This is a genomic window from Ruegeria sp. HKCCA5763 (assembly GCF_013034545.1).
GTDB lineage: Bacteria > Pseudomonadota > Alphaproteobacteria > Rhodobacterales > Rhodobacteraceae > Ruegeria.
Map to the genome: position 1 here is coordinate 112742 of NZ_WQGF01000008.1, position 54451 is coordinate 167192.

The 54451-nt window shown below is 57.8% G+C and carries 63 protein-coding genes and 1 pseudogene (1 of these 64 only partly in view); 31 read left to right on the plus strand and 33 right to left on the minus strand.

Going from position 1 to position 54451, the window contains the following annotated elements; all coding sequences use genetic code 11:
• Positions 1 to 110: 110 nt before the first annotated feature.
• Positions 111 to 308, minus strand: coding sequence for an argininosuccinate lyase (locus GOV89_RS14625; RefSeq protein WP_171093711.1), 198 nt, complete (start codon positions 306 to 308; stop codon positions 111 to 113).
• Positions 308 to 1696 (minus strand): argininosuccinate lyase, encoded by a 1389-nt coding sequence (argH, locus tag GOV89_RS14630; RefSeq protein WP_171238496.1) that lies wholly within the window; start codon positions 1694 to 1696, stop codon positions 308 to 310. The genes GOV89_RS14625 and argH overlap by 1 nt, the downstream gene beginning before the upstream one ends.
• Positions 1697 to 1717: 21 nt before the next feature.
• Here argH and GOV89_RS14635 point away from each other — a divergent pair, with 21 nt between their 5' ends.
• The 10 genes and pseudogenes from GOV89_RS14635 to GOV89_RS22870 form a co-directional block, all read left to right on the plus strand.
• Positions 1718 to 2284: a TlpA disulfide reductase family protein gene (locus tag GOV89_RS14635; RefSeq protein ID WP_171179099.1), complete on the plus strand. Its 567-nt coding sequence runs from the start codon at positions 1718 to 1720 to the stop codon at positions 2282 to 2284.
• A 91-nt stretch (positions 2285 to 2375) separates the two neighbouring features.
• Positions 2376 to 2705: a hypothetical protein gene (locus GOV89_RS14640; protein ID WP_171179097.1), complete on the plus strand. Its 330-nt coding sequence runs from the start codon at positions 2376 to 2378 to the stop codon at positions 2703 to 2705.
• Between the two features lie 59 nt (positions 2706 to 2764).
• A complete protein-coding gene (locus tag GOV89_RS14645; protein ID WP_171238497.1) occupies positions 2765 to 3151 on the plus strand; it encodes a hypothetical protein in 387 nt (128 codons plus the stop codon).
• Positions 3148 to 4119 (plus strand): sterol desaturase family protein, encoded by a 972-nt coding sequence (locus tag GOV89_RS14650; protein ID WP_171238498.1) that lies wholly within the window; start codon positions 3148 to 3150, stop codon positions 4117 to 4119. Before GOV89_RS14645 ends, GOV89_RS14650 begins: the two co-directional genes overlap by 4 nt.
• Before the next feature lie 91 nt (positions 4120 to 4210).
• Positions 4211 to 4399: a hypothetical protein gene (locus tag GOV89_RS14655; protein WP_171179092.1), complete on the plus strand. Its 189-nt coding sequence runs from the start codon at positions 4211 to 4213 to the stop codon at positions 4397 to 4399.
• Between the two features lie 111 nt (positions 4400 to 4510).
• Entirely contained in the window at positions 4511 to 5344 is an 834-nt protein-coding gene (locus GOV89_RS14660; RefSeq protein ID WP_171238499.1) for an EAL domain-containing protein, read from the plus strand.
• A gap of 190 nt (positions 5345 to 5534) precedes the next feature.
• Positions 5535 to 6710 carry an acetyl-CoA C-acetyltransferase gene (locus GOV89_RS14665; RefSeq protein ID WP_171238500.1) on the plus strand — a complete coding sequence of 392 codons (1176 nt, stop codon included), beginning with the start codon at positions 5535 to 5537 and terminating at the stop codon, positions 6708 to 6710.
• Positions 6711 to 6897: 187 nt separating this feature from the next.
• Entirely contained in the window at positions 6898 to 7620 is a 723-nt protein-coding gene (gene phbB / locus GOV89_RS14670) for an acetoacetyl-CoA reductase (protein WP_171093728.1), read from the plus strand.
• A gap of 298 nt (positions 7621 to 7918) precedes the next feature.
• Entirely contained in the window at positions 7919 to 8866 is a 948-nt protein-coding gene (locus tag GOV89_RS14675) for a transcriptional regulator GcvA (RefSeq protein WP_171179089.1), read from the plus strand.
• A 140-nt stretch (positions 8867 to 9006) separates the two neighbouring features.
• Positions 9007 to 9219: pseudogene (locus GOV89_RS22870) on the plus strand (EamA family transporter); the annotation flags it as partial.
• On the opposite strand, the gene GOV89_RS14680 reads toward GOV89_RS22870, so the two are convergent.
• The 3 genes from GOV89_RS14680 to GOV89_RS14690 form a co-directional block, all read right to left on the minus strand.
• Positions 9216 to 9380 (minus strand): YdcH family protein, encoded by a 165-nt coding sequence (locus GOV89_RS14680; RefSeq protein ID WP_083445267.1) that lies wholly within the window; start codon positions 9378 to 9380, stop codon positions 9216 to 9218. The pseudogene GOV89_RS22870 and the gene GOV89_RS14680 overlap by 4 nt on opposite strands.
• 132 nt (positions 9381 to 9512) lie before the next feature.
• The gene (locus GOV89_RS14685) at positions 9513 to 10277 is read right to left on the minus strand and encodes a tRNA1(Val) (adenine(37)-N6)-methyltransferase (protein ID WP_171179087.1); all 765 of its coding nucleotides are present in this window, start codon (positions 10275 to 10277) and stop codon (positions 9513 to 9515) included.
• Positions 10274 to 10489, minus strand: coding sequence for a DUF2007 domain-containing protein (locus GOV89_RS14690; protein WP_050604033.1), 216 nt, complete (start codon positions 10487 to 10489; stop codon positions 10274 to 10276). The genes GOV89_RS14685 and GOV89_RS14690 overlap by 4 nt, the downstream gene beginning before the upstream one ends.
• A 56-nt stretch (positions 10490 to 10545) precedes the next feature.
• Between GOV89_RS14690 and GOV89_RS14695 the strand changes: the two genes are divergently transcribed.
• Positions 10546 to 11544 (plus strand): polyprenyl synthetase family protein, encoded by a 999-nt coding sequence (locus GOV89_RS14695; protein ID WP_171179085.1) that lies wholly within the window; start codon positions 10546 to 10548, stop codon positions 11542 to 11544.
• On the opposite strand, the gene GOV89_RS14700 is transcribed toward GOV89_RS14695, so the two are convergent.
• The 4 genes from GOV89_RS14700 to soxR form a co-directional block, all read right to left on the minus strand.
• Positions 11537 to 12358: a 4-(cytidine 5'-diphospho)-2-C-methyl-D-erythritol kinase gene (locus tag GOV89_RS14700; protein ID WP_171179083.1), complete on the minus strand. Its 822-nt coding sequence runs from the start codon at positions 12356 to 12358 to the stop codon at positions 11537 to 11539. The genes GOV89_RS14695 and GOV89_RS14700 overlap by 8 nt on opposite strands.
• Positions 12348 to 14060 carry a tetratricopeptide repeat protein gene (locus GOV89_RS14705; RefSeq protein WP_371809111.1) on the minus strand — a complete coding sequence of 571 codons (1713 nt, stop codon included), beginning with the start codon at positions 14058 to 14060 and terminating at the stop codon, positions 12348 to 12350. The genes GOV89_RS14700 and GOV89_RS14705 overlap by 11 nt, the downstream gene beginning before the upstream one ends.
• A 104-nt stretch (positions 14061 to 14164) precedes the next feature.
• Complete coding sequence (locus tag GOV89_RS14710; protein WP_171238501.1) at positions 14165 to 15814, minus strand: electron transfer flavoprotein-ubiquinone oxidoreductase; 1650 nt, start codon at positions 15812 to 15814, stop codon at positions 14165 to 14167.
• Between the two features lie 136 nt (positions 15815 to 15950).
• The gene (gene soxR, locus GOV89_RS14715; protein WP_171179080.1) at positions 15951 to 16406 is read right to left on the minus strand and encodes a redox-sensitive transcriptional activator SoxR; all 456 of its coding nucleotides are present in this window, start codon (positions 16404 to 16406) and stop codon (positions 15951 to 15953) included.
• An 82-nt stretch (positions 16407 to 16488) separates the two neighbouring features.
• Between soxR and GOV89_RS14720 the strand changes: the two genes are divergently transcribed.
• The 3 genes from GOV89_RS14720 to GOV89_RS14730 all read left to right on the plus strand — a co-directional run bounded on the left by GOV89_RS14720 (position 16489) and on the right by GOV89_RS14730 (position 18584).
• The gene (locus GOV89_RS14720; RefSeq protein ID WP_171179077.1) at positions 16489 to 16869 is read left to right on the plus strand and encodes a VOC family protein; all 381 of its coding nucleotides are present in this window, start codon (positions 16489 to 16491) and stop codon (positions 16867 to 16869) included.
• Positions 16870 to 17103: 234 nt separating this feature from the next.
• On the plus strand, positions 17104 to 17574 hold the full coding sequence (gene greA, locus GOV89_RS14725) for a transcription elongation factor GreA (RefSeq protein ID WP_171179075.1): 471 nt from the start codon (positions 17104 to 17106) through the stop codon (positions 17572 to 17574).
• A gap of 14 nt (positions 17575 to 17588) precedes the next feature.
• Complete coding sequence (locus GOV89_RS14730) at positions 17589 to 18584, plus strand: hypothetical protein (protein ID WP_171179073.1); 996 nt, start codon at positions 17589 to 17591, stop codon at positions 18582 to 18584.
• Here the strand turns inward: GOV89_RS14730 and GOV89_RS14735 are convergent.
• The 5 genes from GOV89_RS14735 to fdhD are packed head-to-tail and all read right to left on the minus strand — an operon-like array spanning position 18547 to position 23314.
• Entirely contained in the window at positions 18547 to 19173 is a 627-nt protein-coding gene (locus GOV89_RS14735) for a GNAT family N-acetyltransferase (RefSeq protein WP_254451533.1), read from the minus strand. The genes GOV89_RS14730 and GOV89_RS14735 overlap by 38 nt on opposite strands.
• Positions 19170 to 21215: a gephyrin-like molybdotransferase Glp gene (gene glp / locus GOV89_RS14740; RefSeq protein ID WP_171238525.1), complete on the minus strand. Its 2046-nt coding sequence runs from the start codon at positions 21213 to 21215 to the stop codon at positions 19170 to 19172. The genes GOV89_RS14735 and glp overlap by 4 nt, the downstream gene beginning before the upstream one ends.
• Positions 21216 to 21235: 20 nt before the next feature.
• On the minus strand, positions 21236 to 21727 hold the full coding sequence (gene mobB, locus GOV89_RS14745; protein ID WP_171238502.1) for a molybdopterin-guanine dinucleotide biosynthesis protein B: 492 nt from the start codon (positions 21725 to 21727) through the stop codon (positions 21236 to 21238).
• Complete coding sequence (gene mobA, locus GOV89_RS14750; RefSeq protein ID WP_171179070.1) at positions 21724 to 22380, minus strand: molybdenum cofactor guanylyltransferase MobA; 657 nt, start codon at positions 22378 to 22380, stop codon at positions 21724 to 21726. The genes mobB and mobA overlap by 4 nt, the downstream gene beginning before the upstream one ends.
• Positions 22373 to 23314: a formate dehydrogenase accessory sulfurtransferase FdhD gene (gene fdhD, locus GOV89_RS14755; protein ID WP_254451534.1), complete on the minus strand. Its 942-nt coding sequence runs from the start codon at positions 23312 to 23314 to the stop codon at positions 22373 to 22375. Before fdhD ends, mobA begins: the two co-directional genes overlap by 8 nt.
• On the opposite strand from fdhD, the gene GOV89_RS14760 reads away from it, so the two are divergent.
• Both GOV89_RS14760 and GOV89_RS14765 read left to right on the plus strand, forming a co-directional pair.
• Positions 23313 to 24026 carry an AzlC family ABC transporter permease gene (locus GOV89_RS14760; RefSeq protein ID WP_171179069.1) on the plus strand — a complete coding sequence of 238 codons (714 nt, stop codon included), beginning with the start codon at positions 23313 to 23315 and terminating at the stop codon, positions 24024 to 24026. The genes fdhD and GOV89_RS14760 overlap by 2 nt on opposite strands.
• The gene (locus GOV89_RS14765) at positions 24023 to 24355 is read left to right on the plus strand and encodes an AzlD domain-containing protein (RefSeq protein ID WP_171179068.1); all 333 of its coding nucleotides are present in this window, start codon (positions 24023 to 24025) and stop codon (positions 24353 to 24355) included. Before GOV89_RS14760 ends, GOV89_RS14765 begins: the two co-directional genes overlap by 4 nt.
• On the opposite strand, the gene GOV89_RS14770 is transcribed toward GOV89_RS14765, so the two are convergent.
• The 7 genes from GOV89_RS14770 to GOV89_RS14800 form a co-directional block, all read right to left on the minus strand.
• The gene (locus GOV89_RS14770; protein ID WP_171179067.1) at positions 24344 to 24976 is read right to left on the minus strand and encodes a hypothetical protein; all 633 of its coding nucleotides are present in this window, start codon (positions 24974 to 24976) and stop codon (positions 24344 to 24346) included. The two genes, GOV89_RS14765 and GOV89_RS14770, sit on opposite strands and share 12 nt — an antisense overlap.
• A gap of 17 nt (positions 24977 to 24993) precedes the next feature.
• On the minus strand, positions 24994 to 25128 hold the full coding sequence (locus GOV89_RS14775; RefSeq protein ID WP_050604020.1) for an aa3-type cytochrome c oxidase subunit IV: 135 nt from the start codon (positions 25126 to 25128) through the stop codon (positions 24994 to 24996).
• 89 nt (positions 25129 to 25217) lie between these two features.
• The gene (locus GOV89_RS14780) at positions 25218 to 25757 is read right to left on the minus strand and encodes a hypothetical protein (protein ID WP_171179066.1); all 540 of its coding nucleotides are present in this window, start codon (positions 25755 to 25757) and stop codon (positions 25218 to 25220) included.
• A complete protein-coding gene (locus GOV89_RS14785) occupies positions 25744 to 27585 on the minus strand; it encodes a glycerophosphodiester phosphodiesterase (protein WP_348540115.1) in 1842 nt (613 codons plus the stop codon). Before GOV89_RS14785 ends, GOV89_RS14780 begins: the two co-directional genes overlap by 14 nt.
• A 56-nt stretch (positions 27586 to 27641) precedes the next feature.
• Positions 27642 to 28094 carry a DUF6173 family protein gene (locus tag GOV89_RS14790; protein ID WP_171179064.1) on the minus strand — a complete coding sequence of 151 codons (453 nt, stop codon included), beginning with the start codon at positions 28092 to 28094 and terminating at the stop codon, positions 27642 to 27644.
• 6 nt (positions 28095 to 28100) lie between these two features.
• Entirely contained in the window at positions 28101 to 29147 is a 1047-nt protein-coding gene (locus tag GOV89_RS14795) for an MBL fold metallo-hydrolase (RefSeq protein ID WP_171179063.1), read from the minus strand.
• Positions 29147 to 30850, minus strand: a complete 1704-nt coding sequence (locus GOV89_RS14800; protein WP_171179062.1) for an acyl-CoA dehydrogenase — start codon at positions 30848 to 30850, stop codon at positions 29147 to 29149. Before GOV89_RS14800 ends, GOV89_RS14795 begins: the two co-directional genes overlap by 1 nt.
• A 139-nt stretch (positions 30851 to 30989) precedes the next feature.
• On the opposite strand from GOV89_RS14800, the gene GOV89_RS14805 reads away from it, so the two are divergent.
• Positions 30990 to 31940, plus strand: a complete 951-nt coding sequence (locus tag GOV89_RS14805) for an L-threonylcarbamoyladenylate synthase (RefSeq protein WP_171179430.1) — start codon at positions 30990 to 30992, stop codon at positions 31938 to 31940.
• Here GOV89_RS14805 and GOV89_RS14810 read toward each other — a convergent pair whose 3' ends face one another.
• The gene (locus GOV89_RS14810) at positions 31941 to 32495 is read right to left on the minus strand and encodes a YqgE/AlgH family protein (RefSeq protein WP_171179061.1); all 555 of its coding nucleotides are present in this window, start codon (positions 32493 to 32495) and stop codon (positions 31941 to 31943) included. It lies immediately after the preceding gene.
• Between the two features lie 144 nt (positions 32496 to 32639).
• Here GOV89_RS14810 and GOV89_RS14815 point away from each other — a divergent pair, with 144 nt between their 5' ends.
• On the plus strand, positions 32640 to 33452 hold the full coding sequence (locus GOV89_RS14815; RefSeq protein WP_171179060.1) for a protein-disulfide reductase DsbD domain-containing protein: 813 nt from the start codon (positions 32640 to 32642) through the stop codon (positions 33450 to 33452).
• A gap of 4 nt (positions 33453 to 33456) precedes the next feature.
• A complete protein-coding gene (locus tag GOV89_RS14820) occupies positions 33457 to 33876 on the plus strand; it encodes an NUDIX hydrolase (RefSeq protein ID WP_171179059.1) in 420 nt (139 codons plus the stop codon).
• Here GOV89_RS14820 and GOV89_RS14825 read toward each other — a convergent pair.
• The 7 genes from GOV89_RS14825 to GOV89_RS14855 all read right to left on the minus strand — a co-directional run bounded on the left by GOV89_RS14825 (position 33873) and on the right by GOV89_RS14855 (position 41945).
• Positions 33873 to 37274: an efflux RND transporter permease subunit gene (locus GOV89_RS14825; protein ID WP_171179058.1), complete on the minus strand. Its 3402-nt coding sequence runs from the start codon at positions 37272 to 37274 to the stop codon at positions 33873 to 33875. The genes GOV89_RS14820 and GOV89_RS14825 overlap by 4 nt on opposite strands.
• 5 nt (positions 37275 to 37279) lie before the next feature.
• Positions 37280 to 38728: an efflux RND transporter periplasmic adaptor subunit gene (locus GOV89_RS14830; RefSeq protein WP_171179428.1), complete on the minus strand. Its 1449-nt coding sequence runs from the start codon at positions 38726 to 38728 to the stop codon at positions 37280 to 37282.
• A gap of 106 nt (positions 38729 to 38834) precedes the next feature.
• The gene (moaB, locus tag GOV89_RS14835) at positions 38835 to 39377 is read right to left on the minus strand and encodes a molybdenum cofactor biosynthesis protein B (RefSeq protein ID WP_171179057.1); all 543 of its coding nucleotides are present in this window, start codon (positions 39375 to 39377) and stop codon (positions 38835 to 38837) included.
• Between the two features lie 6 nt (positions 39378 to 39383).
• Positions 39384 to 40004 carry a LysE family translocator gene (locus GOV89_RS14840; protein ID WP_171179056.1) on the minus strand — a complete coding sequence of 207 codons (621 nt, stop codon included), beginning with the start codon at positions 40002 to 40004 and terminating at the stop codon, positions 39384 to 39386.
• Entirely contained in the window at positions 40001 to 40600 is a 600-nt protein-coding gene (locus GOV89_RS14845) for a metallophosphoesterase (protein WP_171179055.1), read from the minus strand. The genes GOV89_RS14840 and GOV89_RS14845 overlap by 4 nt, the downstream gene beginning before the upstream one ends.
• Positions 40597 to 41364, minus strand: a complete 768-nt coding sequence (locus tag GOV89_RS14850) for a uracil-DNA glycosylase family protein (RefSeq protein WP_171179054.1) — start codon at positions 41362 to 41364, stop codon at positions 40597 to 40599. The genes GOV89_RS14845 and GOV89_RS14850 overlap by 4 nt, the downstream gene beginning before the upstream one ends.
• Before the next feature lie 17 nt (positions 41365 to 41381).
• The gene (locus GOV89_RS14855) at positions 41382 to 41945 is read right to left on the minus strand and encodes a hypothetical protein (protein ID WP_171238503.1); all 564 of its coding nucleotides are present in this window, start codon (positions 41943 to 41945) and stop codon (positions 41382 to 41384) included.
• A gap of 176 nt (positions 41946 to 42121) precedes the next feature.
• On the opposite strand from GOV89_RS14855, the gene GOV89_RS14860 reads away from it, so the two are divergent.
• From GOV89_RS14860 to GOV89_RS14895, 8 genes are all read left to right on the plus strand, one after another.
• On the plus strand, positions 42122 to 43057 hold the full coding sequence (locus GOV89_RS14860; protein WP_171179051.1) for an aspartate carbamoyltransferase catalytic subunit: 936 nt from the start codon (positions 42122 to 42124) through the stop codon (positions 43055 to 43057).
• On the plus strand, positions 43054 to 43572 hold the full coding sequence (locus GOV89_RS14865) for a hypothetical protein (RefSeq protein ID WP_171238504.1): 519 nt from the start codon (positions 43054 to 43056) through the stop codon (positions 43570 to 43572). The genes GOV89_RS14860 and GOV89_RS14865 overlap by 4 nt, the downstream gene beginning before the upstream one ends.
• Positions 43557 to 43943 (plus strand): hypothetical protein, encoded by a 387-nt coding sequence (locus GOV89_RS14870; RefSeq protein WP_171179045.1) that lies wholly within the window; start codon positions 43557 to 43559, stop codon positions 43941 to 43943. Before GOV89_RS14865 ends, GOV89_RS14870 begins: the two co-directional genes overlap by 16 nt.
• Positions 43940 to 45220, plus strand: a complete 1281-nt coding sequence (gene pyrC / locus GOV89_RS14875; protein ID WP_171179043.1) for a dihydroorotase — start codon at positions 43940 to 43942, stop codon at positions 45218 to 45220. Before GOV89_RS14870 ends, pyrC begins: the two co-directional genes overlap by 4 nt.
• The gene (plsY, locus tag GOV89_RS14880; RefSeq protein ID WP_171238505.1) at positions 45220 to 45825 is read left to right on the plus strand and encodes a glycerol-3-phosphate 1-O-acyltransferase PlsY; all 606 of its coding nucleotides are present in this window, start codon (positions 45220 to 45222) and stop codon (positions 45823 to 45825) included. Before pyrC ends, plsY begins: the two co-directional genes overlap by 1 nt.
• Positions 45822 to 46097 (plus strand): hypothetical protein, encoded by a 276-nt coding sequence (locus GOV89_RS14885; RefSeq protein WP_171238506.1) that lies wholly within the window; start codon positions 45822 to 45824, stop codon positions 46095 to 46097. Before plsY ends, GOV89_RS14885 begins: the two co-directional genes overlap by 4 nt.
• A 175-nt stretch (positions 46098 to 46272) precedes the next feature.
• On the plus strand, positions 46273 to 46749 hold the full coding sequence (locus GOV89_RS14890; RefSeq protein ID WP_171179037.1) for a YHS domain-containing (seleno)protein: 477 nt from the start codon (positions 46273 to 46275) through the stop codon (positions 46747 to 46749).
• A gap of 274 nt (positions 46750 to 47023) precedes the next feature.
• A complete protein-coding gene (locus tag GOV89_RS14895) occupies positions 47024 to 47563 on the plus strand; it encodes an outer membrane protein (protein WP_171179036.1) in 540 nt (179 codons plus the stop codon).
• Between the two features lie 51 nt (positions 47564 to 47614).
• On the opposite strand, the gene GOV89_RS14900 is transcribed toward GOV89_RS14895, so the two are convergent.
• Positions 47615 to 48598, minus strand: a complete 984-nt coding sequence (locus GOV89_RS14900) for a quinone oxidoreductase (protein ID WP_171179034.1) — start codon at positions 48596 to 48598, stop codon at positions 47615 to 47617.
• Positions 48599 to 48791: 193 nt separating this feature from the next.
• On the opposite strand from GOV89_RS14900, the gene GOV89_RS14905 reads away from it, so the two are divergent.
• Positions 48792 to 49649 carry a DUF2189 domain-containing protein gene (locus tag GOV89_RS14905; RefSeq protein ID WP_171179032.1) on the plus strand — a complete coding sequence of 286 codons (858 nt, stop codon included), beginning with the start codon at positions 48792 to 48794 and terminating at the stop codon, positions 49647 to 49649.
• A 30-nt stretch (positions 49650 to 49679) separates the two neighbouring features.
• Here GOV89_RS14905 and GOV89_RS14910 read toward each other — a convergent pair whose 3' ends face one another.
• Both GOV89_RS14910 and GOV89_RS14915 read right to left on the minus strand, forming a co-directional pair.
• Positions 49680 to 50666 carry an NAD(P)H-quinone oxidoreductase gene (locus GOV89_RS14910; protein WP_171179030.1) on the minus strand — a complete coding sequence of 329 codons (987 nt, stop codon included), beginning with the start codon at positions 50664 to 50666 and terminating at the stop codon, positions 49680 to 49682.
• Positions 50667 to 50727: 61 nt separating this feature from the next.
• Positions 50728 to 51420: a COQ9 family protein gene (locus tag GOV89_RS14915; RefSeq protein ID WP_171179028.1), complete on the minus strand. Its 693-nt coding sequence runs from the start codon at positions 51418 to 51420 to the stop codon at positions 50728 to 50730.
• A gap of 111 nt (positions 51421 to 51531) precedes the next feature.
• Between GOV89_RS14915 and rpsU the strand changes: the two genes are divergently transcribed.
• A complete protein-coding gene (gene rpsU / locus GOV89_RS14920) occupies positions 51532 to 51738 on the plus strand; it encodes a 30S ribosomal protein S21 (protein WP_005614280.1) in 207 nt (68 codons plus the stop codon).
• Positions 51739 to 52031: 293 nt separating this feature from the next.
• Positions 52032 to 53033: a CAP domain-containing protein gene (locus tag GOV89_RS14925; protein ID WP_171179020.1), complete on the plus strand. Its 1002-nt coding sequence runs from the start codon at positions 52032 to 52034 to the stop codon at positions 53031 to 53033.
• A gap of 45 nt (positions 53034 to 53078) precedes the next feature.
• On the opposite strand, the gene ppk2 is transcribed toward GOV89_RS14925, so the two are convergent.
• Complete coding sequence (gene ppk2 / locus GOV89_RS14930) at positions 53079 to 53996, minus strand: polyphosphate kinase 2 (protein WP_171179019.1); 918 nt, start codon at positions 53994 to 53996, stop codon at positions 53079 to 53081.
• Between the two features lie 290 nt (positions 53997 to 54286).
• On the opposite strand from ppk2, the gene GOV89_RS23080 reads away from it, so the two are divergent.
• Positions 54287 to 54451, plus strand: partial view of a CPBP family intramembrane glutamic endopeptidase gene (locus GOV89_RS23080; protein ID WP_171238507.1) — the 5' portion only. It continues 675 nt past the right edge of the window; 165 of the gene's 840 nt are visible here — the first part of the coding sequence; its start codon is at positions 54287 to 54289; its stop codon lies beyond the right edge, outside the window.

The following is a 54451-nucleotide window of genomic DNA, read 5'->3' on the forward strand; positions in this document are numbered from 1 at the left end:
AAAATCAGTCCAACTGTTCTCATGTCAGTGTCTTTTCGTTGAGAGGATCTACGCGTTGTTGCACGCGTCCTAAGTGGGGTAACGGGCCTAGGTGTGCAATATCAAAAGGTTCAGAACCCCAGATAGATACCCAGCGGCCCGCGGCTAAGACCAACGCCCCCTGCAACATAGGTCCCGCTGGTACCGACCCCAATCGTGGCGCTGGCCGTAGGCTGTACCGCAGTGGGCTGCGACGGTTCACCATCGGCCCCGCATCCGGCTAGTATCAGGCCGGACACCACGATCGCCACCACACGAACAGCTGTCATCACACCATTGCCTTCCATCGTTCGATCTGGGCACGCACCTGATCAGGGGCCGTGCCGCCGTAAGATTGGCGCGAGTTTACCGAGTTTTGCACGGTAAGAACAGAATAGACGTCATCGGTGATTTCCGCGTGAACCGATTGCATATCCTCCAGCGTCAGATCAGGCAGGTCGCAGCCTTTGCTTTCGGCCATGGCCACCAGCGACCCGGTAACATGGTGTGCATCGCGGAACGGCAGGCCCAAAACCCGCACCAACCAGTCAGCCAGATCGGTGGCGGTCGAAAAACCGGACCCCGCAGCAGCAGCCAGGCTATCTTGATTGGCGGTCATATCCTTGACCATGCCCTCCATCGCCGCCAGCGCCAGCATCCAGTTATCGGCAGCGTCAAAGACCTGTTCTTTGTCTTCCTGCATGTCTTTGGAATAGGCCAGCGGCAGACCCTTCATCACCATCATCAGCGCCGTGTTGGCCCCAAAGATACGCCCCACCTTGGCGCGGATCAGCTCGGCCGCGTCGGGGTTCTTCTTCTGCGGCATGATCGACGAGCCGGTCGAGAAGCGGTCGGATAGGGTCACAAACCGGAACTGAGCCGAGGACCAAATCACAAGTTCCTCGGCAAAACGAGACAGGTGGACGGCGCAGATAGACGCGGTCGACAGGAATTCCAACGCAAAGTCGCGATCACTGACCGCATCCAGCGAGTTTGCAGCAGGACGGTCGAAGCCCAGTGCCTCGGCCGTCATGTGGCGGTCGATGGGGAACGATGTTCCGGCCAGTGCTGCAGCCCCCAGCGGAGATTCGTTCATGCGCGCGCGCGCATCACGAACGCGGGACAGGTCGCGGCCAAACATCTCGACATAGGCCATCATATGGTGGCCCCATGTCACCGGCTGCGCTGTTTGCAGGTGCGTGAAACCGGGCATGACCCAATCGGCCCCAGCCTGAGCCTGCGCCAAAAGCGCGCGGATGAGTGCCAGCAGGCCGGTTTCGGCTGCGTCCAACTGATCCCGGACCCAGAGTTTGAAATCAGTCGCCACCTGGTCATTGCGCGAACGACCTGTGTGCAGACGGCCTGCCGGCTCACCAATCACCTCTTTCAACCGCGCTTCCACATTCATGTGGATGTCTTCCAATGCGGTCGAGAATTGAAATTCCCCTTTCTGGATTTCTGACAAAACGGTGAGCAGCCCTTCCCGAATAGCTTCGGCGTCACTATCACTTATAACGCCTGTGGCAGCCAGCATGGCGGCATGGGCGCGCGAGCCTGCGATGTCCTGGGCTGCCATCCGCTGATCGAAACCGATCGAGGCGTTGATCGCCTCCATGATCGCGTCTGGACCGGCGGCAAAGCGGCCGCCCCACATCTGGTTCGAGGATTGATCGGTCATGTAAGAAAACCCGGAGTTGATATGCGCCTATTTCGTCTGATCCCCCTTTATATGGCCCTTGCGCTGGGTGCAAACGCCGCTTTGGCCACCGATGCCGAGACGCTGGCACCGCTGCGGGAAGACAGCCTGAAGCGCTTGATCCTGCATAAAGAGCCCAAGCCTGCCAAATCCATCGAATTCCAGCTGGAAGATGAGGGTGGCGTCGGTACGCTTGCAGATTACGAAGGCAAATACGTACTGCTGAATTTCTGGGCCACCTGGTGTGCGCCTTGCCGCAAGGAAATGCCTCAGATCGCGGAACTGCAGGAAGAGTTCGGAGGCGACAAGTTTCAGGTCCTGACTTTGGCGACCGGCCGAAACTCGCCCGCCGGGATCGAAAAGTTCTTTGAAGAGAACGGTATTGCCAATTTGCCCCGCCATCAGGACCCAAGCTCGGCGGCCGCGCGCGAGTTTGGCGTGATCGCGCTTCCGATCACGGTCATACTGGATCCCGAAGGCCAGGAAATCGCCCGCCTGATCGGGGATGCCGAATGGAACTCGGACAGCGCCAAAACGATCATCTCGACACTTGTAGAAGCAAATAGCTGACGAATAGCGCGGTTACCACCTGTTTGTGCTACACTCGAACCGGCCCAAATGGGCCGGTTTTCGTTTGTGCCCTTATGGGAAGGAGGCTGCGATGAAACCGGTGGTTCTTTTGATTGGGAAGCTGCCAAACGTGATCGGCGATGTGGCCAGACAACTGGATCACTTGCCGATTCAATGGCTGGGCGCGCATGACACCGACGAAGTTCGAAAGCAGTTGGATGCCGAACCTCGGATCACCTGCGCCATTTTGGGGGCAGGTCTGGATGACACGATTCGCGGAGAGATGGTTGGCATTATTGCCGCCCGTCGTCCGGATATCTGCATCCACCTCAAGGATCGGGCATCAGGTCCTGATGGGCTGGTGCCTTTTGTCCAACGTGTTGTTCAGTACGAAATTCTGGAACGTCTGGAACGTACCTGACGCAACGCCACCTTTGACAGCCCCAACGTGTCTTTGCAGGGTGTCCGCAGGAGGATGGGATGCCGTCGGAAATACTATTGGTTCTGGTGGTCGGAGGAATCGCCGGAATCACATTGCTTTTGCATCTGACGGGCCATTCGGAGCCTTTTGTGCTGACACCCGAAACCGCACGCGCACAATGGCTGCGGCATGCACCGGACGACACCATCATTGATGTCACGATCTCGAATGACCGTCACGCGGCACTGGTGCGTACCGAAACCGGCGCAGGACTGCTGTGGTCCTTCGGTGCCGACACTGTGGCCCGGCATTTGCTGGATTTCGATTGGATCGAACGCCCCGAAGGCTTTGAAATCCAGTTTCACGACTTCGACACCCCCGGCACTCTTATCCACCTGGACGAAATAGAGCGCGCCCACTGGCGTCACCTGATGGAGCCCGAATGACCGACCAGATCAGTTTCCCCGATGCCGTTCAGTGGGCGGTTCCCTTTTTTGTGGCCGCGATCTTGGCGGAATTTTTGTGGATCGCCGTCAAAGGCAAAGGCGGGAGATACGAAACGCGTGATGCCGTAACTTCGTTGATCATGGGCGCAGGCAATATCGCGTCCGGGTTTCTGCTGGGCTTCATTGCTTATGGCTTTTTCATGTGGCTGTGGCAGATCACACCGCTGGATCTCGGCACGTCGATCCCGGTGATCATTCTGTGCTTTGTGCTGGACGATTTCCGTTACTACTGGGTGCACCGTTTTGGCCACCGCATCCGCTGGGTTTGGGCAAACCACGTCAATCACCACAGCTCACAGCACTACAACCTGACCACCGCTTTGCGGCAGCCCTGGTCCTATACCTTTACGCTTATGATGGTCGTGCGCGCGCCATTGATCCTGATCGGGTTCCATCCGGCCCTGGTCCTGTTTGTCGGTGGATTGAACCTGATCTATCAGTTCTGGATTCACACCGAGGCCATCGGAAAGATGCCCCGTTGGTTCGAGGCCATTATGAACACCCCTAGTCACCACCGCGCCCATCACGGCCGGAATGCAAGGTATCTTGATTGCAATTATGCGGGCGTCTTCATCATCTGGGACAAGATGTTCGGAACCTTTGTCCCTGAGCAAGAGAACGACCGTGTCGATTTCGGACTGGTTCACAATATCGGTACTTTCAACCCGTTGCGCGTGGCCTTTCACGAATGGGTCGGCATCTGGCGTGACGCGACCCAGCCCGGTCTGACACTGCGCCAACGGCTGGCTTATTGCTTTGCCCCGCCGGGATACAGCCACGATGGCAGCCGCGACAGCTCGGAACAGATCAAGGCCAAACATCTGGCCCGTCATCCAGAAGATTGCGGAACGCCCGGGTTTGAACATTTCGACAAAAAACTGCCCACTGGACAGGCAGAGCGGGTCTGACACCGGCGAACGCGCACCCGCCGCCCTTGAAATTCAGGCTTCGCAGGCCATATCGCTACTCATCTGTGGTCAAGAGTGAAGGAGGGTCGGCATGAACCGTTTGGCAGTCATTTCAACCTATGTCGGGTTGTCCGGCCTTTTGCTCGCGATGATTACAGCGTTGAACAGCACTGCACCGGCATGGATCGCCTTGGGCTTTGCTTTGATGGTTACAGGCGTAGTAGGAGCGGTGCTGAGTGCGGCTTCGTCCCTTGCCCGCGCTTGGAGCATCTCTCGATAAATCCTGAATCTTCTGGCTCCTTAACCGCAGATTCATCTGTTTACCCCGAAACTGTGTCGAAACACCTGCCCCGGACATACCGTCTGTCACGGGCTGATGGGAATCGGCGCTATGGGAAACAAGAAACAACTTAATGTGCCCGATGGGTCAGAAAGCCCGCTGAACGCTGCGGTGTCGACTCGCGATCGTTCGATTGTGCAGATGGCAACCGATGCGGTGAAGCACAAACAGTGCAAGTTGGCTTTTCAACCGGTCATGCAGGCAAACGCTCCTAACGGCGTTGCGTTTTATGAAGGGTTCATTCGTGTGCTGGACGAAACAGGGAGGGTTATTCCTGCGCGCGAGTTCATGCCGCAACTCGAAAACACCCCGATTGGCCGGGATCTGGATTGCGTTGCGCTGGAGTTTGGGTTGCGAACACTGGTGAGAAACCCTGAGATTAGGCTATCGATCAATATGTCCGCCCGCTCGATCGGGTATTCTAGGTGGTCGGCAACCCTGGATCGGTTCCTCAAGCGTGACGCCGCACTGGGCGAGCGGCTGATCCTTGAAATTTCGGAAGGCTCGGCCATGCAAGTACCGGAATTGGTGATCGACTTTATGGACCGTTTACAGGATCGCGGCATTGCCTTTGCCCTGGATGACTTCGGTGCCAGTAATTTTTGCTTTCGCCACTTTCGTGAATTCTTGTTCGATGCCGCCAAAATTGATGGGCAGTTTGTCAGGGGTATCAGCAACAACCCAGACAATCAGACACTTGTGCGTGCTCTGATCGCAGTGGCTCGGGAGTTTGAAATTTTGGTCACCGCCGAATCGGTTGAAACACGCGAAGACGCTGCGTTTTTGACAGCCAGCGGCGTGGATTGCCTGCAAGGGTACTTGTTTGGCGCGCCAAGTGTCGCTGCCCCCTGGAAGCAGGAAAGCGCTTCAAAAACAAGAAGTTGACCACGGGTCAATCAGAAAAATTCGTGCTTTTACAACGCTGAGACAAGCTGACCGTTGCTGCATGTGCAGCATTAGGCTATTGCATGAGTACTTGAGCGGGGATCACGGGGCGCTCTTGTTTCGAGGGGGGCTCCTCTCGGCCTGCGCCGTCAGAAATTCCGCTGGCCCATGACGGTAAAGGACTGATCATATGACCAACGTAGTAATCGCATCCGCCGCACGCACAGGTGTCGGCAGCTTCAGTGGTTCGTTTGCGAACACCCCTGCACATGATCTGGGCGCTGCCGTCCTGGAAGCAGTTGTCGAACGCGCCGGTGTGGACAAAGGCGAGGTTAGCGAAACAATCATGGGTCAGGTTCTGACTGCCGCCCAAGGCCAGAACCCTGCACGCCAGGCGCATATCAATGCCGGTTTGCCGCAGGAAAGCGCAGCCTGGGGCGTCAACCAGGTGTGTGGTTCGGGCCTGCGCGCTGTCGCACTGGGTGCCCAGCACATCCAGCTGGGTGACTCCGAGATCGTTGCCGCCGGTGGTCAGGAAAACATGACACTGTCGCCCCATGCCGCTGCCCTGCGCGCCGGTCACAAGATGGGCGACATGAAGTATATCGACACGATGATCCGCGACGGTTTGTGGGATGCCTTCAACGGCTATCACATGGGTCAGACTGCCGAGAACGTTGCCGAGAAATGGCAGATCAGCCGCGACATGCAGGATGAATTTGCTGTTGCTTCGCAGAACAAGGCCGAAGCCGCCCAAAAGGCTGGCAAATTCGCAGATGAAATCGTGCCCTTCACCATCAAGACCCGCAAGGGCGATATCGTGATGGACAAGGACGAATACATCCGCCACGGCGCAACCATGGAAGCCATGGCAAAGCTGCGCCCGGCCTTCACAAAGGATGGCTCGGTTACTGCGGCGAACGCTTCCGGCCTGAATGACGGCGCGGCGGCGACCCTGCTGATGTCAGCAGAAAACGCCGAAAAGCGTGGGATCGAGCCCCTCGCCCGCATCGCCTCTTACGCAACCGCCGGTCTGGACCCGTCGATCATGGGTGTTGGCCCGATCTATGCCTCGCGCAAGGCGCTGGAAAAGGCAGGCTGGTCGGTTGACGATTTGGATCTGGTTGAAGCCAACGAAGCCTTTGCCGCGCAGGCCTGCGCCGTAAACAAGGACATGGGCTGGGATCCGTCGATCGTTAACGTCAACGGCGGCGCAATCGCCATCGGGCATCCGATCGGCGCGTCGGGCTGCCGTGTCCTGAACACGCTTCTGTTCGAAATGAAGCGCCGCGATGCCAAGAAGGGTCTGGCGACCCTTTGCATCGGTGGCGGCATGGGTGTCGCCCTGTGTGTGGAGCGCGACTAAGTGCGTTGACACCTGAATAACAAAGGGCGTCCCTTGGGCGCCCTTTTTTGTTACAACAGGGTCTTACCCGTTGGATGCGACGATATTGCTACCTAAAAAGGTCAAATCCACAACGAAACAATATTGCGCACGATCACCTCTCAGAGTAACAGCATTACCAAGACGACTAAAATTGAAGGAGTCATAAATGGCACGTACAGCACTCGTCACCGGCGGTTCCCGCGGCATTGGCGCAGCAATTTCCAAGGCGCTCAAAGCCGAAGGATACAATGTTGCCGCTACCTATGCAGGCAATGACGAAGCCGCCGCGAAATTCACCGAAGAAACCGGCATCAAGACCTACAAGTGGAACGTCGCCGATTATGACGAATCCAAAGCGGGTATCGAGAAAGTCGAAGCCGAGGTTGGCCCCATCGACATCGTTGTTGCCAACGCAGGCATTACGCGCGATGCGCCATTCCACAAAATGACGCCCGATCAGTGGAAAGACGTGATTGACACCAACCTGACCGGTGTCTTCAACACCGTACACCCCGTCTGGCCCGGCATGCGCGAGCGTAAATTTGGCCGCGTCATCGTCATCAGCTCGATCAACGGTCAGAAAGGTCAGTTTGCTCAGGTGAACTATGCCGCGACCAAAGCTGGCGACCTGGGCATCGTAAAGTCCCTGGCGCAGGAAGGTGCGCGCGCGGGTATTACAGCCAATGCAATCTGCCCCGGCTACATCGCAACCGAGATGGTTATGGCCGTACCGGAAAAGGTCCGCGAATCCATCATCGGTCAGATTCCGGCAGGTCGTTTGGGTGAACCTGAGGAAATCGCACGCTGCGTGGCGTTCCTGGCCTCGGACGATTCCCAATTCATCAATGGCTCGACCATCTCGGCCAACGGTGCGCAGTTCTTCGTCTGATTCATTTGTCAGAAGACAAAACGGGCCGGTCCTTTTGGACCGGCCCTTTTCTATCCCGTAAGATCGCGCGCGCTGCGATCAGCGGGAACCGAAAATGCGCTTCCAGAATTGCCAAATGACACGGCTGCGTTCTTGATGGGCGCGCAGGATCGCCATCTGCGCGGCGGGATTTGTCGTCATCTCGATCATGGCTGTCTCCTATTCAAATCAGTTTTATTTGACCTAAGGCGAATATGAAGGTTACTTATGAAAGCTACAAACGAGCTTTCTTGGACTTTCAGTTAAGTTTTACTTCACTATGAGCGACTATCTTCCCCCGCTGACCGCGCTCCGTGCGTTTGACGCCGCAGCCCGGCATATGTCTTTCGCGAAGGCGGCGGCAGAGCTGCATGTGACGCCAGCGGCCCTGTCTTTTCAGATCAAATCGCTTGAAGAACATCTGGGCCGACCTCTGTTTCACCGACTGAACCGCGCCGTAGAGCTGACTGAGGCCGGTCGAACCCTGGCACCCGGTACAGCGGAAGGCTTTGCCGCATTGCAAGCTGCGTGGCGCGCCGTGCGCAGGCAAGAGAACGACACCAGCTTGACCGTCACAGCCGGTCCTGCATTGACGGCCAAATGGCTGGCACCACGGCTCTACGAGTTTGCCCGCGCCCATCCTGAGATCGATCTGAAGTTCTCAGCCACGCTGCGCAACATGGACCTTGAGCGGGACGATGTGGATGTCGCCATCCGCTTTGGCAATTCTGCAGATGAAGGGCTTTATTCCGTACCGGTCAGAAAAGAATGGCTTACCCCGGTCATGACACCGGAACTGGCGGAACAATTCGACACCCCGGAAAGCCTGCGACACGCCCCATTGATCCATGACGATTCGATCAGTTTTCTGACCCCGCCCTGCGACTGGCCCGCTTGGTTCCGCGCCATGGGGGTCGATTTCACCCCGACTCATGGCGCGCATTTTTCAAATGCCGATCACGCAATTGACGCCGCTGTCGCCGGTGTCGGAGTGGCGCTTGGACGACGCGCCATGATTCTCAAAGATCTGACCGAAGGCCGCTTGGTCGCACCCTTCAAAGTGGCCTTGGAAACACAAGGCCGATTCCGGTTTTTATGCCTGCCTGGAGCCGAGAAAAAGCCTCAGATCGCGGCCTTCCGAGATTGGTTCCTGACCGAGATCGAAAAAACCGCGCATATATCAGATGAGTTTGAAATCATACCGATTAAAGAGGTTTCCACCTCGTAACTAAAATGCAGCGGAAATCGGATTTTTGGCCGCTTTATTATGGGCATTATTTGACAAATTCACATTCGAATCCGAACCTGCGCCAACCCTACTATGGAACACGACCTGCTTCGCGATTGACGGAACGATTGGAGTGCGCTGGGCCTGTCGGGCTAGCGTTCTATGTGCGGGACGTCGAGGTCATGCAAGGCGACATTCAAATTCTTGGAGCCTCGTCTTACGCGGCCTCTTTGTTGTCAACGCTGGCTTTAGTTGTGGCCGGGACCGCCGCCTCATCCTGAGGGCTTGCGATCGCGACCTTGTTGATCACTGGCGGGGCCTTGATCGCGGCCCGCTCCAGCCTGAAATCTTAGGCAGACAGGCGTTCGATCTCTTCTTTCAGCTTAAGTTTCTGTTTTTTCAACTGAGCAATATGAAGATCATCAATGCCCGGCGAGCGTTGGGCTTGTTCCACTTCGAGACCGAGAGATTCGTGCTTTTTCTTCAGTTCCGTCAGATGTGCGCTCACGCTCATTGCGATCCTCCTTGGTTTACGTGTCTGTAGTTCACGTAAGAAGTTGACCACATCGTTTCCACCCTGTCACGCTGCACAAGCACAGAATCTGTAATAAATCCGACAAAATCGGCTGGTCATTGCCGATCGCCGTCAGAACCGGGGCAACGGCGCGGCGTGTCTCAGGACTGCCACGATCTGGTCTGTATAGCTTTCGCCGTCCATTTCATGGCGCTCGCCCGCGTGCAGAATCAATGGCGCATGGAGGCGAAATGCCGCACGCCCCCCTTTGCGGGCCCGCAAAATGACCAATTCCGCCTGTCGACCTGCGCGCGCGCAGAGCGGCAACACTTCAACTGAGCCCAGTTTATCCGCGCAGGCCACTATCATATCCGGCAAGCGGTCTGCCTTTTGAATCATGTGCAGATACCCTTGCGGGGCCAGACGCTTGGCCGCCACTGATATCCAGTCGCTCAGAGGGGTGTCCTCGCCCAAAGCAATGCTTCGTCCTGCATCGCTGGCCCGGCTATGCGCTCCGGCGCGGTAATATGGGGGGTTGGCAATGATGTGATCAAACTGGCGCTGTCGAATCTCGGTCGGCAAGGCGGTCAGATCAGCCTCAATCAAATCCAGCTTCACGCTGTTCATTTCCGCATTCCGGCGCGCCAAATCGGCATACGCAGGCTGCAATTCAATTCCTGTCAGGTGCAGGCCCGGCACCCGCGCAGACAGGCACAGAATGGCGGCGCCCGCGCCACATCCCAGCTCCAAAACCGACTGATCGGCACTGGCCGGCACTGATGCCGCCAGTAAAACCGGGTCTATTCCGGCGCGATAACCTGAGGCGGGTTGCAGCAGTCGAATCCGGCCACCCAGGAAATCGTTGCAGGTCAAATCATTGTCATCAAAGCGGGTCATCGGCCCAGCGGAATCTCATTATCGCGCATAACACGTTCAGCGCGGGTCAGATCCTCGGCCCGCACCATGAGGCGCCGGGGGAAGATTCCGATACCGCCTTCGAGGATGCTCATATTTACGTCCATCTGAAAGCAGTCTATATCCTCGCCTTCAAGGAGAGCGGATGCAAAGGCCAGGATTGTCGGATCGGTACTGCGCAGTAGTTCTTTCATGGGGATGGATGTAAGGGCAAGGCGAGGTGGAAGTCGAGCCTTGTATCAGGAGTTTGATGACCGTCGACGTGATCTCAAAACCGCATGAGCGCCTCGCTGAACTTTTGGCGGGTGAGATGGAGGCCGTGAATGGCTTGATCCGTACGCGAATGGCGTCGGACCACGCGCCGCGTATTCCGGAAGTTACCCGGCATCTGGTGGAAGCAGGTGGGAAGCGTCTGCGCCCAATGCTGACATTGGCCGCCGCGCAGTTGTTTGGCTATACCGGCGACCACCACGTGCGCCTTGCCGCCACGGTCGAGTTTATTCACACCGCGACACTGCTGCATGACGACGTTGTTGACGAAAGCGCCCAGCGGCGCGGTCGCCCGACCGCAAATCTGCTGTGGGACAACAAATCCAGCGTTCTGGTCGGCGATTACCTATTTTCTCGCAGCTTCCAGCTGATGGTCGAGACTGGGTCGCTGCGCGTTTTGGACATTCTTGCCAACGCTTCGGCTACGATTGCCGAAGGTGAAGTGCTGCAAATGACCGCTGCAACTGATCTGCGTACGGACGAAGATGTTTATCTGCAGGTCGTACGTGGCAAGACAGCCGCACTGTTTTCCGCCGCGACTGAGGTCGGTGGTGTGATCGCTGGCGCGTCGGAAGAACAGGTCAAAGCATTGTTCGACTATGGCGACTCACTGGGCATTGCATTCCAGATTGCGGATGATCTGCTGGACTATCAGGGAGACAGCAAGGCAACCGGCAAGAACGTGGGTGATGATTTCCGCGAGCGTAAGCTGACTCTTCCGGTGATCAAAGCCGTGGCCCAAGCGACGCCCGAAGAACGCGCGTTCTGGGAGCGCACGATTGAAAAAGGCCGCCAACAGGACGGCGATCTTGATCACGCGCTGGGGCTAATGGGCAAATATGCCACGCTGGAACAAACCCGGCAAGACGCCTTGGGCTGGGCCAACAAAGCCAAGGCATCGCTTGAGGTTCTGCCGGATCATGAGATTCGCAGCCTGCTGCGAGAACTGGCAGATTACGTGGTTTCGCGCCTCAGTTAAGCTGAGTGGCGCGGCACCACCAATCAGGATGGGCTGCGCCAATCTCATAAGCAGCGAAATGCGCGTCTTTCATCGTCGGATACAGCGCAAAGCAGGTTGACCCCGACCCCGACATACGCGTGATAAGGGCGCGGTTGGTCGATTGCAGCTCGTCCAGAACCTGTTCTATCTCGCGCGCAGCGCCCATGGCAGGCACTTCCAGATCGTTTCGCTGATCGCTTAGCCACAAGGCACAGTCGTTGGCGTTTTGAAACTCGGGGATGTTCTCAGGCATAGCCGGATTGTCTCTGCTCGCCAGAGCGTTGAACACGGCCCCCGTTGGCACATGCACATTCGGGTTGACCAACAAAGCGGGCAAGTGCGGAAGGTTTACAGCAACCAGTTGATCACCAATGCCTTGCATTCTGATCGCTCGGCCCTTCTGACAGACGGGCACATCTGCCCCCAGTGACAAGGGTAAATCCGGTGGAACGGCATGGCCTTGCTGCGCCAAGGCACAAAGCGTTGCGGCGGCGTCCGACGAACCGCCACCGATCCCCGCCCCGTGGGGCAGAGATTTGCGCAGCTCGATTTGCCCGGTCCACCCGACGCCCTCGGCTGCTTTCCACACCAGATTGCGTTTGTCCTTGGGTACCCCATCGGCGAATTCTCCGCCCACCTCCATGGAAAGCACAGGGCCGGAGTTAAATGTCAGCTGATCACCCAAATCCGCAAAAACTACCAGAGAATCCAACAGATGATAGCCGTCATCTCGACGGCCAGTGACATGCAGGGTCAGATTGATCTTGGCGGGCGCAAACGCCTTAGTTGCCATTGGCGACCTTCAAAGGTTCCGAACCTTCTTCGGCCAGAACGGCATCCAGCCCAACCTCGATCTTGCGGCGAATGCGCTCAGGGTCGGCTTCACCATCTGTATCTTCGGGATCAATGAAAGACAGGGCCCGCTTCCATTGGAATTCGGCCTCACGCGACCGTCCCACGGCCCAGTAGACATCGCCCAGATGATCATTCACCACCGGATCGACCGGCATCAGCTCAACGGCGCGTTCCATCTGTTCAACAGCCTCGTCATAACGACCCAGACGGAACAGGACCCAGCCCAAGCTGTCGACGATGTAGCCACTGTCCGGGCGGGCTGCCACAGCGCGTTGAATCATGTCCAGCGCTTCATCCAGCTTCTCTTTGCGCTCAACAAGGGAATAGCCCAGATAATTCAACACCTGCGGCTGATCCGGGTTCAGCTCAAGCGCGCGCCGGAAATCAGCTTCGGCCTGGTCCCACTGCTTCAACCGCTCATGGCTGATGCCACGGGCATAATGCAGGAACCAGTTACCCCCCGCCGCGTTATCGGTCAGCGCAATCGCCGTATCATAGGACGTTACTGCCGCCTGATAGTTTTCCTGACGCCGCTGCAGGTCAGCCAAGGCCACATGCACACCCGGAAGGTCAGGATCCTGCGCCGCCAGATTTTGCAGCACTTCCACGGCAGCATCGGTTTTACCTGAGCGGTCCAGAACCTCGGCCCGGCCCAGCTCGGCCGCGTGGTGATCATTGCTGTCTGCCGGAACCATGCGATAGGCGGCAACTGCCAGATCATACTGCTCCAGTTGATCCAGAAGATCTGCACTCAGCAAAATGGCGTCCACATGATCGGGGCGCAGAAAACTGGCCAACCGTGTGTAAAGAAGAACGTAGTCCGGCGACGCCTCAGCGTTCAGCGCGGCCCCAACGGAAAAGAAAATTTCGGCCATACCGTCCTGCGCAGAACGGACATGCGTGAAGGGCAGCGTTTCACCTGCCTCAAGTTGGCTGGTATAGGTTTCTATTGTCGGGTCGCTACCCGCCACAAAGACGTCTTCGAGGAACTGTAAGGCGTCTTCGTTCCGATCCAGCTGAGACAGCACCTCGGTTCGCGCCAAAGCCGCACGACGCGTGAAACGCGCCACCGCACCTTCATTGTCCGCAAAGATCACCTCGGCGCCTTCAAAGTCGCCGATCGAGGCCAATGCCATTGCCTTGTGGTACAACGCAAACTCTTTCAGTCCGTCTTGCGTGGCAACGGTTTCGAACTGTTCCATCGCCTTTGTCATTTCGCCCTGCGCCAAATGAGCCCAGGCGGTCATCAACCCATCCACCAACGGCCCGACACCCTGAGTTTCGGGGTTCCGCGCTAAAAGGACGTCGTATTTGCCATCTACAATCAGATTTGCCGCAATTGCCATACGCGCGGCCTGACTGGGCAGATTTGCCTGTTCGATCTGCTCGGCAACCGGCAAGGCACGATCAACTTCGCCCAACGCCAAACGCGCCACGACAACGCTTTCCAACAGCAGCGGATTTTGGGAATCGAACTTCAGGGCTTGGGCATAATAGCGCTCGGCTGCGGCATAATCACTTTCGTAGATCGCCTGTCGCCCGGCCAGATACGACCCTGCGCCCGAGTCAGAGAACGCCGGAACTGCGACCGACGACATGAGAAGCACGGACAGCGCCGCGCGACGAACCAGGGAAACCACCGAAATCCTGCCTTGCTATCATTGACTGACCATCAAGCTAGGGCTTCGGCTGGCAAGAGGCAATGGCAGAGCCTTCACGACCCTGCCAGTGCCCGCTTTTTTGCTTACATGTTGGGGTAGTTCGGGCCATCCCCACCCTGCGGCGTTGTCCAGGTGATGTTCTGGCTGGGATCCTTGATGTCGCAGGTTTTGCAGTGCACGCAGTTCTGAAAGTTGATGACGAATCGCGGGCCCGCAGTTTCGTCCTCGACAACCTCATATACGCCAGCGGGGCAATAGCGCTGCGCTGGTTCGTCAAACTTGGGCAGGTTGACTTTGACCGGCACCTCGGGGTCGGCCAAACGCAGGTGGCAGGGCTGGCTTTCCTCGTGATTGGTCGCCGCGAAAGACACGTTGGTCAGGCGATCAAATGACAGCACACCATCGGGTTTGGGATAGTCGATGGGCGCGTGCTTACTGGCATCTTCGGTCGAGTCTGCGTCGTTCTTTCCGTGTCCGACCGTCCCGAACATCGAGAAGCCCATGGTATTGGTCCACATGTCCAGACCACCCAACATCAGCGATGCGGTCAGACCCCATTTCGACCAGATCGGCTTGACGTTGCGCACTTTTTTCAGATCGCTGCCGATCGGACCGTCGCGCACATCTGTCTCGTATGCGGTCAACTCGTCACCCGAACGGTCAGCCTTGATCGCGTCATAGGCAGCCTCTGCCGCTGCCTTGCCCGACAGCATCGCATTGTGGTTGCCCTTGATGCGAGGCACGTTGACCATCCCAGCTGAACAGCCCAGCAGTGCCACACCGGGTGCGACCAGCTTCGGCATCGACTGATATCCGCCCTCGGTAATAGCACGCGCACCGTAGGCCACGCGCTTGCCGCCCTTCAGCAGATCGGCAACCATCGGATGGTGCTTGAAGCGCTGGAATTCCATGTAGGGATACAGATGCGGGTTCTTGTAGTTCAGGTGAACCACGAAACCGACATAGACCTGATTGTTTTCAAGATGATAGATGAACGATCCGCCACCCGCGTTGCTGCCCAGCGGCCAGCCCATCGTGTGCGTGACAGAACCTTCCTTGTGCTTGGCCGGGTCGATCTCCCAGATCTCTTTCATGCCAACGCCGTATTTCTGCACGTCCTTACCGGCTTGCAGTTCATATTTGGCGATAACTTCTTTGGACAGCGAGCCGCGCACGCCTTCCGACAGGAAGACATATTTACCATGCAGCTCCATCCCCGGCTCGGTGTTAGGCCCGTACGAGCCGTCAGCTTCCAGGCCAAAGACACCGGCGACAACGCCTTTGACTTCGCCGTTTTCGCCATAGACCAGTTCCGAACACGCCATTCCCGGGAAGATTTCAACGCCAAGCTCTTCGGCCTGCTCTGCCATCCAGCGACAGACATTGCCCATCGAAACGATGTAGTTGCCGTGGTTATTCATCAGCGGCGGCATCGGGAAGTTGGGGATGCGCAGTTTGCCCGCTTCACCCAACATGAAGAAGTTGTCTTCGTGCACGGGCACGTTCAGCGGAGCGCCTTTTTCCTTCCAGTCCGGGATCAGCGCGTACAGACCACAGGGGTCAAGCACCGCACCCGACAGGATATGCGCGCCAACTTCCGAGCCCTTTTCCAGAACCACGACGTTCAGGTCGGCATCCAGCTGTTTCAGACGGATGGCCGCCGACAGGCCCGCGGGGCCTGCACCCACGATCACCACATCGTATTCCATCGCTTCGCGTTCAATCTCGGCCATCGCGGGCTCCTTAGCTAACTTTCCGAATTGGCGCTTTCTACATGTGGTCGGCGCAATTTTGTTTCACGGCTGATTACATGGTTGCAAAGACCTTGGTCAATCGAAACACGGCGTAACAATGCCGCTATTCGACACTTCAAGCTTCTGGTGTGTCCCCCATCAGATACCTGGGACCGCTACCATTGGATTTTACCCGGTCATCGGGGTTGTAAAGCGCACATTTCGGCAGGCTAAGACACCCGCATCCGATGCACCCATCCAGATTGTCGCGCAACCGCGTCAACGTATCGATTCGTTGATCCAGATGGGCACGAAGCTGAACGCCGATGGCTTTCCAATCCTGCGGTGTCGGCGTACGGTTTCCCGGCAGGACCGACAACACTTCGCGGATTTCCGGCAGGGTCAAACCGAACTGCTGCGCAATCATCACAAAGCTCAACCGCCGAATGTCGGCTCGCTGATAGCGCCGCTGCCCGCCCGAGTTGCGCCAGGGCGATATCAAACCCTGCGCCTCATAATACCGGATAGCCGATACTGCCAACCCGGTACGCTGGGCCAATGCGCCGATTGCCAGCCCTTCTGAAACAGCCATCACATCCTCAAAAAATACCTTGACCTAAAGTTAGGTTTAGAAATTAGCTTGAGTCGGGACAAGCCTAAAAACAGGAGATCCCATGATGGCAACGCTTGAGCATACAAATTTCACAGTCCGCGATCCGCAGGCTTCAGCCGCTTGGATGGAGCAGGTCTTTGATTGGAAAACCCGATGGGAAGGACCCGCAATTGCAGGTGGTTACACGGTTCATGTCGGATCGGCCCATACTTACCTGGCGCTGTACAAACCGGATGAACCGAAACCTTCGGGCGAAAGCAGCTATGATGTCATTGGCGGCCTCAATCATGTGGGCGTTCTGGTTGAAGATATCGATGCGACCGAAGCCAAGGTTCGAACTGCTGGGTTCGAGCCGCACAACCACGCGGATTATGAACCAGGGCGTCGGTTCTATTTCCGCGACGACAACGGCATCGAATTCGAGGTTGTGCAATATGATTGAGATGATGTGGCTTTACGCCCCTTCCCAGCGATGGCACAGGTCTCGGCACCCTGATCATCGCCACAGACCGCACCCAAAATCCGCACGACGGCGCGAAGTCGCGAATTGATCGCTGTAACCACTGTCACCTCTTGCAATTCACGTGGTATTTGGGTCAGGTAATTGCCAACCTAATATTCGCCCCGACGCTTCTGTGCGGCGGGGCGACTCAATTTATGCGTGGACGTAGAGAGTATGGAAAAGATCCCGATGACGCCTGCGGGCAATGCCGCGCTTGCGGCTGAGCTGAAGAACCTCAAATCCGTTGAACGCCCGGCGATCATCGAGGCGATTGCCTCGGCACGCGAGCTGGGCGACCTGAAGGAAAACGCTGAATATCACTCGGCACGTGAAAAGCAGGGTTTCATCGAAGGCCGCATCAAGGAATTGGAAGGTATCCTGTCGCTGGCCGATGTCATTGACCCGGCAAAGCTGTCCGGTTCTGTTAAGTTTGGCGCAAAGGTGACTCTGGTCGACGAAGACACCGATGAGGAAAAGACCTGGCAGATCGTTGGCGAATACGAAGCCAATATCGAAGCTGGCCTGCTGAACATCAAATCCCCCATCGCTCGTGCCCTGATTGGTAAAGAGGAAGGGGACAGTGTCGAAGTGCGTACCCCCGGTGGCGTGCGTTCTTATGAAATCCTGAGTATCGAGTACACCTAACCGGAGCGCATGAAATGTCCGCGCCCAATCCTGACCCGGAAACCGAAAAACCGACCTCGCTGGGCATTTATGATCGCCCGAAAGCGTCGGCCGTCACTGAAATTGAGATTGCCGCACTGGTGCTCAGCCTGATCTGGCTGGTGGTGTCGGTCGTTTTTCTGGTGCTTCCGGAACAGGGCCAAAACGGTGGCTTTATTGTTACCTTCCTGGCGGTGTTCATGCCCGTGGCCATGATCTGGGTTGCGGCCACGGCAATGCGTGCCAGCCGGGTCATGCGTGAAGAAAGCGCACGGCTGCAAACAGCGATTGATGCCATTCGGCAGGCGTATGTCGCGCAGCAACAGCGGGCCTCTAGTACCTATGAGCCAGCGGTGACGAAAAAGCTGGACGAGATCGCGGCGACCACCCGGAAAACCGAAAATGCGCTGGCGACGTTCTCGACCAAGCGCGCTGCTCCGACTGCAAGATCGGGGCAAGCGCCCGTTCCGGGCGATCAGACCTCACTGGAACTGGGAACGCCTGCGGAAGAGATCGCACCGCCGCTCAGCACCCCGGTCTTTCTACGCGCACTGAACTTTCCAGAAACACAGGATGACACCGAAGGGTTCAATGCACTGCGTGTGGCGCTAAAAGATCGAAAGACAGCGCAAATTGTACAAGCCTCACAGGATGTTCTGACGCTGCTCAGCCAGGAAGGCATCTATATGGATGACCTGCGCCCCGATATGGCCCGGCCAGAAGTCTGGCGCCAATTTGCCCAAGGTACACGTGGTCGCGCGGTTGCCGCGTTGGGGGGCGTGCGCGACAGATCCTCGCTGGCGCTGACCGCAGCACGGATGAAACAGGACCCGATTTTCCGCGATGCAGCCCATCACTTCTTGCGTCGCTTCGACAAGATGATGGCCGAGTTCGAACCCACCGCAAGCGATGCAGAACTGAGCGCGCTGGGTGAAACGCGTACTGCAAGGGCCTTTATGTTGCTGGGCCGTGTGGCCGGAACCTTCGACTAGGACGTTTCCACAGGCCAGGACATCTTTGTCGCGCTGCTAAAGCCGAAGAGGTATTTGAGCGGCCCGGTTTTTCCTCACCCACTGGCCGGAATCCTTCGCGCTCGTACAAAGCGCGTGCACGCGGGTTTGTATCGATCACATCCAGCTGAACCTCTGACATGCCCTGGCCTCTGGCCTCTTGTTTAATAGCATTCAAAAGGGCCGTACCCACACCTTTGCCACGGGCATCAGCGGCGACAAATATGCCATCCATCTGAAATACCCCCGGTTTCAGTTCACGTTCCAGCAGGCTTAATATGCAGGCGCGCCACACTGCCCCGAACCAGCCATAGGTTCCCGCAAGATCAGACATACTGCCACCGGCCAAACCGCCATCGCGCGTTTTGAACCCTGCCAGCCCCAACATACGGCCTGTTTCATCTCGCGCGACGAGCGCGAAATTCGGGTTCAAAGCGATTTCAAAGAAAGCCAAACCTTTTTCATCTGGCCCCATGACCTTGTACAGCTTGGGCGAGAACGCCTGCCAGAACAGCGCCGCTGCATGCAAGCGTTCGTGATCAGCAAAGCCTGATGAAATCGCAATGGTCAAATACCAAAGCTCCCATACGGAATGAAACGCACTGTATCGCCCGGTTTGATGTGCCGCGCACCATCTTCGATTTCAACCAGTCCTTCGGCCCAGCTGAGCCCGCTGATCCGGCCCGAGCCTTCCGAATGAAACACTTCGACCCTCCCATTTCGCACCTTTGCACGCAGGTATTCACGGCGGCCAGGTTTTTTGCTTTTCTCAAAGGCGGCCGGAACCTCAAACCCTTGCGGTTCCGCCCAGCCTTCGCCCGACATCAGGCCCAGAGCGGGGCGTGCAAAGATCAGGGTGCAGACCATGGCAGCCACCGGGTTGCCCGGAAGGCCAAACACCGGCACGCCTGCCCACAAACCCAAAGCCAGCGGGCGCCCCGGCTTTAACGCGATCCGCCAGTGCTGCATCGCCCCCGCCTCTTGCAACAGGGCGGACACATGATCTTCATCGCCTGCTGATGCGCCTCCGCTGGTCAGGATCACATCAGCCTGTGCTGAGGCTTGGTCCAACCGGTCCCGCAAAGCATTCCGATCATCTGCAACACGCCCCATGTCAACAGGCACAAATCCCATGCGTTCGATCAACGAAAGCAGCATCGGGCGGTTGGCATCGAAAATCTGTCCCGGACCTGCGCTTTCTCCGGGTTCGATCAACTCATCACCGGTCGAGACCACCGCCACACACAACGGCTGACGCACATTCACCTGCGCGATACCCACAGCAGACAGCAACGCGAGATCGGCAGGAGTCAACCGACGCCCGGCGGGCAAAGCCACATCACCTGCCATCACATCTTCACCCGCGCGCCGCGTGTTCGCGCCTTTTTTCAGCGGACCGCGGAAGGCAATATGCCCGTCTTTGACCGTGACATCCTCTTCCAGAATAACCGTATCCACACCATCAGGCAGTGCTGCGCCCGTCAGGACACGCAAAGCCCGACCTTCGGGGACTGAACCGTCAAACGGTATTCCCGCCGCCGCGCGCCCATCAATCAACGGCATGACCTGCGTGCCATCCGGGACGGGACCCGCAAACCCGAACCCGTCCACTGCCGTGTTAGGCTGGGGCGGATTTGAGCGTTGGGCGATCACATCCTCGGCCAGAATGCGGCCACTTGCCTTGGACAGCTCAAGCGTTTCCACTGACGTGATCGGATGCAATCTGTCGCGCAGATAGGCCAATGCCTCGTCTACAGGTGTCCACTCCACCCCGGCAGGCAACGCGAAACAATCGTTTCGCAATGGCGACGGGGCTATGTTCGGCTTGTCCTGAGCTACACCCAATATCCAACCTTCCTCTGCCGCTGAGACATTCAATTGCGCATCCAACTCCTGCTCTGTCAAACGTGACAGAGTCAAGGCGACCTGTTCGACCTGCCAGGCATCCTTGATCTGCCCCGCTGGCGACGCTCCAAGGGTCAGAGACGGCCAGATCTCTACAAAGGCAACCGGTTTGTCCAATGGCTCAAACGGCCAGACCGCGATCTTCCCCGCAAACCGACGGCGGAGGCGGTTCAGAACCGGCAGCCCCATCATCACCTGCCCGCCAACAGCCCCCGCACCTGCCATCTGCCAGCAGGTGAAGCTGCCCTTGGCCAGGGTTTCTACAACGCGACGGTCCGGGAAAGGGTTGGAATAGTCGGTTTTCCTGCGCGGCAGACCATTGATGTCACGACGCAAACCGTTCATCCAGAACGGGCCTTTTCCGCCAAACTTCAGGTTAATCCGGCCTGCCAGATCAAAACGGTTGTTCGCCTTGGGTGTGTCCTCGACATGCCCTTCGAACCAATCCCACAAAGCCAGTGGATCGTCTGCACTCGTCATCGCCCGGGCAAACCCTGCCGGATAGCCAAACGGGAAATCAAACCCCAAAAACAGGCGACGACCGACCTCAAGCTCGGTACGGATCAGAGCCTCAAGCCACTTTTCGGCGACCATCCTGTTGCGCTGGTATTCAGGCTGCAAAACGTGCCCTTCGCGCGCAGTACAGGCCCAAATTGCATCTTTGCGCGGGGTCGGCCCGGTGTCGTTTCCACCAGACCAATCCACCATGGCAAAGGTCTGGAACAAGCTCACAAACCGACCTCTTTCAGGATGAAGTCCGCGATCGCTGCCGTGTCATTCAGATCAAGAACCGGGCGATCCAAGTCCAGCGGAATGTCACTGGCCACTGCCCTAATGGTCGCGTTCTCGGGGGCCATAAGCGCATAGCCCGCCACAGCGCGGAAAGCTTCGACCTTTGGGTGATCTTCGCGCTTGAAACCTTCAATAAGCACCAGATCAACCGGTGAAAGCCGGGCCAAAAGATCGGCCAAAGGTGGCTCTGGCGTGCCGCGCAGCTCTTGCATCACGGCAATTCGCTGACCTGAGGCAAGCAGCACTTCGCTGGCCCCAGCCATGCGGTGGCGATGACTGTCGGTGCCGGGTTGATCCACATCGACACTGTGATGCGCATGTTTGACAGTCGACACCGTAAAGCCCCGGCCTGTGATCTCGGCCACCAGCCGTTCCATCAGTCCGGTTTTGCCAGCATTCTTCCAGCCAGTGACGCCAAAGACCCTCATGCCTGCTCCAACAATGTTCGGGCGCGATCCAGATCTTCGGGCGTATTGACGTTGAAGAACGGGTCAAACGGGTCGGCATCGAACAAAGCCTCTCGCCCATCATGTTTATCGGTCCACAGCACCACCTTGCGCAGCCCATCCGTCAGCGCCGCTCGCAGATCATCGCGCAGCGCGACTGGCCAGAGGCCAAAGGTCGGATGCCGGTTGACCCGTTTGCCGCCGCCAGATTTCAGCGCCTCGTCGCCGGTGCGCGGAGTCGTCGCCAAAACCAGAGGGTGCACCTGCCCCTCTGCCGCATCTTGCAATCGCACCACTAAATCGCGTGGGAAGAACGGCGTGTCAGCAGCAGCGGTCACAATGCTGCCCGCGCCTTGTTCTGCCGCCCAATCGAGCCCGGCCAGCACCCCGGCCAAAGGCCCCGCGAACCCTTCGATTGTGTCAGGAAGCACAGTCAGGTTCAGGTCGGAAAACCGCTCGGGGTCGCCATTGGCATTCAGAGCCAGCCCACTGACCTGTGGGGACAGGCGTTCGATCACATGAGAGATCAAGCTTTGCCCATCGATCTGCAACAGGCCCTTGTCACCGCCGCCCATCCGGGTCGCCTGTCCTCCTGCGAGGATGATGCCCAGAGGTTTTTTTATCTTATCACTCATTGGCACTCTTCCGACGATGTTTTTTTTCCTCGACCGCTACGGTTGACGGGTCCACGTCGCGCAGCAGGCGGTCCTCGCCCGACAGGCAGACAAAGCGCTGTCCGCGCATCCGGCCGATTAGGGTCAGGCCAACCTCGCGCGCGATCTCGACGCCCCAAGCGGTGAAACCCGAACGAGACGCTAATACAGGGATACCCATCATAGCCGTTTTGATCACCATCTCGGATGTCAGGCGACCGGTGGTGTAAAGGATCTTGTCCGCCGCACCTTCGCCTTCGGACAACATCCAACCTGCGATCTTGTCAACGGCGTTGTGGCGGCCCACATCCTCCATATAGACCAGCGGGCGGTTTTCGCGGCACAGGACCGTGCCGTGAATTGCGCCCGCCTCAAGATACAGCGACGGCGTGCGATTGATCTTGGATACCAGATCGTAGAGCCATGAGGTCCGCACCTGAACCTGCGGCAATTGCACGTCCTCAAGCCCCTCCATCATGTCGCCGAACACCGTTCCAACGGCGCACCCACTGGTGCGTGTCTTTTTCTTCAGCTTGTCCTCATACGATGTCTCACGCGCTGTTCGCACAACAACGGTCTCAAGATCGTCGTCGTAGTCCACGCGGGTAATCTCATCATCCGCCAACAGCATCCCCTGGTTGCGCAGAAAGCCCAGCGCCAGATATTCGGGATAGTCGCCGATTGTCATCGCCGTCACGATTTCCTGGGAATTGAGGAAAATCGTCAACGGGCGTTCTTCGACCACCGAGATCTGGCTGGCCTCGCCGTTCTGGTCTGTGCCCTCGACCGCTCGGGTCAGGCGAGCAGCGCCCGGATCAGGGGCGATAAGATAGTCCGACAGGTCGAATTTCGTGGCCAATTGCAACCCCTTCCCAAGACAGTTACTGCTGCTGGCGTCACCATAGGATTTAGCCATGGCCGCTGCCACATCCAAGTCATACTTCTGGAAAGGTTTTCGGGACGGGACGCCTTTTGTCTTTGTCGCTGTCCCTTTTGGCCTGTTGTTCGGCGTTTTCGCGACCGAAGCCGGGTTGGATATTGTTCAAACCATCGCCTTTTCGGCCACCGTTTTTGCCGGAGCCGCCCAGTTCACGGCGCTGCAACTTTTACAGGATCAAACTCCAACAATAATCGTGTTGATCTCGGCACTGGCCGTGAACCTGAGGGTCGCGATGTATTCCGCGTCGCTCACGCCCTATCTGGGTGCGGCCCCACTTTGGCAGCGCGCCTGTGCCGCCTACCTGATCGTCGATCAGTCTTATGCCTGTTCGATTGTGCGGTTCGAGAAAGAACCTGACCTGACGATCCCACAGCGCATGGCATATTTTTTCGGCTCGGTTACACCGATCACGCCGCTTTGGATCTTGGCGACCATCATCGGCGCTGTCCTAGGGGCACAAATCCCGGAAAGCTGGGCGTTGGATTTTGCTCTGCCGATTACTTTTCTGGCCATGGTCGGTCCGATGATGCGCACCCTGGCACATGTAATTGCGGCCCTGGTCGCCATAGTCGTCGCGCTTCTGACGGTGGGTGTGCCGTACAATCTGGGTCTGTTGATTGCCGGGATGGCCGGGATGATGGCCGGTGCACAAGCCGAACTGATGCTGGAACGGAGGTCGCCGTCATGACCCAGATCGACCCGACCACCATGTGGATCATTATTGTGGGCCTGGCAGTGGGCAGTTACGCACTGCGCTTTACCTTTATCGGGCTTGTGGGCGATCGCCCTATGCCGCCCTGGCTGCTGCGGCATCTGCGTTATACGGCTGTTGCGATTATACCCGCACTGATCACACCATTGGTGGTGTGGCCTTCTGCGACCGGCGGGCAACCGGATATCCCCCGAATGTCGGCGGCGGCGGTTGCGTTGCTTGTGGGTCTGATCAGCAAGAACGTCCTGGCGGCTATCTTTTCAGGGGCCGCCACGCTTTACGGACTGCTCTATCTACTGACTTGAACCTGCGTCCAACTGATTGAGAAGCGCGTTGTTTGCAGCCAACCCTTTTTGCAGATCGGCATCGTCATTTTCGCGATATTCCTGCGTTACGACACCTGGAATCTGCCCAAATTGATCGGAAAGTTTTACCGGGCTGAAAGTGACATCGATCTGTTCAAATCCGGGAACTTGCTGCAACAGACGGGCCGTTGAATTCGCGCAAAACGCGCTGGAAACCGGACCGCTCTGCTTGGCAAGTTGATACGCTATCTCTGCCTGCTGCGGCGTGACAATCAGCGTCTGGATGCGAGCATAATGGCTCTCGCGAGCATGTGAACTTCGATACGCGCGTTCAACAGCCGGTGTTATTCCGTAAAGAACATCGTTCCTCAAAGGGACGACATCAGCTCGAAACGACCCCGCCGGATCAAAGATCACACGTTCGCTTGCGCCAATCATCAAAGAGGTGTGCGCGCCAGAACCGGTGCGCGTATTGATCATTGTGTACAGCGTCAGCGTGGACGGCCCGGGATCGCTATAAGACCTCGAGACAATCTCCGCCTGATCGGCTTGCGGACGATTAGAGCCCGCACAGCCCGCAACGGTTGCTACCAAAAGGCAGGCGATCAAAATCCTGAGCAAAGTTGCCCCCGATTTGTTTAGGAGGCGAAGACCGCCAGGAACAGGCACAAAAAGGCAATCGCAACCACGCACCATGTGGTGGCTTTGATGAAACCGTTGAAAGTTTTGGTTTGGACGGTGATGTCCATTTCGCCGTGCTTGTGTTCAGCCATGAGTCTCAGAATCCCAGTTCGCGTGTTTGATCTGTTGGATAATAGAAAACCAGACGCCTGTCACCACGTCATTCGCGCGCAGGGTATACTTACCTGAGGATCGAGCACCCCGGATACCCAAACCCCCACCGCCACGGCAAGCCGCTGCATGGCCCACCGCCGAATCGAACGGCGCCATACATCGCATCCGCAGTGATCGCGTGCACGTCACGGATTTGCTTGGGTGTCATCTCGTAACGCTCGGCATAATCTTCAGCGTAACGATTTCCGTGTTCCACCACACAAGCATGCAGGGCATCATCCGCTGCAAGACGCGCGTCATAGCTTTCCTCTGCCGTCACCGCGCCGCCCGCGTTGTGATAGGCTTGGTCATGGGTCACGCAACAATATTCCCATGGCGGGTGCTCTTCATACAGCTCGCCGACTTGGGGGAACTGCTTGGCGACCCAGCGCCAACTGGCCGAAAGTCCGCCCGAACAGCCGTCGGTTTCAAACGCGGTCAATTCGGCGCTTAGACTTTGGTCCACAAGGGCACGGTGCGACGGCAACTCAAAACTGCGCATCAGATCCTGAGACAAGGCAGGCAGCGGCAGCAATGATACGAATAATGCTAAATTAAGGGCTTTCATCACGCATTGCCTCGGTATCGACCTGCAATCCAAACGTTGTTGCCAGCCACAGCAACAATCGCTCACCTGGCCCCATTTCAGCACGCACGCGCAGAACTTCGTTAGCCATGGCCGGGCGGTCGGTGATCAACCCGTCTACACCCATCGAGGCCATTTTGGACATCTGCAACGGGTCATTCACCGTCCAGACATAGATATCCTTGTCCGCGTCCTGCACCTTTCGGATCAGCCCCGGTGTCACCATCCCTGCATTGACCGCGACGAATTCACCTTCCAGGCCCGACAGGTCCCCAACGGCAGTGGCCGCCAACACGCCAGACCGCCAGTCGGGGCGCAGCTTTTTCATCTTTTGCACGGCTGGGTATTTCAGCGACATTGTGGCAATTTCATCCTGCATCCCCAGCTCTTCCACCAGGTTGATCACCCGATTTTCCAGATCGACATCGTGACCATAATATTTCAGTTCAATCAGAACCTTGGATTTGCCTTTGGCCGCTTCCAGCACCTCGCGCAGGGTCGGTGTGCGTTCCGAGGCATATTCCGGCCCGAACCAGCTGCCAATATCGATGTCAGCCACGTCCTCCATGGTGGCGTCCCAGACCTTCAGGTTGACGCCAGCCAGCTTCATGAAGTCGCTGTCATGGGCCACGATGACCACATCATCTGCCGTTTCCTGCACGTCGATCTCGACCCAATCCGCGCCATCCTCAATGGCTTTCAGAACTGCGGCCATGGTGTTTTCCGGCCGTATGGCCGCAGCGCCCCGGTGGCCGATCACCTCGGCATGATCCGGCGCCTGCACACGTTCCAGCAGGCCCTGCCCGAACCAAAGGCCAATACCCAATGCGGCCAGAGCCGCTGCGACAGTTACAAACACGGGCGCGCGGATTTTCCTGGGTTCAGGGTGAGCAACTTCCTTGGCGTCTGAATCAAAAAACCCATCCAGCAAAACGGCAAGTGCGCCCAACGCAGTCGCCGCCAGAACCAACCCCGCCAAAGACCAAAGCCCTGCGATGATTAGGCTAAAGATCAAGGCAAGCTTTAGGCTGCCGCCTTCCTGTATCGGTACCAGCGCAAACAAAAGACTGGCCACCCCTGCGATCAAAGCCGCAATAACAAGCCGCGTCGCCAGCCACAGGGCAAGTTCGACCTTCAATCGCCCACGCTGACCTTCCATCCTCTGCTCGCTTTGCGAGAAAGCCACTCGAGGCGACGCACCTTCAAACAGCACCAGATGCAGCGCCAGCGCCCAACCGGACAGACGCCGGATCAAAACCCAAGCCAACGCCAGAACCACCAATCCGATGAGGACCACCGCCACCTGAAAGGCGGGCGGATGGAAGGTCAGGTAGTAGTTGATGTCATATTCCGTCAACGTCCACCAAGCGATCAGCCCTGCAACGGCCACAAATGGCAGGGCAAGCAGCAAGACGCGTAGAATAAACCGCACCGCAAACCCAAACAGCGCCGGAAAGCGGGACAGGTTCAATGCGAGCGCCGCGCTTCCAGCGCGCCAAGGGTCGCTTTCGCCCATGCGCAAGGACCCGGCCATAACCGAGAACACAAAGACCTCAGCCAGCAAAAACAGGCTGAGCACTGCGATACCCGCGATGAACCCGGCCGGAGACAGCAGGAACATTGCAATGTCCTGATCCGTCAGCGCCGTCTGATCCGACAAAGACACAGCCAGGTTGACCGCCACTGCGACACCCGGCGCAATCAACGCCATCAGCAGCAGGCGCACCGCAATATAGATCGGGACAAAGACTGTACGCCGGGCCCATGCCCCGGCATAGGCATGTGAAACGGCTTGAAAAAATCTGCTCACGCTGTGGCCTCCGAAATGATGCATTCATTCAAAGGCGCGCAAGCGTGAATTGCAAGTCAGCTGTCTTCCAGATCGGCCGCCAAACGGAACCCGATACGGTTGGCGGGTTTGTCTTCAACCGATTTGGGCAATGCGCGCAGCATCACGTTCAACTGGCTGACATGTTGCACCAATTGCGTGCGGGCCCCTGCCCCGTCCGAACCATAGAACGTGATCATATCGGGGTCGAAATATCCCATGCCTTCGATCCGCATCACGCCGGCATCCCCACCGGTAAAGCCCATTGCGACCTCGTGGTCGCCATCCAGCGTCTTTTCAAAGTTCTGGATGTACATGATCAGTCGCTCATACGCCCATTGGGCGGGGCTTTTGGTTTCAACCGGCTTGTTCAATGGCTCAGGCAGGGTTTTAGTGCCGGATTCAGCATTTGGATCGGCATGAACCTCATGGCATCGTGGCAAGGCGGCGGCTTCGGCGGCCTCGGCCGAGGTTTCAATCTGGTCCTGCATTCTTTTCTACCCTTTGCGCTGATACAGCCAAGCCCCGTCCGCGCGCTGCGTCCGGATCACAGCGTCAATGTGGTAGAGATGATTCATATGTGCAACCGCCTCGACCAGTGCGAGGCCGTATTCGCCCTCGCGGATCGTGCGCTTGAACAGTGGAAGGAAACAGTCGGCCGCAGCTTTGGGTTCGTCCAGATGGTCCAGCAGACGCTCCAACGCGCTATGGTGATTCTCGATCAACTGCTTCATGCGCAGCGGCAGTCCGGTAAAGGGCAGCTTATGCCCACCCAGTACCAGATGATCAGGCCGGGCCAGTGTCTGAAGTCGCTCGCACGCCTCCATCCAGGCCGAAACCGGATCGGCCATGGGCTCGGTTGCATAGACACCCAAATTAGGGCTGATCGAGCTGAGGATCTGATCGCCACTAAGGACCAGATTGTCGTCGCGGCTCCAGAAAGTGGCGTGTTCCGGGGCGTGGCCATTGCCCATATGCACATCCCAGTCCCGCCCGCCCATGCGGATCACGTCGCCCTGCTGTATGCGCGTAAAGCCCAGCGGCATGGGATAGACCGTATCGGCAAAATTGAAGGGGCGATCGTTCATCCGTGCGGTCAGCACCTCGGGCGCCATACCCGCGCTGAGATAGAAATCCAAGGTCTCCTGCGGCCAGGTTTCCTGAACATCCAGCGTAAGCATCCGGGCAAACAGCCACGAAGTGCGACTTGTGACCAGCTCCGCCCCGTGTTCCGACTGAAACCATCCGGCATTGCCGACATGATCGGGATGGTGGTGGGTCACGATCACCCGTCTGATTGGCTTGCCTGCCAAAGGGCCACCCATCAGGGTTTCCCAGATGCGCCGCGTCTTGTTCGAAGACAGGCCGGTGTCGATCACCGTCCAACTGTCGCCGTCATCCAGAGCGTAGATATTGACGTGATCCAGAGCCATCGGCAGGGATAGACGCATCCACAAAACCCCCTCGGCAATCTGGATGGCTTCGCCTGTCGCGGGAGGTTCGTCCCACGGATATCTGATTCCCAAAACGCGATCCCCGTCCATCAGGCGGCCAACTCATCCAGGCTGAGCGCGAACAGACTATCCGCCCCGCTTTGCACCCGCGCCAGAAGACCCGAATGTTCCGGCAACAAGGCGTAGATATAGTATCGCGCCAACTTGGCCCGTGGTCCATCCGGATCGGCCAGAGCTGCGGTCAGGTGGTAATGCCCGCCCAACACCCGGGCAAACGCCTGCAAATAAGCTGTTGCGCCTGCAAAGCGGTCATTCATATCACTCTGCGCCACCAGCCACTCGGTCGCTTCGCGCAGGGTCTCGCTGGCTTCCCAGACCGGACCGGCCAAATCGGGCATTGTTGCCCGGGCGCGCTCGGCCTGATCTTCGATCTCGTCCAGAAGGTTCGATGCGGCCTCGCCCCCGTCCATCATCTTGCGTGCAACAAGGTCCATGGCCTGAATGCCGTCGGTGCCTTCATAAATCGCCGTGACGCGTACATCGCGCGAATACTGGGCCGCGCCGGTTTCTTCAATGAACCCCATGCCGCCATGCACCTGCACCCCGGTTTCTGCCACACGAATACCGGTGCGCGCGCCGAAGGACTTGGCGATTGGCGTCAGCAACGCCGCACGCGCAGCCCAATCGGCGTCGTCAGTTGCTTTCGCCATATCAATTGCGGTTGCGTTGGCCAGCAATATCGCGCGCGCCGCAAATATGTCAGCCCGCATATCCATGATCATGCGGCGCACGTCGGCGTGATCTATGATCGTACCCGAGGGCGTCCTGCCCTGTTTGCGGTCCATCGCATAGGCCAATGCGTGCTGATAAGCGCCTTCCGCAACGCCAACACCCTGACCGCCAACACCCAGACGCGCATTGTTCATCATGGTAAACATCGCAGCCATGCCACCGTGTTCCGCGCCGACGAGCCAGCCTTTGGCCCCGTCATATTGCATCACACAGGTGGGTGAGCCGTGCAGCCCCATTTTATGCTCAACCGAAACCACTTTCAGATCATTGGCCACGCCCGGATTGCCATCCGCATCCGGGATGTATTTCGGCACCAGGAACAACGAAATACCCTTTGTGCCGGGTACCCCATCGGGCAATCGCGCCAGAACCAGATGGCAAATATTCTCGGCAAAGTCGTTGTCGCCCCAGGAAATGAAAATCTTCTGCCCGGTTACCGAATATGTGCCGTCCCCGTTCGGTTCAGCCTTCGACGTCAGCGCACCCACATCCGATCCGGCCTGAGCCTCGGTCAGGTTCATGGTGGCCGACCATTCGCCAGAGATCATCTTAGGCAGATACAGCGCCTTCAATTCGTCGCTGGCGTGATGCTCCAACGCTTCAATCTGGCCCTGTGCCATCAGCGGTGCCAGTTGCAACGACAGGCACGAGGCGCTCATCATCTCGTTCACAGCAGTGGTGACAGTCATCGGCAGGCCCATACCGCCATGTTGAGGATCGGCGCTGATCCCGACCCAGCCACCTTCGGCAATCGCTTTCCAACCGCCAGCGTATCCCGGAGAGCTGCGCAGCACACCATTCTCAAGCCGCGCAGGCTCCAGATCACCGGCGCGTTGCAACGGGGCCAGTACCTCTTCGCACATCCTGCCAGCCTCAGACAGTATGGCGCTCACCACATCCGCGCTGGCATCCGCGAATGTTTTTGTGGCGGCGACCTGATCGAACCCGACCACATGGTCCAGCAGAAATTGATAATCAGAGATTGGGGCGCGGTAGGGCATGACAACTCTCGAACGTCTAGAGGATCAGAATACATCGGCGGGCTTGGAATCAAACGCAAGCGCCGGTAAGCGTGTTGGTCTGAACCGATTACGTACTCTTCCAAATATTTCAGGCAACCAAAACGCGGCGTCACCAGATATGATCTCATCCGGCACTCAGGAATTGACGGCGAATCCCGACGGAATCGAACGGGCGGCGGACTTGCTGCGTCAGGGCCTTCTGGTCGCCCTGCCGACCGAGACAGTCTATGGACTGGGCGGCGATGCGCGCAATGGCCAGGCGGTCGCGTCGATTTACGAGGCCAAGGGTCGGCCCAGCTTCAACCCGCTGATCGCCCATGTCGCCTCGGTCAGTGCAGCGCAAAGGTTTGTGCAATGGTCAGATCAGGCCGAGCAATTGGCTCAAGCTTTCTGGCCCGGTCCACTAACACTTGTTCTGCCACTACGCGAAGGGCACGGAATATCCGCGCTTGTAACGGCGGGGTTGGACACGTTGGCGGTTCGCGTACCCGCGCATCCCACCGCACGAGCTTTGTTGGCTGCGTTTGATGGGCCGGTCGCTGCGCCTTCGGCAAATCCGTCAGGTCTGATCAGCCCCACAACAGCCGATCATGTATGGGCGGGCCTGGGTGGCAAGATCGCTGCAGTTTTAGATGCCGGACCGTGCGGCGTCGGGCTGGAATCCACCATCGTCGGACTGGCCGGAGAACCTACCTTGCTGCGTCCCGGCGGGGTCGCTCTGGAACAGATCGAACAGGAACTGGGGGTGCATCTGCACGTGCATCAGTCCGGTGATCTTCTGACTGCTCCGGGTCAGCTTCAATCGCATTACGCGCCGGATGCGCCGGTCCGCCTGAATGCCGCGTCGCGTCACGGCGAGGAGGTCTTGCTGGGCTTTGGACCGGTGGATTGTGATCTGAACCTGTCCGTGAACGCCAACCTGACCGAGGCCGCTGCAAACCTCTTTGCATCCCTGCATGAGCTGAACAAGTCCGGGCGACCGATTGCGGTTTCTCCGATTCCAGATGCCGGGCTTGGTGCGGCCATCAACGACCGATTGCGCCGCGCTGCAGCGCCACGTGACAGCTGATCAGGCGCGACCTGCACTGGCGGACAAAGTCAAAGGGTCCACGCCCAAAGTGGCCAAAGCGGCTTCCCATTTCTCATCATCGGGCACGTCAAAGACCAGCTTTGATGTTGCTTCGGTGGTCAGCCAGCCATTCATGGCGATTTCATCTTCCAGCTGCCCCGGACCCCAGCCGGAATAGCCCAGCGCCAACATCGAATTCAGTGGCCCTGTCCCCGAAGCAAGGTCTTCCAGAACATCCAGTGTGGCAGTCATGCTGAATTCTTCCGAAATCTGCATCGAATGAAGGTTAGCTTCATAGTCGGCGCTGTGCAGAACAAAGCCGCGCGACATTTCGACGGGACCCCCAAAATGAACCAATCGCTCGCCAACAACCGGAATACGACACGCGATGTCCAATTGGCTAAGCAAAGTCTTTATTCGCAGGTCCGAGGGTTTGTTGATGATCAGCCCCATCGCGCCGTCATCGCCATAGCTGCACATATAAACCACCGAATGGTCGAACCGCGGATCGCCCATACCGGGCATCGCAATCAACAGTTTTCCGGTCAGATCCATGGGCCGCCATCTCTTTCTCAATTACGTCAACAATGGCCCCGCCACCCCTGTGTTTGCAAGAGAACAACGGGTAATTCGACAGATTTCATTGCAGTGACCGGATCGTGACTTGGAATCCGGCCCCAGCCCGCGCATGTATGGTGTATGAAGATGTCGATCAAATCCACAGCCGCCGTTGCGTTTGCTTGCCTGACCCTATCCTCTCCTGCCACCGCGCAGAGTTTGGATGGAGTGGTGCAACTGGATGTTCTGGATGGCGGTCGAACCGCAAACGGCACCTATCTGAGCGCGTTGAAGCTGACCCTGAAGGACGGCTGGAAAACCTATTGGCGGGCGCCCGGTGATGCGGGCATCCCACCCCAGTTCGATTGGAAACGCTCAAGCAACGTTGGACATGTGGACATCACCTGGCCCGCGCCCGAGATTTTTGACCAGAATGGCTTGCAGTCGATCGGCTATGAAAACCAGCTGATCCTGCCGATTGAAATTACACCGCGAAACCCTGCGAAACCCGTCCGCCTGCAAGGTGAGATGGACCTGGGCGTTTGCAAGGACGTGTGTATCCCCGAACGTCTGGATTTTGACCACACGCTGGACGGTGATGCCGGTCGCAACCCCGCAATTGCTGCGGCTATGGCGCAACGCCCCTACTCAGCACAAGAAGCCCGGGTGAGCAAAGCCACCTGTAACCTAACTCCGACGCAGGACGGAATACAGATCGAGGCTCGGGTGACGATGCCCTCTGCAGGGGGGCGCGAAGTCGCTGTGATCGAGCCGGGAAATCCTGTTCTCTGGGCCTCGCAGCCGGTCTCACAGCGCGAAGGCGATACGTTGGTGGCACAATCCGAAATCGTAAACGCATCAGGCGCGCCGTTTGCGTTGGACCGGTCCGAGATTCGGATCACCGTTCTGGGTGCCAATCACGCGGTCGATATTCTGGGCTGCAGCGCGGGCTGAGCTTGTGACCCGAACTCCTAAGATCGGTGCCTTGGCAGTTGTTCTGCATCAGGATCAGGTTCTTCTGGTGCAACGCAGCAAACAGCCAGATGCCGGTTTGTGGGGCTTTCCGGGCGGCCATGTGGAATGGGGTGAAACCGTTCTGAAAGCCGCGCAACGTGAGTTGCAGGAGGAAACCTCGGTGATCGCAGAGCCGTTGCACTACCTGAAAAATCTGGACTTGCTGCGAAGCGATCCACAAGGTCAGGTCTTGTCTCATTATCTTCTGGTCGGTGTTGCCTGCCAGTATCTCTCAGGCACGCCCAAGGCCGGTGATGATGCGCTGGATGCACGTTGGTTTCCGATTGACCAGATACGCAAGGGCGACCTGCCGACGAGCGCACGGGTTGTCGATCTTATGGAATATGCTTTGTGCGCGGGTTAAACACCTGCTGACCGGCTGAGCCGCCCGTAGAGCAATCCGGACAACAATACGCTTAGTCCCAGAATCGGCACGGCCCCGGCCAGAAATGCGCCCAGCCCCAATTGCAAAGCTGCAATTCCTTCTGCACCGGGGTAAAGACCCTGCAACACTCCAAGCGGCGCGCCGGTGACAGCGGGCCAGACCATCGTCAAACCAAACCAAATCGCCAATACAGCGCCTGTGCTTATCAATGCCACCCGAACCACCCGATCTGGCGCGCGCGCGGCGCGGCGCATGGCGGTCATCGGACGCGCAAAATCGTTCAGGATCGCCAGCAGGGCAGGCACGAGGATCAGGACCAGCAACATCCCAAATCCTAGCCCATAGACCAGAGTGATCACGGTCGGCTTAAGGAACTGCGCCTGCTGCGATCCCTCATAAAGCAGCGGCGCAAGTCCAAGAACCGTGGTCAGCGTGGTCAGCATTACGGGCCGCAACCTGTCGGCTGTGCCCTCGACAATTGACGGCACCAGACCCCGGTCCTGCTGATACCCATCTATCGTTGTCACCAGAACAATCGAGTCGTTGATTATGATACCGGTCATTCCAAGCAATCCAACCACCGTGAACATGCTAAGCGGAACATCCCAGATGTAATGACCCCAGATCGCCCCAACGAGGCCAAAGGGGATGATCGCCATGACCACCAACGGCCTCGACCAACTTGCAAACACCCAGGCCAGAACAAGGTAGATTCCGGTCAGACACAGGATCAGCCCGGTGCGCGCTTCGGCCAGGAATTCGTTCTCCTGCTCGCTCAGACCCGACATACGCCATTCGACCTGACGTTCGGCGGCAATGTTGGGCAGGATTTCGTCCTGCATGATGCGTTCGATTTCAGCCGCACGCGCCGGGTCGTCCTCGGAAATATCACCTGTGACCGAAACCACCCTGAGGCCATTCTCGCGCCGGACGACGGAAAACCCGGTTTTGCGTTCGACGGAAACGATGTCAGCCAGCGGCACATAAACCCCATCAGGCGAACGCATAAGGGTGCGTTCAAGGAAGTCTGCAGTCAACTCGCCCTCAGGCAATTCAACCCGAATTTCAGTGCTGCGCGGGCCATCGGGGAAGGTGGCGGCCTCGATCCCGTTCAGGCGGTTGCGCAACGCGCGGCCCAGCGTTTCGATCCGAAAGCCCAGGGCCTGCCCCTGTGCCGTAAGATCCAGAATGAACTCTTCCTTGTCATAGGCCAGAGTGTCTTCCAGCGCCGAAACCTCGGGGAATTTCGACAATGCGGTCTTCAGATCTTCTGACGCCGCCTTCAGGACATTCACGTCAGAACCATAGAATTGTACGTCAATGGCGTCGCCGCCGGGGCCGGACCGCCAGCCCCGGAAAGTCAACACTTCGACATTCGGGTGCCGTGGAACGAAGTCCTGCAATTCGCCCACAAACTCAAAACTGGAATAGGGCCGCAGGTCGGCATCAATCAATTCGATCGAAATCCCGCCCAGCACGCTGCCGTCTTTGCCGTCTGCCGCCGCCAATCCACGGCCCGCGGTGCCCCCGACCTCGGCCAGAACAAATTCAATCGGATTCTGGCCATAGCGTTCTTCATAAATCTGGCCCAGCTCGTCGGTGGCGTCCTGCAAAATGCGCATCATTTCCAGCGTATCCGACCGAGTCGAGCCTTCGCGCATGATGAACCCGCCACTGACTGAGCTACGTTCAGGCGCGTTGAAAAATCGCCAGTTCACATCGCCACGGATGAACAACGCAACCTGACTGGCCAGAATAGCGATCATCAAAGCCACAACAACGTATCGCGCCCAGATTACCCAGGCGATCAACGGACGGAACAAGTGGTCCCGCACCCAGCGGAAGCCCCGGTTTACGACACGGTTCGGTAGATCGTACCAGTGTTCCTTGGCAGAATGCGCAATCGCGTGCGCCATATGGTTGGGCAGAATAAGAAAGCATTCAACCAGCGACGCAATAAGAACCGCAATCACCGTGAACGGAATATCGCGGATAAGCTCTCCGAACCGACCACCCACCAGGGTCAGACCAAAGAACGCAATCACCGTCGTGACGGTCGCCGCCAGAACTGGCATCGCCATCCTCCGGGCGGCACGTTCAGCGGCTACCACAGGCGGCTCGCCCAGACGACGGGCTCGGAAATCGGCGTGTTCGCCCACCACGATGGCATCATCCACCACGATACCGAGGGTAATGATCAGGCCAAACAGCGAGACCATGTTCAACGACAACCCACCAAGATACATCAGCGCAATGGCAGCCGACATGGCCACGGGAATACCCGCAGCAACCCAGAAGGCAATGCGGGCATTCAGGAACAGGAACAGCAGGCAGACCACGAGGCCCAATCCCATCAGCCCATTGTCGACAAGAATGTTCAGCCGGTCGGTGATGGCCTGGGCCCGGGTACGGATCAACTCGATCTTCACACCTTCGGGCACACTGGCCTGCATCTCGCGGGCGACATCTTCAACCGTGTGCTGGATTTCGATAGCATCGCCCTGGTTTGACCGGTCAACTTGGATCGACATAGCTGGATCATCGCCAACAAAATAGCTTCGTTGCCGTGTAACCCCTTCGACCCGAATCGTCGCGATATCGCCGACCTTCAGTTTCGATCCATCTGTATTTGTCCTTAGCGCAATACCTTCGATTTGCTCGGGTGTGCGTTTTTCTGTTCCCGCCCGTATACGCGCACCGGCGCCCTCCACTGCTCCGGCAGGATCGGTATTTACTTCGGACTCAATCGCCGCGGCGATATCTGCCATGGAGATGTCATTGATAATCAACTGCGCGGTCGTGACTTCAACGATGATCTGTGGTGCCGCAATGCCCCGGATGGTCGTACGGGTCACACCTGCAGCGAAAAGACGATTGATCAACTCGTCCGTCATCTTCGCCAATTGATTGGTATCAATGGGACCGCTGACGACAAGATCCGTTACGCGGTCACGCCAGGCACCGCGTTTGATTTCGGGCTCTTCTGACCCTTCCGGCAGGTCCGACACACCGTCTACGGCGGTTCTGACTTCCTCGACCGCGCGGGACATGTCCCAGTTTGGCTCGAACTCCAGCCTGACACGGGTCCAACCCGGATGGGAGCTAGCCTCGGTACTGGTCACCCCTTCAACGGCCAGCAGTGCAGGCTCCAGCAACTGTACAATGCCGGCATCCATGTCCTCCGGCCCGGCACCGTCCCACGAAACGGTGACATCCACGCGCTCCAAGACCACATCGGGAAAGAACTGCGCCCGCATGTTGGGAATGGCCGCCGCGCCCAGAACCAGCATGACCAACAACAGTAGATTGGCAACGGTCCGATGGCGCGTGAAGTAACTGAGAATGCCGCCCGCTGCGCCGGGTATCTCGCGCATCATGGCGCCTAGCCCCCGGCCTTGGTTTCAAGGCGACGCACCAACGAGGCCGGCACGCGCGCTTCCTGCAATTGGCCCAGAAGCTGTGATTTCTCGTCCTGCGGCATTGTCTCGCTGGCCTCGATCTGGGCCACCAGTGCGGCCCGCTTCGATGGGCTTAGCTCAACCATGTCTGGATCCGCCCCGGCTTCTACGCGCAACGGTCTTACGCGCACGCCGGACCCCAGCAGAGGCGTGCGTCCAATGACAACTTCGCGCCCCTCAAGCCCGTCACCCCGCAGCAAAACTTCATCCCCTTGCCTGCGGACCAACTGCACCGGCAGGCTTTCCAACCGGTCATCCGCGCCCAAGATCAGAACCGTGCCCGACGCATCCAGTGCAGACGATGGCAGGCGATAGACGTTTTCAACCGGCTGCTCTTGCACCGAAACAGTAACAAAATCGCCCGGCTTGAAGCCCGAAGCCGCTTGCAGGCGGGCATAGATCAACCGCCCGGTTTGCCCTTCTCCGGCAGAGCCGCTGTCGCGACTGATTTGACCGGCTGCGCTCAGATCAGCGCCGGTGACTTCCAACGACACTGTCACGGGTGCGTTGATCAGAAGATCATTTTCACCCAACAGTCGAACATATTGCGCCGTCGATACCCTGAAAGCCACCTCAAGCGCGTTGGGGTCGACCAGTTCGGCCAGCTTTTCATTGGCAGATACCAAACGCCCTTCCACCAAGGTAACATCGGTCAAAGTGCCGCTAAACCCAGCCCGAATTGTCATATCTTCAAGATCGCGTTCCGCCGCTTCCAATGTGATGACCGCACGAGCCTGCAAAGTCGTAGCCTGATCAACACGCGATTCCGCTTGCGCCAGCGCGATGCGGCGGGCCAGAACTGCCTGCTGCGCTGAAGTCGCTGCCAGCTCAGCTTCTTCCACGCTGGCAGCGGCACCAACCCCGCGGGATTGCAAGTCACGTTGGCGTTGCAACGCCCGTTCACGCAGGTCCGCCTGCGCCTCGGCTGATTTCAACTCGTCTTGCGCCAGTAGCAACGAGCGTTCGGCATCGCGTTCTTCAAACTGAGCATCCAAAAGATCGGATTTAGCCCGATCCAACGCGGATTGCGCATCCGCCGGGTCCAGTTCAACCAGCACCTCACCCACCGAGACGGTACCGCCATCCTCAAAGTCTTCGGCCAGCGCAACCACGCGCCCGCCCAGCGCCGCACGCAATTCCAATCTGCGACGACTTTGGACTTCTCCAAACGCTTCAAGATAGGGGGTGACGGTTTCCGCTTCAGCTTGAATAACCGACACTGCAAAAACCCTTTCGCGCGCGGGTGGCGCTGCGTCGTCACGCGTCAGAGCGTCCTGCACCGCGCCCACGATGATTTGTGTCGCAACAAACAGCAAAGCCAGCGTTAGAAACGCCAGAAAAATACCGACCAGACTTTGCCGCAAAAATCGCATCAATCAGTTACCCCGGTTGCATCAAGCTGCCGTTCCTAACATGTAGCTGGATCACGAATTATGCCAAGCCACAAAGCGGTTACACGGATTTGAACGTACGACCAGTCTACTTCCGTCGCAGGTGTTCGTCCAATCTGGGCATTATTTCCACAAAATTGCAGGGGCGATGGCGATAGTCGAACTGTTTTTCGAGTATCCCGTCCCACGCATCCTTGCAGGCGCCCGGGCTGCCGGGCAGTGCGAACAGGTATGTACCACCGGCAACACCCCCCGTCGCACGTGACTGCACCGCCGAGGTGCCGATTTTCTCCTTCGAGATAAGTGTAAACACGGTGCCGAAAGCGTCGATCTCTTTTTCATAGACGTCCCGATGGGCCTCGACGGTCACATCGCGCCCAGTCAGACCTGTGCCCCCGGTCGAGATCACGACATCAATCTGATCGTCCGCCACCCAGGCGCGCAGTTGATCGGCAATCTGATCGCGTTCGTCGCGAACAATCTTGCGATCAGCGACCACATGCCCCGCCTTTTCAATCCGGTCCACCAGAGTTTGGCCCGAGCGATCTTCGTCCAGTGATCTGGTATCCGAGACTGTCAACACGGCAATTTTAACCGCGATGAACTTTTTGCTTTCGTCAATGCGTGACATCTTGCGTCAGGCCCTTTCCATGATGACAAGCCGAACCGCGAGGGCGGTAAAAATCCCACCCGTGATCCAGCCGATAATACCTGAGGCGCGCGGGTTGCCGATCAGAACTCTGCCAGCGCTTCCGGCGAAGACACCCGCCAAACCATTCACCAAAAACCCGCCAAACGCGATGATCAACCCAAAGATCAGGAACTGCAGCAGGACCGAGCCTGCAGTCGGGTCGACGAATTGAGGGATAAAGGCCAGGACAAACAGAATGACCTTGGGGTTGGTCAAGTTGACCAACATTCCGTCTCGAAACGCCATGCGGGTGGATCGCACAGGCGTGTCACCCACATATGCGCCGTTTCTAACAGCCCCCCACGCCAAATAAAGCAGATATGCCGCGCCGATCCAGCGGATCACTTCAAACAGCCAGGGCAGCGCCGATACCGCAGCCCCAAGTCCCAGACCAGCAAACAGGACATGAATCATGGTTCCTACAGACACCCCGGCACTTGCCGAGACTGAAGGCCATGCGCCCGACCGAAGACCCTGGCCGAAGCAGAACATCATATCGGCACCGGGCGTCAGGTTCAGTGCCAAGGCGGCTGGAATGAAAACCAGTAAAGTCTGAAGTTCGATCACGCAGACACCTCAAACCAATTCGGTTTCGGCCCAAGATTGGCCAATTGCGTTCGGCCTAGCGTTCCGCGATAGCCCCAACTTTCGTGTACGTGTCCAAAGACAGCATGACCTGGCTGAAGCCTCTCTATTGCGTCGCGCACAGCGGTCGACCCTACCGACAGACCTTGCGAGGTCTGATCCCCGTAGCCTTTGGGCGGAGAATGCACGATCAGGACGTCAGCCGCGTCGCATCGGTCGAGCATCTCGGTCGCCGCGCCTTCGGTCAGGTCACAGGACCAGTCGCCAAACGGCGTGGGCGGCACGCCGTAACCCAATCCAAACAGGCGAAGCCCGTCGAGTGTCATACCGGACCCGTGCAGGACATGGACACCTTCTGGGGCAGCGTCACTCAGTTCTTCTGAGCTTTCGGCATTTCCGGGGATCAGGACCAAGGGCGCTGCGATCCCCGAAAGCATCTGCATCGCCGAATTCAGACCCTGCCTCATGTTGCAATAGTCGCCTGCGCCAATGACCAGATCAGCCTCCGCACTGGCGGCCACCAAATCTGCGGCGCGGTTGCGCGCCATGTGAAGATCGGAAAAAGCCAGAACCTTCATGCGCCACCTCCAAGCCGCGCCTTGAGGTCCAGCAGATCAGCCCAAGCCTGCCGTTTCATCTGCGGCTGACGCAACAGGAAGGCCGGGTGGAACATTGGGATCACAGGCAGATCCATCGCCTGATCCCAATTGCCGCGCAAACGGGTGATACCTCGTTTTCCCAGCACCGCCTGACAGCTAATATTGCCCATCACCACCAGAACTTCGGGCTTGGCCAACGCCACATGGCGCTCAAGGAAAGGCTTCATCATCCCGATTTCCTCGGGCTTGGGATCGCGGTTCTGCGGAGGCCGCCATGGCAGTACGTTGGTGATGTAGACGTTCTCGCGACGGTCCAGATCGATCGCTGCCAGCATCCGATCCAGCAATTGACCGGCGCGACCGACAAAGGGCTTGCCTTCACGATCTTCATCGCGGCCAGGGGCTTCGCCGATGATCATCACCTTTGCGCCGGGGGTACCGTCGGCAAAAACCAATTGTCGTGCCCCGCGTTTAAGTTCGCAGTGATCAAAAGCCTCCATCACTATCCGCAACTGATCCAGAGACCCTGCCCCTTGCGCGGCAGCCTGCGCAACAGCAACCGGATCAACCTGTTTAGGTTTTGCCGGGGCCACAGAAGCTGCTTCTGCTTTCTTGGGTTTGGGCGTGGTGTCGGGCAAGGCATACCGATCCACGGGCGCATCCCCGATTGCCTCGGTCGCGCCCATTTCGATCTGCCATTCCAGCAGCGCCCGTGCAGAGTAATAGTCCAAGCCCGATTCCATACGGATAATTTACCTGCCTAAACGCTGAGGGAAAGCGAATAGGGCTTGATCGGTCGCTCTGTCGCGCCGACCATCAGCGCGCGATGCTCAGAATTCTGCGATTCCTCCTGCTCGGGTTTGTGGTGGCCCTTACCGGCGATCCGGCTTTGGCGACGTTTCACGACACACATGGGCAGTGCCGTGCCGGTCAGTTCAAATGCGGCAGCACCTGCTGTTCGGGCGGGCAAAGATGCAGCTTTGATGGTCACTGCATTCAACTGGGCGGAACCTATTGCGGTGGTGGGCGCAGCTGTGGCCCGTTCGAGCGCTGCGTGGCGGGCGGAACCAGATGCGCGCCCGCTGGTGCAGACAAATGCACATCTCGTCTGGATTGCCCCGGCAACAGCTTTTGCAACGGGCGCGGCGAATGCGAGCGGATCAAACCCGACCTGGACACAACACCGCCTAAAACTTGCGACGATGGCCGCACCTGCGCGCGTGGCTCGTCCTGCCTGCCCGGCGGGGGCTGTTCCCGCCCGGGGTGGTTCTTGTGCGAAGAAACCGGGTCGCAATGCCGCCCCGGCTTCAAATGTTCGGCCCATCAGGGCTGCGTGCCGATCAAGGCCATCGACTGCGGTTATGGCAAATGGTGCAAGCCGGGTGAACAATGCCTGCCCGAGGGCGGCTGCGAAAAACTGCCAGAGGGCACGGAACCTTAGGTTGCCTTGGGCCGCACAGCTTCCTATAAGCGGCCCGATTGTCAGACAGGAGCCCGCCCATGCGTTTCGCCCATCGTCACCTTCTTGGCATCGAGCATCTGTCCCAATCCGATATCACCGAAATTCTGGATCTGGCCGAGACCTATGTCGACATGAACCGCCAGTCGACCAAGCATTCGGACGTTCTGTCGGGGCTGACCCAGATCAACATGTTCTTTGAAAACTCGACCCGCACGCAAGCCAGTTTCGAACTGGCAGGCAAGCGCCTGGGTGCGGATGTGATGAACATGGCAATGCAGGCCAGCTCGATCAAAAAGGGTGAAACCCTGATCGACACGGCGATGACATTGAACGCAATGCATCCTGATTTGCTGGTGGTACGGCATCCGCATTCCGGCGCGGTCGATCTGCTGGCGCAAAAGGTCAATTGCGCTGTTCTGAACGCGGGCGACGGCAAGCATGAGCATCCCACACAGGCCCTGTTGGACGCCTTGACCATCCGACGCGCCAAGGGACGCCTGCACCGGCTGAATATTGCGATTTGCGGCGACGTGGCCCATTCCCGCGTCGCGCGATCAAACCTGATCCTGCTGGGCAAAATGGAAAACCGTATTCGCCTGATTGGCCCGCCGACACTGGTGCCCAACCAGTTTGCCGAGTTCGGGGCCGAGATCTATGGCGACATGAACGAGGGTCTAAAGGACGTCGATGTCGTCATGATGCTGCGTCTTCAGAAAGAGCGGATGGATGGCGGGTTCATCCCCTCGGAACGCGAATATTATCACCGCTATGGTCTGGATGCCGCAAAGCTGGCGCAAGCCAAGCCTGATGCCATTGTCATGCACCCCGGCCCGATGAACCGAGGCGTTGAGATCGACGGCACGCTGGCCGATGACATCAACCGGTCCGTCATTCAGGAACAGGTGGAAATGGGCGTCGCCGTTCGTATGGCCGCGATGGATCTGCTGGCACGCAACCTGCGCGAGGCCGCATGAGCGATCTGGCCGTCGCCCCCCACGAACGCGGCGTCTTGCGCCTGTTCAGGCTGGACATGCGCCCGGAAGAGGCAAAGTTCCTGCGCGAACCGGGTGCCGCCGATCAGGTGCTTGGGGTGGACGGGCTGGACCCCGCGCAGATCGATATATTCCCGGTCTCCGATCTGGAAGACCTAGGGCTGTATGGCTATCTGACCGAAGGCTGCGGCGTGTCCGCAGATCAGTTGGATAAGGACGCTCTGTCCGCGATAGACGGCTGGGTTATGGTCTTGCGCAGCGCTGCGTTCCAAGGACGCCCGGCGATGTTGAAGCCAGACCCTCGTCTGCGGCTGATCGGCCTGTTCACAGAAGAGACCTCAAACTGGACCGGAGGGGTCATCGAAACCGAAAGCGCCAAGCCTTTTTCGGCACCGCAAGCCGCTCCAACGGATGACCAGCCCCGCCGTATCGGGTCAGCTATCCTGGCATTGGCCGCGCTTGTGGCCATCGGAGGCATCTTATGGCTGATTCTGTGATCTTCGCCCCGGATAAAGGGGCCTATTTCCGTACCAACGCATGGCTGGCCGCTTTTGGCATGGCCGGTGCCATGCTCGTTCTGTGGCTGATCGGAAATCCTTATATCTGGACCGGAGCACCCGCAGGTCTGGCCGCCATTGGCATCCGCGCCTGGTATCTGGCCTCGGAAGAGCTGGTCGCCAATTGGGAAATGTCGGACACGACCCTGACCGGACCTGGTCCACGCAAGGTGCCTCTGAATCAGATCCAAGCGGTCAACACCATGGGCAGCTTTGTTCAAGTCGTCACCAAAAGCGGCGATAAGCACCTGATCAAATATCAGGCCGACCCTGCCGCCACCAAAGCCACCATCGAAAGGGCCATACCATGAGCACCGTTCTCTTCACCAACGCTCGCCTGATCGACCCTGAGGCCGGTACGACCTCGACGGGCTGGCTTCAAGTGGCCGATGGCCGGATTGTTGCCCGAGGGGAAGGAAACGCGCCGGGTTCAGACGGGCAGATCATCGATTGCAACGGCAAGTGTCTGGCGCCGGGCATCATAGATATCGGTGTGAAAGTCTGCGAACCCGGTGAACGCCATAAGGAAAGCTATAAATCCGCTGGCCTGGCCGCTGCGGCCGGAGGGGTGACCACCATTGTCACCCGGCCAGACACCAGCCCTGCGATAGATACGCCGGAAACGCTGGAATTCATCACCCGCCGGGCGCAAGCCGATACTCCGGTCAATATGCTGCCGATGGCCGCCCTGACCAAGGGGCGCGAGGGGCGCGAGATGACCGAGATCGGGTTTTTGCAGGATGCGGGTGCCGTGGCCTTTACCGATTGCGATCACGTCATCACCAATACCAAGGTGTTTTCTCGCGCGCTGACTTATGCGAAGTCCTGCGGCGCGCTGGTGATTGCCCACCCGCAGGAACCGGGGCTCAGCGCAGGGGCGGCTGCGACCAGCGGCAAGTTCGCGGCCCTCCGCGGCTTGCCCGCCGTGTCGCCAATGGCCGAACGTATGGGTCTGGACCGTGACATCGCCCTGCTGGAAATGACCGGGGCCGCTTACCATGCTGATCAGATCACAACTGCCCGCGCCCTGCCCGCGCTGGAGCGCGCCAAGTGCAATGGACTGGACATCACTGCCGGCACGTCAATCCACCATCTGACCCTGAACGAGTTGGACGTGGCAGACTATCGCACCTTCTTCAAGGTCAAGCCGCCGCTGCGCTCCGAGGACGACAGGCAAGCGGCAATCGAGGCAGTTCGAACAGGGCTGATTGACATCATCAGTTCGATGCACACCCCACAGGACGAAGAAAGCAAGCGCCTGCCATTTGAAGAAGCGGCCTCGGGTGCAGTGGCATTGGAAACGCTGCTGCCCGCAGCACTTCGCTTGTATCACGCAGATCAACTGGACTTGCCGACACTGTTTAAGGCCTTGGCGCTCAACCCTGCAAAGCGGTTGGGACTGGACAGTGGTCGCCTGTCCAATGGCACCCCGGCAGATTTGGTTCTGTTCGACCCGGATGTGCCTTTTGTGCTTGATCGGTTCGCCCTAAAATCCAAATCGCAAAACACGCCATTTGACGGCCAGCGGATGCAAGGTAAGGTCCTTGCGACTTATGTAGCTGGCCAAGCAGTGTTTCGGAGACCCTGATGCCCATTATCGTAAATACGGCAGAAGACTTGTTCTTTTGGGCAGTGATTGGATACCTGTTTGGGTCCATTCCGTTTGGGCTGATCCTGACCAAAGTCATGGGGCTGGGCAACCTGCGCGAAATTGGGTCGGGCAATATTGGGGCCACAAATGTTCTGCGCACCGGCAACAAGGCCGCTGCGGCCCTGACGCTGCTATTTGATGCTGCCAAGGGGGCGGCTGCCGTTCTGATCGCACGCGCCTATGCCGGAGAAGACGCGGCCCAGATCGCGGCGCTGATGGCGTTTTTGGGGCATTGCTTCCCGATGTGGCTGGGCTTCAAGGGCGGCAAAGGTGTGGCTACCTTTCTGGGGCTTTGGCTGGCGCTGGATTGGCGCGTTGGCGTGGCCTGCTGCCTGAGCTGGCTGGTTGCGGCGGCAATCTGGCGGATTTCTTCCGTCGGCGCACTTGCGGCAGCGGCGCTGTCGACCACCTGGGTGTTGGTGCTAACAAACGGTTCGACCTTTATACTGGGGATCATCCTGACGCTTATGATCTACTGGCGGCACAGTTCGAACGTGGCGCGGATCAAGGCCGGAACGGAACCGAAAATCGGGAAACCGTGACCGTCACCGACGAATTTTTGTCTGCGTTTCATGCTCTGCCAGAGGGCAGTTTCACCGGCACGTCGCACGGTCGAAGCTATGGTGTCGTGCGTCAACGCATGGCAGGCGGCAGATCACACAAGCTGGTGGCCCATGAACGTGGCGGTTCCGATTACATCAGCCTGAACCTGTACCAGACCCGCAACAGCGGCGCTTTGTTGCGGCCCTGCGAAATGCCCGCCAGCAAAGTCATCGCTTTTGTTCTGGATCTTGTGCCCGACGCAAACAGCTAACCCTGCAATTTTGAACAGAACATCTTTGCTGCTGCACATTCACAATTCATTGTTTTGAACGTGATCGCCCCGCTTCCCAGATCGCTGTCGTGACGGTCAATTACGGTCCGCACAGGACAACAACCGGGGCCCTCGCTCTCGCTTTGACGAGGCTCCATTCACGAAAGGTGAAGCAATGAACACTTTTAAATCTCTGATCGGCGGCGTCGCACTGTCCGTCGCGCTGGCAACTTCGACGCTGGCCGCAGGTGTGGAAATCAACGCAAGCTCGACTGGTCTGGCGATGCAGGGCTATGACCCGGTTGCCTACTTTACCGCCGGTGAAGCAACCAAAGGCGACTACCGCATCACCACCTTGCACAACGACGCGATGTACCGCTTCTCGTCGGAAGAAAACAAAGCTGCCTTTGAAGCCAACCCCGAAGCCTACCTGCCCGCATACGGCGGCTACTGTGCCTTCGGCGCAGCCATGGGCTTCAAGTTCGACGGCGACCCGAACCACTGGAAAATCGTCGACAACAAACTGTACCTGAACCTGTCGCAAGACATCCAGGAACGCTGGGAAGGCGACATCCCGGGTTTCATTGAAAGCGCAAGCGCGAACTGGGAAAACATCTCAGACAAGACCCCCGCGGAACTGCAAGAGCAATAATCCGCTGAAAATGTCAGGCGTGTCGGCGGCGGAGCGTTCCGCCGCCGCATGTCGTTTGAATATCCCTCTTCTCTTCCTATCTTTTTAGCACCAAACGCGCTCGGTCTTTTAAGAGCGTCAACGTTTCACCCAAGTTGAGACGTTGGGATACAAATTTGTATTCCACTTTCCGAATGTATATATATGAATGATCCGGCTTCCCGTCCGGATCGTATCCACCCTCATAAGTGGACAATGCCTCACTGGAGCAGAGTGACAAGCGAAAGGAAATGAGATGACATTGAAGAAACTGGCTCTCATCACTACCGCAGCGACCGTTGTTGCAGGATCAGCCATGGCGCAATCCTCGGGCAACTGGACAGGGTTCTACGGCGGTCTGCAACTGGGCTATGTCGATGTGGACACCAGCGTGTCCGGGGTCGACGGAGATGGCGTGATCGGCGGTATTATCCTAGGTTACGACTATGATTTGGGCGACTGGGTCGTCGGTGGCGGGTTTGACTATGACTGGACGGACGTGGATTTGTCCAACGTTCCAGTCACAGTGGAAGATGTATGGCGTTTGAAAGCGCGGGCGGGCTATAAAGTGAACCCGCAGGGCCTGCTCTACGGAATTGCGGGCTACGCCGAAGCGGGAACAGACAACCTCGGAAGCGATGATGGTTGGTTTATTGGTGCTGGCTACGAACAGATCGTGGCGCCCAATGTGAGCATCGGTGGAGAACTGCTTTACCACGAGTTCAGCAACTTCAACGGAAGCGGCGTCGATGTTGATGCAACGACTCTGCAAATCCGGGCTTCCTATCGGTTCTGACGCATATCAAATAAGCAAGTTGGACCCGGCTTTTTTAAGCCGGGTCGCTCTTTAGATGTCCAATATCGTGCTGCCGGTTGTCTGTCGCGCTTCAAGCGCACGATGCGCGTCTGCCACCTGATCCAACCCAAAGCGTTGATCCACGTGGATTTTGACCTCTCCGCCTTCGACCTTTCCGAATAGCCTGCGGGCCATTGCCTGACACACCGTATGATCCGCGATATGCGTGAACAAGGTGGGGCGCGTGATCTTCAGTGATCCTTTCTGGCCCAGAACACCGATATTAAAGGGGGGCACAGGGCCTGAAGCATTGCCGAACGAAATCATCATGCCAAGCGGTTTCAAACAATCCAGCGAGCCTTCGAATGTGTCCGCCCCGACCGAGTCCATGACCACATCCACACCTTGGCCCTTGGTAATCTCGGCTACCCGCTCAGCAAAATTCTCGGTTCGGTAGTTGATGCAATGCGCAGCCCCGTTGAACCGGGCCAGACTGCATTTTTCATCCGTTCCTGCCGTCCCGATCAGTGTGATCCCTTCGGATTTCGCCCATTGGCAGGCGATCAACCCTACCCCACCGGCTGCTGCGTGAAACAGCACCGTATCCCCCCGTTTCAGCGGAGTGGTTCGGTGAAAAAGATATTCTACCGTCAATCCCTTCAACATCATCGCCGCGGCGGCGTCAAAGGAAATGCCATCCGGCAGTGGACAAACCTGTGCTGCCGGCATCACTCGGGCCTCGCAATACGCACCGGACGGGGCTGAAGCATACGCAGCCCGTTGTCCGGGCTGCAGGTGCGTTACACCTTCGCCAATAGCTTCAACGACACCTGCCGCCTCCATGCCCAGTGCATGAGGAAGCTCAAGGGGGTACAGGCCAGTACGTTGATAAACATCGATAAAGTTCAAACCACAGGCTTCGTGGCGAATGCGGATTTCCCCCGGTCCAGGCTCACCTACTGCCCTGTCTTCGATCCGCAAAACTTCGGGGCCGCCAAACTCGTGAATCATGACCGTCTTTGCTGTTTGCTGCATACTGACCTCCTCTTGCCGGATTTCAAGCTAACATGACTTCGAAGCAGGGCAATCCGTCCGATGCCAGACTATTGATCGGGAATTGGAAAATCTGTGCTATACTAGGGTCAGGCGTTGCCGGCTGGTCCGGCCACGGGCAACGTGATGCCGGATCCGCCCCGCGGCGCAGTTTTCGCCAGGGAAGGGGAGGAAAATGGCCAAAACAATCGGAAACCCGATCAGCTGGACCGCCCGAAATCTCGGGGCGGCAGGTGATCATGTCTCGGAAAGCGTCTCGCGCCTGGGCAGCGCGGACACCAAAGAGCTGCCAATGGTGCAAACCTTGACGCTGCAAGACCTGCGCGCCTGTCTGCGCGCGGGCTATGACGACTTTCTCGAAACACGGGCGGATGCCGTGTTCATCGTGTTGATCTACCCGATCGCAGGGCTCTTGATGTTCGGCTTTGCTTTGAACATGAATCTGGTGCCGCTTCTGGCTCCACTTGTCGCCGGCTTTGCCTTGATCGGGCCAGTCGCCGCCGTGGGGCTTTATGAGATTAGCCGCAAGCGTGAACAGGGCAGCGCAGTGCATTGGTTGGATGCGTTCGGTGTCTTCAGATCACCGTCCTTCGGTGCAATTCTGGTACTTGGCTTCTACCTCGTCATGCTGCTTTTGGTCTGGCTGATGGTCGCACAAGCCATTCATACTAATACAATGGGCCCTGAAGTACCCGCATCCCTTAGTGCATTTGCCACACAGGTTCTCACCACTTCTGCGGGATGGACGATGATTGTCGCGGGAACCGCTGTTGGTTTTGTGTTCGCCTTGTGCGCATTGGCAGTCAGCGTTGTCAGCTTTCCATTGCTGCTGGACCGCAAGGTGGGGCTGCCAGTGGCGGTTGTGACATCGTTTCGTGTCTTGCGTGAGAACCCCGGCGTCATCCTGACATGGGGCTTCACCGTGGCGGCGCTGCTGTTTCTGGGCGCCTTGCCGATGCTATTGGGTCTGATCGTGGTAGTACCCGTTCTGGGCCACGCCACATGGCATCTATACCGCCGCGCGGTTGCGTGAAGGCGCGGGACAAGCCCGCGCATTTGACACTTAGTCCGCAACCTTGAGGACGATCTTGCCGATGTGGCCAGAGCTTTCCATGCGCGCATGGGCTGCCGCCGCCTCGGCCAGTTCAAATTCACTGTCCATAACTGGGGCAACTTTGCCAGCGTCGAGCAGAGGCCAAACGGCTTCGCGCAGATCCTGCGCAATTTGTGCCTTGGCCAAATCGCTCTGCGGGCGCAGGGTACTGCCAGTCAGGGTCAAACGTTTGACCATCATCATCGCAAAGTTCAGCTCGACCTTCGGACCTTGCAGGAAAGCGATCTGTACCAGACGTCCATCCTCGGCCAATGCTTTGACGTTGCGTGGGATGTAATCCCCACCCACCATATCAAGGATCAGGTTCGCCCCGCCCTCGGCCCGCATGGTGGCCACAAAATCTTCATCGCGATAGTTGATTGCCTTTTCCGCACCCAGCTTGACGCAAGCCTCACATTTCTCATCGGACCCAGCGGTCGCAAAGACACGTGCACCAAAAGCATTGGCCAGTTGGATTGCCGTTGTCCCGATCCCGCTGGAGCCGCCATGGACCAGAAACCGCTCACCCGCTTTCAGACCACCACGTGTGAACACGTTGGACCAGACGGTGAAAAAGGTTTCCGGCAGGCAAGCAGCCTCTTTCATTCCCATCCCTGCAGGGATCGGTAGGCAATGCGCGGCGGGCGTTGCCACGTATTCGGCATAACCCCCACCCGGCAACAACGCGCAAACCTTGTCGCCGACCGACAACCCCTCGACCCCCGCACCGACCGAGACCACTTCGCCCGACGCCTCAAGCCCTGGCAGGTCGCTGGCACCCGGAGGCGGATCATAGGCCCCTGCGCGCTGCAACGCATCAGGACGGTTCACACCGGCATAAGCTACTTTCAGCACAACTTGTCCGTTACCCGGCTCGGGAACAGGACGTTCAGTCAGTTGTAAAACATCAGGACCACCCGGTTTGGTGATCTCAACAGCGCGCATCATCTGGGTCATAGGCACCTCCTTTGCGCAATGCCTAGCAGGCATACGGGCCGGGGCCTAGCGCCAAGATGCGCTACTTTCGAGGGTTCAGCATCCCCGGAAGGTCAGCCCGCATTTTCATGGGTGCCTTCACTTGACCGGCCAACCAGTTTGGAACGGCCAAGAACGGTTTCAACACCGGATTGTCGCGTACCTGCGCCTTGAGCTTTTCAAACTCCATGACATTTGCGATCCGGCGGTCCAGGAATTCCCAGGTGCGCTGGTGATCGGGGCTGTCATCGCCCAGCCAAAACAGCAACGTCGACGAGTAAACCCCCGAAAGAGTGGCCCGTTTGGTATACCAGTTCACATCGTCCGAGGTATCGCCCAGCGCATCCCAGATCAGGTCGCAGGTTTGCCAAACCGCCTTGGCCCCATCCGCCGCATGGGTCGGCAGGGAAAACAGGGTCATGCCACGGCGCACTAACTCTTTGTCTTCGACAGCCTGCAACCGGAACCGAACCGCCGCAGCAATCTTGTCGCGGAATTTCAAGTCGCTCAGATCTTCGGATTTGATGCGATTCAGCATCGCCTGATCGCCGCGTGCATGATAGGCCAGCGCCAGATCAACCGCCCCGCGTGGACAAATCGCACGGGCCAGACCATCATCCAGGTCACAATCGGAAATAGTGGCGCGAAAACTGGTTTCCGACCAGCCGTCGAAGGGAACATGGATCAGCATCGCATCCAAAAGCTGCTGTTTTGCATCTTCATAAGTGGTCGTCATGGCAGTTCTCCGGTTGTCGGGACCAGTACTAGACAAGTTAGGGCGGCTTTGCTATACGGCCACTTCCTGCAATTTCCTTGCAACTCTATCTAGAAAGGTGGTGACAACCACATGCAGGTTAGTGTTCGCGACAATAACGTCGATCAGGCGCTTCGTGCCCTGAAGAAAAAGCTGCAGCGCGAAGGCGTGTTCCGTGAAATGAAGCTGAAGCAACATTTCGAGAAACCGTCCGAGAAAAAAGCGCGTGAGAAAGCTGAAGCGATTCGTCGTGCCCGTAAACTGGCACGCAAGAAAGCCCAGCGCGAAGGTCTGCTCTAAGACTTTCCTCATCCAGTTTTGGATGACACTATTTGACGACCCCCGAGGCCCCGCCCGGGGGTTTGTCGTTTCAGGGGCGGGTTTTTTCGCCGACTCGTGGTACTAGGTGTGCGACAAGCCGCCATTTCCCCACCAGCAACATTTTGCCCGGCATTTTGCAGCGCAGCGAATCCCGCTCTGGTAGCATTGCCCCGCCAGAATTCGCCTAATATTTCTGCGCCTCTATCTGACCTCAGCAAGCCGCTTGTAACTGGCGACGTCCAACCGGACGACACTTACAAACGGAGGCTACCATGTCGACTGCAAGTCAAATCGAGCAAGAAATGCTGGCGCTGATCAACGCCGAACGCACATCACGCGGGCTTACCCCGCTGCAACTTGAAACACAGCTGAACGACTCATCCGAAGATCACAGCAGCTGGATGCTGGACACAGACACGTTCAGCCATACAGGTCAGGGCGGTTCCAGCGCGACACAGCGTGTGCAGGATGCAGGTTTTGATCTGTCCGGCAGCTGGCGCACTGGCGAGAATATCGCCTGGCAATCAGAACGCGGCGAGCCCGGCATCAGTGATGACGTCGCGCAGTTGCACGAGAACCTGATGAACAGCCCGGGACATCGAGCAAACATCCTGAACCCTGATTTCGAATATATTGGCATCGGCATTGAAACAGGTGACATGCAAGGTTTCGACGCGGTGATGGTCACTCAGAATTTCGCCGCCACTGACAGCGCTGTGATGTTGGACAATGGCAACGCTCCGATTCCACCCGTGGACGATGTGGCGGACCCCCAAGACCCGGACGCCGAGACGCCTGACACCGATTTGACCGAACCCGAAGATCCGGTCACCAAAACGCCCGATACTGACGTGACTGAGCCCGAAGAACAGGACACTGAATCACCCGGCGTTGACGTGACTGAGCCCGAAGAACCGGGCACTGAATCACCCGGCGCTGACGTCGCAGAGCCAACCTCCGAGACACCTGTCGGAGAAGAACCCGACGGATGTTTCGACGTGGCAGCCTTCTTGGTCGAACTGGAAGTTTTCCTGGATAAAGTTCTGGCGCAGATTGATCAGTTCCACTTGGAAACGGACGACATGACGCCGCCGGACATGGCCGAGAATAACATCCAGGTTTCAGACACCGACGAGGTGGACATCGTTGAAGTCGATGACACGGCCCCGATCGATGCGCCTGATGACTCCTGCTTCGGGTTGGACGGCAACGATGACGCCGATATCTATGTGCTCAATTTTTATGGCACAGGCTGCATGATGGAAGCAGCCTGATAGTTCCTGAAATGCGGGGCGGCTGGCTCGCCCCGCATGGCGCTCTCAGTAAATCTTTGGCACGTACAATTCATCCGGCAAAACGCGACGCTCGTATTCCGGGTTATATCGGCGGTCAGGCAGATTGACTTTTTCCTGCGGCACATCCGTGTATGGAACTTTGGTCAAAAGATGCTCGATACAGTTCAGCCGCTCGCGCTTTTTGTCATTGCCTTCGACAATGTACCAAGGGGCTTCAGGAATGTTGGTCCGGAAGAGCATATCCTCTTTCGCCTTGGTATAAGATTCCCAACGGATGCGGGATTCCAGATCCATCGGCGACAGCTTCCACTGTTTCATCGGGTCGTGAATGCGCATGAGGAATCGCAATTGCTGTTCTTCATCCGTTATCGAGAACCAATATTTCAGCAGGATAATCCCTGAGCGAACCAGCATTCGTTCGAATTCGGGAACGTCCTGAAAGAACTGCTCAACTTGATCCTCGGACGCGAAACCCATCACCCGTTCGACGCCTGCGCGGTTGTACCATGACCGGTCGAACAACACGATCTCACCCGCAGCAGGCAAATGCGGCACGTAACGCTGGAAATACCACTGGCTCTGCTCGCGACGGCTGGGCGCGGGCAGAGCGACCACACGCGCGACACGTGGGTTCAGACGCTGGGTGATCCGTTTGATAACGCCCCCCTTGCCCGCGCTGTCACGACCTTCGAACAATATACAAACCTTGGCACCGGTGTGCTGAACCCAATCCTGCACTTTGATCAGTTCGGCCTGCAGACGCAGCAGGTTACGGAAATAGACCTTGCGGTCCAGCATGTCGGGGTGTTGTTCCCGATAAATCTTCCGCACTTCCATCGACAACATCGGCTCGCTGAACTCGATCTCAAAATCTTCGTCCAGCGTGTCTTCCAGTTCGGCTTCAAGCCAGTCTTTGGTGCCACCGTTGTTTTCGTAAGCCAAGGTCAGCTCCTTTTTTGTTATCGGGTTCGAACCATATCGGGCCTGTGTAAACGCCTGATGTCATCAGAAAAATTGATACAGAGGCACCAACGCCCAAATCTGCCGAAGCCTCTGAAATTTCAGACGGGCGCGGGTATATGGTCTTTCCTCTGAATGTGAACGCCCGGACCAAAGGATACAAGCGTAAGAATTGACGCAAGGCGGTATGGCAGAGTGCGCCTTCCTTTGAACGCTTGCATTGCCACGATTTTGTGCGGCAAGACGGTCTGGATTTACAGGGTCTAAAGCACGTGACGTTCTTTCTTTCTATTTTATCGGTAATTTGGCCGTGGTTCATCCTGATCGCAGCACAAGTGATGGCGCTTGCAGGCCGCGCTGCTATTGCGCTCTCCCTGCTGGCTCTATTTGTGAGTATTGCATCGACCACTGACCTGATGTCACCTTTGGTGATTGCC

Excerpts from the sequence above, each read along its gene's own strand:
- GOV89_RS14625 (WP_171093711.1), bottom strand. The coding sequence starts at position 308 with ATGACAGCTGTTCGTGTGGTGGCGATCGTGGTGTCCGGCCTGATACTA.
- argH (WP_171238496.1), bottom strand. The coding sequence starts at position 1,696 with ATGACCGATCAATCCTCGAACCAGATGTGGGGCGGCCGCTTTGCCGCC.
- GOV89_RS14635 (WP_171179099.1), top strand. The coding sequence starts at position 1,718 with ATGCGCCTATTTCGTCTGATCCCCCTTTATATGGCCCTTGCGCTGGGT.
- GOV89_RS14640 (WP_171179097.1), top strand. The coding sequence starts at position 2,376 with ATGAAACCGGTGGTTCTTTTGATTGGGAAGCTGCCAAACGTGATCGGC.
- GOV89_RS14645 (WP_171238497.1), top strand. The coding sequence starts at position 2,765 with ATGCCGTCGGAAATACTATTGGTTCTGGTGGTCGGAGGAATCGCCGGA.
- GOV89_RS14650 (WP_171238498.1), top strand. The coding sequence starts at position 3,148 with ATGACCGACCAGATCAGTTTCCCCGATGCCGTTCAGTGGGCGGTTCCC.
- GOV89_RS14655 (WP_171179092.1), top strand. The coding sequence starts at position 4,211 with ATGAACCGTTTGGCAGTCATTTCAACCTATGTCGGGTTGTCCGGCCTT.
- GOV89_RS14660 (WP_171238499.1), top strand. The coding sequence starts at position 4,511 with ATGGGAAACAAGAAACAACTTAATGTGCCCGATGGGTCAGAAAGCCCG.
- GOV89_RS14665 (WP_171238500.1), top strand. The coding sequence starts at position 5,535 with ATGACCAACGTAGTAATCGCATCCGCCGCACGCACAGGTGTCGGCAGC.
- phbB (WP_171093728.1), top strand. The coding sequence starts at position 6,898 with ATGGCACGTACAGCACTCGTCACCGGCGGTTCCCGCGGCATTGGCGCA.
- GOV89_RS14675 (WP_171179089.1), top strand. The coding sequence starts at position 7,919 with ATGAGCGACTATCTTCCCCCGCTGACCGCGCTCCGTGCGTTTGACGCC.
- GOV89_RS14680 (WP_083445267.1), bottom strand. The coding sequence starts at position 9,380 with ATGAGCGTGAGCGCACATCTGACGGAACTGAAGAAAAAGCACGAATCT.
- GOV89_RS14685 (WP_171179087.1), bottom strand. The coding sequence starts at position 10,277 with ATGACCCGCTTTGATGACAATGATTTGACCTGCAACGATTTCCTGGGT.
- GOV89_RS14690 (WP_050604033.1), bottom strand. The coding sequence starts at position 10,489 with ATGAAAGAACTACTGCGCAGTACCGATCCGACAATCCTGGCCTTTGCA.
- GOV89_RS14695 (WP_171179085.1), top strand. The coding sequence starts at position 10,546 with ATGACCGTCGACGTGATCTCAAAACCGCATGAGCGCCTCGCTGAACTT.
- GOV89_RS14700 (WP_171179083.1), bottom strand. The coding sequence starts at position 12,358 with ATGGCAACTAAGGCGTTTGCGCCCGCCAAGATCAATCTGACCCTGCAT.
- GOV89_RS14710 (WP_171238501.1), bottom strand. The coding sequence starts at position 15,814 with ATGGCCGAGATTGAACGCGAAGCGATGGAATACGATGTGGTGATCGTG.
- soxR (WP_171179080.1), bottom strand. The coding sequence starts at position 16,406 with ATGGCTGTTTCAGAAGGGCTGGCAATCGGCGCATTGGCCCAGCGTACC.
- GOV89_RS14720 (WP_171179077.1), top strand. The coding sequence starts at position 16,489 with ATGATGGCAACGCTTGAGCATACAAATTTCACAGTCCGCGATCCGCAG.
- greA (WP_171179075.1), top strand. The coding sequence starts at position 17,104 with ATGGAAAAGATCCCGATGACGCCTGCGGGCAATGCCGCGCTTGCGGCT.
- GOV89_RS14730 (WP_171179073.1), top strand. The coding sequence starts at position 17,589 with ATGTCCGCGCCCAATCCTGACCCGGAAACCGAAAAACCGACCTCGCTG.
- glp (WP_171238525.1), bottom strand. The coding sequence starts at position 21,215 with ATGGTGGATTGGTCTGGTGGAAACGACACCGGGCCGACCCCGCGCAAA.
- mobB (WP_171238502.1), bottom strand. The coding sequence starts at position 21,727 with ATGAGGGTCTTTGGCGTCACTGGCTGGAAGAATGCTGGCAAAACCGGA.
- mobA (WP_171179070.1), bottom strand. The coding sequence starts at position 22,380 with ATGAGTGATAAGATAAAAAAACCTCTGGGCATCATCCTCGCAGGAGGA.
- GOV89_RS14760 (WP_171179069.1), top strand. The coding sequence starts at position 23,313 with ATGGCCGCTGCCACATCCAAGTCATACTTCTGGAAAGGTTTTCGGGAC.
- fdhD (WP_254451534.1), bottom strand. The coding sequence starts at position 23,314 with ATGGCTAAATCCTATGGTGACGCCAGCAGCAGTAACTGTCTTGGGAAG.
- GOV89_RS14765 (WP_171179068.1), top strand. The coding sequence starts at position 24,023 with ATGACCCAGATCGACCCGACCACCATGTGGATCATTATTGTGGGCCTG.
- GOV89_RS14775 (WP_050604020.1), bottom strand. The coding sequence starts at position 25,128 with ATGGCTGAACACAAGCACGGCGAAATGGACATCACCGTCCAAACCAAA.
- GOV89_RS14780 (WP_171179066.1), bottom strand. The coding sequence starts at position 25,757 with ATGAAAGCCCTTAATTTAGCATTATTCGTATCATTGCTGCCGCTGCCT.
- GOV89_RS14790 (WP_171179064.1), bottom strand. The coding sequence starts at position 28,094 with ATGCAGGACCAGATTGAAACCTCGGCCGAGGCCGCCGAAGCCGCCGCC.
- GOV89_RS14795 (WP_171179063.1), bottom strand. The coding sequence starts at position 29,147 with ATGGACGGGGATCGCGTTTTGGGAATCAGATATCCGTGGGACGAACCT.
- GOV89_RS14800 (WP_171179062.1), bottom strand. The coding sequence starts at position 30,850 with ATGCCCTACCGCGCCCCAATCTCTGATTATCAATTTCTGCTGGACCAT.
- GOV89_RS14805 (WP_171179430.1), top strand. The coding sequence starts at position 30,990 with ATGATCTCATCCGGCACTCAGGAATTGACGGCGAATCCCGACGGAATC.
- GOV89_RS14810 (WP_171179061.1), bottom strand. The coding sequence starts at position 32,495 with ATGGATCTGACCGGAAAACTGTTGATTGCGATGCCCGGTATGGGCGAT.
- GOV89_RS14815 (WP_171179060.1), top strand. The coding sequence starts at position 32,640 with ATGAAGATGTCGATCAAATCCACAGCCGCCGTTGCGTTTGCTTGCCTG.
- GOV89_RS14825 (WP_171179058.1), bottom strand. The coding sequence starts at position 37,274 with ATGATGCGCGAGATACCCGGCGCAGCGGGCGGCATTCTCAGTTACTTC.
- GOV89_RS14830 (WP_171179428.1), bottom strand. The coding sequence starts at position 38,728 with ATGCGATTTTTGCGGCAAAGTCTGGTCGGTATTTTTCTGGCGTTTCTA.
- moaB (WP_171179057.1), bottom strand. The coding sequence starts at position 39,377 with ATGTCACGCATTGACGAAAGCAAAAAGTTCATCGCGGTTAAAATTGCC.
- GOV89_RS14845 (WP_171179055.1), bottom strand. The coding sequence starts at position 40,600 with ATGAAGGTTCTGGCTTTTTCCGATCTTCACATGGCGCGCAACCGCGCC.
- GOV89_RS14850 (WP_171179054.1), bottom strand. The coding sequence starts at position 41,364 with ATGGAATCGGGCTTGGACTATTACTCTGCACGGGCGCTGCTGGAATGG.
- GOV89_RS14855 (WP_171238503.1), bottom strand. The coding sequence starts at position 41,945 with ATGGGCCGAACATTTGAAGCCGGGGCGGCATTGCGACCCGGTTTCTTC.
- GOV89_RS14860 (WP_171179051.1), top strand. The coding sequence starts at position 42,122 with ATGCGTTTCGCCCATCGTCACCTTCTTGGCATCGAGCATCTGTCCCAA.
- GOV89_RS14865 (WP_171238504.1), top strand. The coding sequence starts at position 43,054 with ATGAGCGATCTGGCCGTCGCCCCCCACGAACGCGGCGTCTTGCGCCTG.
- GOV89_RS14870 (WP_171179045.1), top strand. The coding sequence starts at position 43,557 with ATGGCTGATTCTGTGATCTTCGCCCCGGATAAAGGGGCCTATTTCCGT.
- pyrC (WP_171179043.1), top strand. The coding sequence starts at position 43,940 with ATGAGCACCGTTCTCTTCACCAACGCTCGCCTGATCGACCCTGAGGCC.
- plsY (WP_171238505.1), top strand. The coding sequence starts at position 45,220 with ATGCCCATTATCGTAAATACGGCAGAAGACTTGTTCTTTTGGGCAGTG.
- GOV89_RS14890 (WP_171179037.1), top strand. The coding sequence starts at position 46,273 with ATGAACACTTTTAAATCTCTGATCGGCGGCGTCGCACTGTCCGTCGCG.
- GOV89_RS14895 (WP_171179036.1), top strand. The coding sequence starts at position 47,024 with ATGACATTGAAGAAACTGGCTCTCATCACTACCGCAGCGACCGTTGTT.
- GOV89_RS14900 (WP_171179034.1), bottom strand. The coding sequence starts at position 48,598 with ATGCAGCAAACAGCAAAGACGGTCATGATTCACGAGTTTGGCGGCCCC.
- GOV89_RS14905 (WP_171179032.1), top strand. The coding sequence starts at position 48,792 with ATGGCCAAAACAATCGGAAACCCGATCAGCTGGACCGCCCGAAATCTC.
- GOV89_RS14910 (WP_171179030.1), bottom strand. The coding sequence starts at position 50,666 with ATGACCCAGATGATGCGCGCTGTTGAGATCACCAAACCGGGTGGTCCT.
- GOV89_RS14915 (WP_171179028.1), bottom strand. The coding sequence starts at position 51,420 with ATGACGACCACTTATGAAGATGCAAAACAGCAGCTTTTGGATGCGATG.
- rpsU (WP_005614280.1), top strand. The coding sequence starts at position 51,532 with ATGCAGGTTAGTGTTCGCGACAATAACGTCGATCAGGCGCTTCGTGCC.
- GOV89_RS14925 (WP_171179020.1), top strand. The coding sequence starts at position 52,032 with ATGTCGACTGCAAGTCAAATCGAGCAAGAAATGCTGGCGCTGATCAAC.